The 57285-nt window shown below is 66.3% G+C and carries 52 protein-coding genes and 1 tRNA gene (2 of these 53 running past the window's edge); 33 read left to right on the top strand and 20 right to left on the bottom strand.

Annotated elements, in window-relative coordinates; translation table 11 throughout:
* Positions 1 to 680: the beginning of an amidase gene (locus C0J29_RS20490; RefSeq protein WP_065166017.1), read on the bottom strand. The gene continues 820 nt to the left of window position 1, outside the view; only the first 680 of its 1500 coding nucleotides appear in the window; its start codon is at positions 678 to 680; the stop codon falls past the left edge of the window.
* 61 nt (positions 681 to 741) lie between these two features.
* On the opposite strand from C0J29_RS20490, the gene recO reads away from it, so the two are divergent.
* From recO to C0J29_RS20475, 3 genes are read left to right on the top strand one after another with little or no spacing between them, the layout of a single operon-like run.
* Positions 742 to 1560, top strand: a complete 819-nt coding sequence (gene recO / locus C0J29_RS20485) for a DNA repair protein RecO (protein ID WP_120793401.1) — start codon at positions 742 to 744, stop codon at positions 1558 to 1560.
* Complete coding sequence (locus tag C0J29_RS20480) at positions 1553 to 2443, top strand: decaprenyl diphosphate synthase (RefSeq protein WP_120793400.1); 891 nt, start codon at positions 1553 to 1555, stop codon at positions 2441 to 2443. Before recO ends, C0J29_RS20480 begins: the two co-directional genes overlap by 8 nt.
* Positions 2443 to 2853, top strand: coding sequence for a hypothetical protein (locus C0J29_RS20475; RefSeq protein ID WP_120793399.1), 411 nt, complete (start codon positions 2443 to 2445; stop codon positions 2851 to 2853). Before C0J29_RS20480 ends, C0J29_RS20475 begins: the two co-directional genes overlap by 1 nt.
* A 48-nt stretch (positions 2854 to 2901) precedes the next feature.
* On the opposite strand, the gene C0J29_RS20470 is transcribed toward C0J29_RS20475, so the two are convergent.
* Positions 2902 to 3300, bottom strand: a complete 399-nt coding sequence (locus C0J29_RS20470) for a Fur family transcriptional regulator (RefSeq protein ID WP_065042568.1) — start codon at positions 3298 to 3300, stop codon at positions 2902 to 2904.
* Positions 3297 to 3695, bottom strand: coding sequence for an ArsR/SmtB family transcription factor (locus tag C0J29_RS20465; protein WP_120793398.1), 399 nt, complete (start codon positions 3693 to 3695; stop codon positions 3297 to 3299). Before C0J29_RS20465 ends, C0J29_RS20470 begins: the two co-directional genes overlap by 4 nt.
* A gap of 173 nt (positions 3696 to 3868) precedes the next feature.
* Here C0J29_RS20465 and C0J29_RS20460 point away from each other — a divergent pair, with 173 nt between their 5' ends.
* From C0J29_RS20460 to C0J29_RS20430, 8 genes are all read left to right on the top strand, one after another.
* Complete coding sequence (locus tag C0J29_RS20460; RefSeq protein ID WP_174814909.1) at positions 3869 to 5284, top strand: glycine--tRNA ligase; 1416 nt, start codon at positions 3869 to 3871, stop codon at positions 5282 to 5284.
* A gap of 680 nt (positions 5285 to 5964) precedes the next feature.
* Positions 5965 to 6180, top strand: a complete 216-nt coding sequence (locus C0J29_RS32925; protein WP_162951521.1) for a hypothetical protein — start codon at positions 5965 to 5967, stop codon at positions 6178 to 6180.
* Positions 6181 to 6214: 34 nt separating this feature from the next.
* A complete protein-coding gene (locus C0J29_RS20455) occupies positions 6215 to 7396 on the top strand; it encodes a PPE family protein (protein ID WP_065166014.1) in 1182 nt (393 codons plus the stop codon).
* Between the two features lie 91 nt (positions 7397 to 7487).
* Complete coding sequence (locus C0J29_RS20450; RefSeq protein ID WP_065166013.1) at positions 7488 to 7772, top strand: WXG100 family type VII secretion target; 285 nt, start codon at positions 7488 to 7490, stop codon at positions 7770 to 7772.
* Between the two features lie 233 nt (positions 7773 to 8005).
* A complete protein-coding gene (locus C0J29_RS20445) occupies positions 8006 to 9199 on the top strand; it encodes a PPE family protein (protein WP_065044351.1) in 1194 nt (397 codons plus the stop codon).
* Between the two features lie 819 nt (positions 9200 to 10018).
* The gene (locus tag C0J29_RS20440) at positions 10019 to 10348 is read left to right on the top strand and encodes a hypothetical protein (RefSeq protein WP_082977931.1); all 330 of its coding nucleotides are present in this window, start codon (positions 10019 to 10021) and stop codon (positions 10346 to 10348) included.
* Between the two features lie 129 nt (positions 10349 to 10477).
* A complete protein-coding gene (locus C0J29_RS20435) occupies positions 10478 to 10774 on the top strand; it encodes a WXG100 family type VII secretion target (RefSeq protein WP_055581774.1) in 297 nt (98 codons plus the stop codon).
* A gap of 61 nt (positions 10775 to 10835) precedes the next feature.
* Complete coding sequence (locus C0J29_RS20430) at positions 10836 to 11120, top strand: WXG100 family type VII secretion target (protein ID WP_065049602.1); 285 nt, start codon at positions 10836 to 10838, stop codon at positions 11118 to 11120.
* Between the two features lie 182 nt (positions 11121 to 11302).
* On the opposite strand, the gene C0J29_RS20425 is transcribed toward C0J29_RS20430, so the two are convergent.
* Both C0J29_RS20425 and C0J29_RS20420 read right to left on the bottom strand, forming a co-directional pair.
* Positions 11303 to 13306 (bottom strand): TPM domain-containing protein, encoded by a 2004-nt coding sequence (locus C0J29_RS20425; protein ID WP_120793397.1) that lies wholly within the window; start codon positions 13304 to 13306, stop codon positions 11303 to 11305.
* A 58-nt stretch (positions 13307 to 13364) separates the two neighbouring features.
* Complete coding sequence (locus tag C0J29_RS20420) at positions 13365 to 14294, bottom strand: esterase family protein (RefSeq protein ID WP_065163261.1); 930 nt, start codon at positions 14292 to 14294, stop codon at positions 13365 to 13367.
* 281 nt (positions 14295 to 14575) lie between these two features.
* On the opposite strand from C0J29_RS20420, the gene C0J29_RS20415 reads away from it, so the two are divergent.
* The gene (locus C0J29_RS20415; RefSeq protein WP_120793396.1) at positions 14576 to 15850 is read left to right on the top strand and encodes a deoxyguanosinetriphosphate triphosphohydrolase; all 1275 of its coding nucleotides are present in this window, start codon (positions 14576 to 14578) and stop codon (positions 15848 to 15850) included.
* Between the two features lie 9 nt (positions 15851 to 15859).
* Complete coding sequence (dnaG, locus tag C0J29_RS20410; protein ID WP_120793395.1) at positions 15860 to 17794, top strand: DNA primase; 1935 nt, start codon at positions 15860 to 15862, stop codon at positions 17792 to 17794.
* A 1-nt stretch (position 17795) separates the two neighbouring features.
* On the opposite strand, the gene C0J29_RS20405 is transcribed toward dnaG, so the two are convergent.
* Positions 17796 to 18092, bottom strand: a complete 297-nt coding sequence (locus C0J29_RS20405; RefSeq protein WP_065163252.1) for a hypothetical protein — start codon at positions 18090 to 18092, stop codon at positions 17796 to 17798.
* Between the two features lie 175 nt (positions 18093 to 18267).
* On the opposite strand from C0J29_RS20405, the gene C0J29_RS20400 reads away from it, so the two are divergent.
* Positions 18268 to 18340: transfer RNA gene (locus C0J29_RS20400), tRNA-Asn, on the top strand.
* 380 nt (positions 18341 to 18720) lie between these two features.
* The gene (locus C0J29_RS20395; RefSeq protein ID WP_162951520.1) at positions 18721 to 19407 is read left to right on the top strand and encodes a zinc ribbon domain-containing protein; all 687 of its coding nucleotides are present in this window, start codon (positions 18721 to 18723) and stop codon (positions 19405 to 19407) included.
* 161 nt (positions 19408 to 19568) lie between these two features.
* Here C0J29_RS20395 and C0J29_RS20390 read toward each other — a convergent pair whose 3' ends face one another.
* From C0J29_RS20390 to C0J29_RS20365, 6 genes are all read right to left on the bottom strand, one after another.
* On the bottom strand, positions 19569 to 19874 hold the full coding sequence (locus C0J29_RS20390; RefSeq protein ID WP_120793393.1) for an ANTAR domain-containing protein: 306 nt from the start codon (positions 19872 to 19874) through the stop codon (positions 19569 to 19571).
* Positions 19875 to 20102: 228 nt separating this feature from the next.
* Positions 20103 to 20555 (bottom strand): DUF4395 domain-containing protein, encoded by a 453-nt coding sequence (locus tag C0J29_RS20385; RefSeq protein WP_120793392.1) that lies wholly within the window; start codon positions 20553 to 20555, stop codon positions 20103 to 20105.
* Between the two features lie 22 nt (positions 20556 to 20577).
* Positions 20578 to 20997, bottom strand: a complete 420-nt coding sequence (locus tag C0J29_RS20380; RefSeq protein ID WP_065043149.1) for a thioredoxin family protein — start codon at positions 20995 to 20997, stop codon at positions 20578 to 20580.
* A gap of 34 nt (positions 20998 to 21031) precedes the next feature.
* Positions 21032 to 21739 carry a serine O-acetyltransferase gene (gene cysE, locus C0J29_RS20375; RefSeq protein ID WP_120793391.1) on the bottom strand — a complete coding sequence of 236 codons (708 nt, stop codon included), beginning with the start codon at positions 21737 to 21739 and terminating at the stop codon, positions 21032 to 21034.
* A 2-nt stretch (positions 21740 to 21741) separates the two neighbouring features.
* A complete protein-coding gene (cysK, locus tag C0J29_RS20370) occupies positions 21742 to 22674 on the bottom strand; it encodes a cysteine synthase A (protein WP_065043147.1) in 933 nt (310 codons plus the stop codon).
* On the bottom strand, positions 22671 to 23954 hold the full coding sequence (locus tag C0J29_RS20365) for a thioester domain-containing protein (protein ID WP_120793390.1): 1284 nt from the start codon (positions 23952 to 23954) through the stop codon (positions 22671 to 22673). Before C0J29_RS20365 ends, cysK begins: the two co-directional genes overlap by 4 nt.
* A gap of 358 nt (positions 23955 to 24312) precedes the next feature.
* On the opposite strand from C0J29_RS20365, the gene C0J29_RS20360 reads away from it, so the two are divergent.
* The 13 genes from C0J29_RS20360 to C0J29_RS20300 all read left to right on the top strand — a co-directional run bounded on the left by C0J29_RS20360 (position 24313) and on the right by C0J29_RS20300 (position 38301).
* The gene (locus C0J29_RS20360; RefSeq protein ID WP_065043145.1) at positions 24313 to 25245 is read left to right on the top strand and encodes a family 2A encapsulin nanocompartment shell protein; all 933 of its coding nucleotides are present in this window, start codon (positions 24313 to 24315) and stop codon (positions 25243 to 25245) included.
* Positions 25232 to 27103 carry a family 2A encapsulin nanocompartment cargo protein cysteine desulfurase gene (locus tag C0J29_RS20355; RefSeq protein ID WP_120793389.1) on the top strand — a complete coding sequence of 624 codons (1872 nt, stop codon included), beginning with the start codon at positions 25232 to 25234 and terminating at the stop codon, positions 27101 to 27103. Before C0J29_RS20360 ends, C0J29_RS20355 begins: the two co-directional genes overlap by 14 nt.
* A gap of 307 nt (positions 27104 to 27410) precedes the next feature.
* On the top strand, positions 27411 to 28151 hold the full coding sequence (locus C0J29_RS20350; protein WP_065163247.1) for an MlaE family ABC transporter permease: 741 nt from the start codon (positions 27411 to 27413) through the stop codon (positions 28149 to 28151).
* A complete protein-coding gene (locus C0J29_RS20345; RefSeq protein ID WP_242460496.1) occupies positions 28148 to 29068 on the top strand; it encodes an ABC transporter permease in 921 nt (306 codons plus the stop codon). Before C0J29_RS20350 ends, C0J29_RS20345 begins: the two co-directional genes overlap by 4 nt.
* A gap of 4 nt (positions 29069 to 29072) precedes the next feature.
* Positions 29073 to 30341: an MCE family protein gene (locus C0J29_RS20340; RefSeq protein WP_120793388.1), complete on the top strand. Its 1269-nt coding sequence runs from the start codon at positions 29073 to 29075 to the stop codon at positions 30339 to 30341.
* Positions 30338 to 31378 carry an MCE family protein gene (locus C0J29_RS20335; RefSeq protein WP_065163245.1) on the top strand — a complete coding sequence of 347 codons (1041 nt, stop codon included), beginning with the start codon at positions 30338 to 30340 and terminating at the stop codon, positions 31376 to 31378. Before C0J29_RS20340 ends, C0J29_RS20335 begins: the two co-directional genes overlap by 4 nt.
* Positions 31375 to 32538, top strand: coding sequence for an MCE family protein (locus C0J29_RS20330; RefSeq protein ID WP_120793387.1), 1164 nt, complete (start codon positions 31375 to 31377; stop codon positions 32536 to 32538). Before C0J29_RS20335 ends, C0J29_RS20330 begins: the two co-directional genes overlap by 4 nt.
* A complete protein-coding gene (locus C0J29_RS20325) occupies positions 32535 to 33833 on the top strand; it encodes an MCE family protein (protein ID WP_120793386.1) in 1299 nt (432 codons plus the stop codon). Before C0J29_RS20330 ends, C0J29_RS20325 begins: the two co-directional genes overlap by 4 nt.
* Positions 33830 to 34957, top strand: a complete 1128-nt coding sequence (locus C0J29_RS20320; protein ID WP_120793385.1) for an MCE family protein — start codon at positions 33830 to 33832, stop codon at positions 34955 to 34957. Before C0J29_RS20325 ends, C0J29_RS20320 begins: the two co-directional genes overlap by 4 nt.
* A complete protein-coding gene (locus tag C0J29_RS20315) occupies positions 34957 to 36438 on the top strand; it encodes an MCE family protein (RefSeq protein ID WP_065163241.1) in 1482 nt (493 codons plus the stop codon). The genes C0J29_RS20320 and C0J29_RS20315 overlap by 1 nt, the downstream gene beginning before the upstream one ends.
* 26 nt (positions 36439 to 36464) lie before the next feature.
* Complete coding sequence (locus tag C0J29_RS20310) at positions 36465 to 37097, top strand: Mce protein (protein WP_082994179.1); 633 nt, start codon at positions 36465 to 36467, stop codon at positions 37095 to 37097.
* The gene (locus C0J29_RS20305) at positions 37094 to 37816 is read left to right on the top strand and encodes a hypothetical protein (protein WP_174814851.1); all 723 of its coding nucleotides are present in this window, start codon (positions 37094 to 37096) and stop codon (positions 37814 to 37816) included. Before C0J29_RS20310 ends, C0J29_RS20305 begins: the two co-directional genes overlap by 4 nt.
* Positions 37813 to 38301: a CAP domain-containing protein gene (locus C0J29_RS20300; protein ID WP_120794859.1), complete on the top strand. Its 489-nt coding sequence runs from the start codon at positions 37813 to 37815 to the stop codon at positions 38299 to 38301. Before C0J29_RS20305 ends, C0J29_RS20300 begins: the two co-directional genes overlap by 4 nt.
* A 15-nt stretch (positions 38302 to 38316) precedes the next feature.
* On the opposite strand, the gene C0J29_RS20295 is transcribed toward C0J29_RS20300, so the two are convergent.
* The 3 genes from C0J29_RS20295 to C0J29_RS20285 form a co-directional block, all read right to left on the bottom strand.
* Positions 38317 to 39963 carry an NAD-dependent malic enzyme gene (locus tag C0J29_RS20295; RefSeq protein ID WP_120793384.1) on the bottom strand — a complete coding sequence of 549 codons (1647 nt, stop codon included), beginning with the start codon at positions 39961 to 39963 and terminating at the stop codon, positions 38317 to 38319.
* A gap of 64 nt (positions 39964 to 40027) precedes the next feature.
* Entirely contained in the window at positions 40028 to 40330 is a 303-nt protein-coding gene (locus C0J29_RS33925; RefSeq protein ID WP_232004093.1) for a hypothetical protein, read from the bottom strand.
* A gap of 114 nt (positions 40331 to 40444) precedes the next feature.
* Entirely contained in the window at positions 40445 to 44581 is a 4137-nt protein-coding gene (locus tag C0J29_RS20285; RefSeq protein ID WP_120793383.1) for a bifunctional nitrate reductase/sulfite reductase flavoprotein subunit alpha, read from the bottom strand.
* A gap of 372 nt (positions 44582 to 44953) precedes the next feature.
* Between C0J29_RS20285 and C0J29_RS20280 the strand changes: the two genes are divergently transcribed.
* Together C0J29_RS20280 and C0J29_RS20275 are read left to right on the top strand one after the other, a co-directional pair.
* Positions 44954 to 45424, top strand: a complete 471-nt coding sequence (locus C0J29_RS20280; protein ID WP_120794858.1) for an LppP/LprE family lipoprotein — start codon at positions 44954 to 44956, stop codon at positions 45422 to 45424.
* 135 nt (positions 45425 to 45559) lie between these two features.
* Complete coding sequence (locus tag C0J29_RS20275) at positions 45560 to 47008, top strand: nitrate/nitrite transporter (protein WP_120793382.1); 1449 nt, start codon at positions 45560 to 45562, stop codon at positions 47006 to 47008.
* Here the strand turns inward: C0J29_RS20275 and C0J29_RS20270 are convergent.
* The 4 genes from C0J29_RS20270 to C0J29_RS20255 form a co-directional block, all read right to left on the bottom strand.
* Entirely contained in the window at positions 47005 to 48945 is a 1941-nt protein-coding gene (locus C0J29_RS20270; RefSeq protein WP_120793381.1) for an acyl-CoA dehydrogenase family protein, read from the bottom strand. The genes C0J29_RS20275 and C0J29_RS20270 overlap by 4 nt on opposite strands.
* 246 nt (positions 48946 to 49191) lie before the next feature.
* The gene (locus C0J29_RS20265; RefSeq protein WP_065043131.1) at positions 49192 to 49521 is read right to left on the bottom strand and encodes a hypothetical protein; all 330 of its coding nucleotides are present in this window, start codon (positions 49519 to 49521) and stop codon (positions 49192 to 49194) included.
* 267 nt (positions 49522 to 49788) lie between these two features.
* Entirely contained in the window at positions 49789 to 52395 is a 2607-nt protein-coding gene (locus C0J29_RS20260) for an ABC transporter permease (RefSeq protein ID WP_242460495.1), read from the bottom strand.
* 68 nt (positions 52396 to 52463) lie between these two features.
* Entirely contained in the window at positions 52464 to 52940 is a 477-nt protein-coding gene (locus tag C0J29_RS20255) for a MarR family winged helix-turn-helix transcriptional regulator (RefSeq protein ID WP_065043130.1), read from the bottom strand.
* Between the two features lie 196 nt (positions 52941 to 53136).
* Between C0J29_RS20255 and C0J29_RS20250 the strand changes: the two genes are divergently transcribed.
* Together C0J29_RS20250 and C0J29_RS20245 are read left to right on the top strand one after the other, a co-directional pair.
* Positions 53137 to 55116: a DUF2232 domain-containing protein gene (locus C0J29_RS20250; RefSeq protein ID WP_197748253.1), complete on the top strand. Its 1980-nt coding sequence runs from the start codon at positions 53137 to 53139 to the stop codon at positions 55114 to 55116.
* Entirely contained in the window at positions 55113 to 55961 is an 849-nt protein-coding gene (locus C0J29_RS20245) for a CbiQ family ECF transporter T component (protein ID WP_197748218.1), read from the top strand. The genes C0J29_RS20250 and C0J29_RS20245 overlap by 4 nt, the downstream gene beginning before the upstream one ends.
* A 15-nt stretch (positions 55962 to 55976) precedes the next feature.
* Here C0J29_RS20245 and C0J29_RS20240 read toward each other — a convergent pair whose 3' ends face one another.
* The gene (locus tag C0J29_RS20240; RefSeq protein ID WP_065161961.1) at positions 55977 to 56423 is read right to left on the bottom strand and encodes an Rv2324 family transcriptional regulator; all 447 of its coding nucleotides are present in this window, start codon (positions 56421 to 56423) and stop codon (positions 55977 to 55979) included.
* Positions 56424 to 56550: 127 nt separating this feature from the next.
* Here C0J29_RS20240 and ddaH point away from each other — a divergent pair, with 127 nt between their 5' ends.
* Positions 56551 to 57285, top strand: the 5' portion of a protein-coding gene (gene ddaH, locus C0J29_RS20235; protein WP_120793378.1) for a dimethylargininase. 129 nt of this gene lie beyond the right edge of the window; the window shows 735 of its 864 coding nt (coding positions 1–735); it begins with the start codon at positions 56551 to 56553; its stop codon lies beyond the right edge, outside the window.

The raw sequence follows: 57285 nt of genomic DNA, 5'->3' as shown, positions 1-57285 counted from the left end.
CCGTTGACGGTGATGCCGTTGAAGGACTCCGGCTCCGGCCAGGTGGAGATGCGGCCGCGTTGCGGTTTGATGCCCACCAGATGCGTCCATGCGGCCGGGATGCGCACACTGCCGGCGCCGTCGGAGCCGATCGCAGCGGTCACCAGGCCCGCGGCCACCGCGGCCGCGCTACCGCCCGACGATCCTCCCGGGGTGTGCCGGCGCGACCACGGGTTGCGCGTGTGCCCGAAACCCGGCCCACTGGTGAACGGCCACTGGCCCAGTTCGCAGGTGTTGGTCTTGCCGACGATCACCGCGCCCGCCGCTTTGAGCCGCCGCACCACCTCGCTGTCCGCGGTCGCGGGCCGGACATATCCGTCGGTGCCGTACGCGGTGGGGACCCCGGCGATGTCGACGTCGTCCTTGACCGCGATCGGGATGCCCAGCAGCGGTGCCGTGTCGCCGGCGGCGCGGCGCCGGTCGGCCACCGCGGCATCGGCCAGGGCCGACTCGGTGAGCACCACCCGGAACGCGTTCAGCGTGGACTGGCTCACATCGATGGCATGCAGGGAGCGGCGCACCAACTGGGCAGCCGTGACCTTTCTGGTCGCGAGCTGGTAGAGCAGGTCGGTTAACGTGGGCAAGCGCCGGTTGTCGGAGCCGGAATCGACCCCGGAAACAGACCCAGAAGCGCTGACCACGGGGTACGAGACTATCGGCGCGGATACCCGCGATGTCGCGCTGGGGTGCAAAACTATTGTGATGCGGCTGTATCGAGACCGGGCTGTTGTGCTGCGTCAGCACAAGCTCGGTGAAGCCGACCGGATCGTCACCCTGCTGACCCGTGATCATGGGCTGGTCCGTGCGGTGGCCAAGGGGGTGCGGCGCACCCGCAGCAAATTCGGCGCGCGGCTGGAGCCGTTCGCGCACATCGACGCGCAACTGCACCCCGGCCGCAACCTCGACATCGTCACCCAGGTCGTCTCGATCGATGCGTTCGCCACCGACATCGTCAATGACTACGGCCGCTACACCTGTGGTTGCGCGATGCTGGAAACCGCCGAACGTCTGGCCGGCGAGGAGCGGGCACCCGCTCCGGCGCTGCACCGGCTCACGGTGAGTGCGCTGCGGGCGGTCGCGGACGGTCGCCGCCCCCGCGAGCTGCTGCTGGACGCGTACCTCCTGCGCGCCATGGGCACCGCCGGATGGGCGCCGGCCCTGACCGAGTGCGCCCGCTGCGCCACCCCGGGTCCGCATCGTGCGTTCCACATCGCCGCCGGAGGCAGTGTCTGCGCACACTGCCGTCCGGCCGGAGCCACCACGCCGCCGTTGGGCGTGCTGGATCTGATGTGCGCGCTGCACGACGGCGATTGGGAGGCCGCCGAGCAGTCACCGCCGTCGCACCGCAGCTACGTCAGCGGACTGGTGGCCGCGCACCTGCAATGGCATCTGGAGCGGCAACTCAAGACGTTGCCGTTGGTGGAGCGGGTCTACCAGGTGGATCGCACGGTTGCCGAACGGCGCGCTGGGTTGATCGAACAGCATGCCGGACCGATCGGGCAGGATACCGAGTGTGGCTAAGAAGGCCGAAAGACTGAAGTCCACGGACTTCCCGCAGCTTCCCCCGGCACCTGAGGACTACCCGACCTTCCCTGACACGTCGACGTGGCCCGTCGTTTTCCCGGAGCTGCCGCCGGCTCCGGGCGGGGGACCGCGCCGGCCTCCCCAGCACACGTCGAAAGCGGTAGCCCCCCGCATCCCGGCCGCTCAGCTGCCCAATCACGTCGCCATCGTGATGGACGGCAACGGCCGCTGGGCCACCCAGCGCGGCCTGCGCCGCACCGAGGGACACAAGATGGGCGAAGCGGTCGTGATCGACATCGCTTGTGGCGCAGTCGAAATCGGGATCAAGTGGCTGAGCCTTTATGCCTTCTCCACGGAGAACTGGAAGCGGTCGCCCGAAGAGGTCAAGTTCTTGATGGGCTTCAACCGCGACGTGGTGCGGCGACGCCGCGACATTCTGAACGAGATGGGCGTCAAGATCCGCTGGGTGGGCTCTGCGCCGCGGCTGTGGCGCAGCGTCATCAACGAACTGGCCGTCGCGGAGGAAGTGACGAAGAACAACGACGTCATCACCATCAATTACTGCGTCAATTACGGCGGCCGCACGGAGATCGCGGAGGCCGCCCGCAGAATCGCCGCCGAGGCCGCAGCCGGCCGGCTCAACCCGGAGCGCGTCAACGAGTCGACGATCTCGCGTTACATGCAGCGACCGGACATCCCCGACGTGGACCTGTTCCTGCGGACGTCGGGCGAGCACCGGTCCAGCAACTTCATGCTGTGGCAGGCCGCCTACGCCGAATACGTGTTTCAGGACAAGCTGTGGCCCGATTACGACCGCCGCGACTTGTGGGCGGCCTGCGAGGAGTACGCGTCGCGTAATAGACGGTTCGGGAGCGCCTGATGACATCTCTGCCAGAACGGCTGGCCTCGATACTCGGGGAAATCCTGTCCGTGGAGTCCGAGCCCGACGGCGCGCTCACGGTCCGTCACGACGGCACGTTCGCTTCGCTGCGGGTGGTGCGCATCGCCGAGGACCTTGACCTGATGTCGCTGACACAGGTGCTGGCCTGGGATCTGCCGCTGACCAAGAAGGTCCGCGACCAGGTGGCCGGCCAGGCGCGGGAGGTGAACTTCGGCTCGCTGACCGTCCTGGAGAAAGCCGCCGCGAAGGGCAGCCGGAGCACCAAAACCGGCGACGTGATGCTGCGCTACAACTTTCCCGGCGCCGGGCTGACCGACGACGCCCTGCGCACGCTGATCCTGTTGGTCCTCGACACGGGCGCCCGGATCCGCGCCGAACTCACCTCCTGACCTGCCGAACGTGCGGCCAGCTTCACACTCGGCGAAGGCCGGCCGGGGTCAGCGGCAGTCTGCGCAGGTGCCGAAGATCTCGATGGTGTGACTGACCTCGGAGTATCCGTACTTGGCGGCCACCTCGGCCGCCCACGCCTCGACCTCGTGGTCGCCGACTTCGATGGTGGAGCCGCAGCTGCGGCACACCAGATGGTGGTGGTGATGTTCGGAGCACCGGCGATAGACCGACTCGCCGGTGTCGGTGCGCAGGGTGTCGACCATGCCCGCCGCGGCCATCGACTGCAGCGTGCGGTAGACGGTGGTCAGGCCGATGTTCTCACCGCGACGCCGTAGTTCGTCGTGCAGTTCCTGGGCTGAGCGGAACTCGTCGAGTGTTTCCAGCAGCGTGGAGATGGCCGCCCGCTGACGGGTGGAACGGACGGTGGTCCCTTCGCTTGAGGTCATGGCGCGTCCTCACCCGCGTGGGCCACCGCGTCGACCACGATGTGGGCCAGGTGATGGTCGGCAAGCCGGTACATCACTTCGCGGCCGGACCGCTCTCCGGAGACCACTCCGGCCGCCTTGAGAATCTTCAAGTGCTGACTCACCAACGGCTGGGGCACTCCGAGCGCGTCGACCAGCTCGTGCACGCAGCGCTGGGATTCGCGCAACTGCAACACGATCGCGATGCGCACCGGCGCGGCCAGCGCACGCAGCAATTCACCGGCGGCGTCGAGAATCTCGCGCGGAGGTGGCGTCGGATATGCGGGGTGCGCGGCGACACCGTCAGCGCTGTGCTCGTGATGACCGGCCAGTTCGTCATCAGCGGCAGGGGCAGAACCCGTTCGGGGCGATGTCACCGTGTGGAGTCACCACCTTTGGACGTTCGAGGCATTCGGGCCGATTCGCAGGAGCCGGTGAAGCCAGCCCCGGCTGCCTCCACTGTCACATGCATGATGATGCATGTCAAAGACCGGACGTCGATCGCTACCATGACGGATGATTTGCGGGAAGCGGTCGTCGTTGCCCGTGTCTGCCGAGTCCTCCGAAGGGAGCGCACACCCCCGTGGCGTCCGTAATCGAGACCGTAGTCAACCTGGCCAAGCGGCGCGGCTTCGTCTTCCCGTCGGGTGAGATCTACGGGGGCACCAAGTCGGCCTGGGATTACGGCCCGCTGGGTGTGGAACTCAAGGAGAACATCAAGAGGCAGTGGTGGCGCTCGGTCGTCACCGGTCGCGACGACGTCGTCGGGCTGGATTCGTCGATCATCCTGCCGCGCGAGGTGTGGGTGGCCTCCGGTCACGTCGAGGTCTTCCACGACCCTCTGGTCGAGTGCCTGAATTGCCACAAGCGGCATCGTCAGGACCACATGCAAGAAGCCTATGCGGCCAAAAAGGGCGGCGATCCCGATGCGGTGCCGATGTCCGAGATCGTGTGCCCGGACTGCGGGACCAAAGGCCAGTGGACCGAACCGCGCGAATTCAACATGATGCTCAAGACCCACCTCGGTCCCATCGAGACCGAAGAAGGGCTGCACTATCTGCGTCCGGAAACCGCGCAGGGGATCTTCGTCAACTTCGCCAACGTCATGACGACTTCCCGCAAGAAACCGCCGTTCGGCATCGGGCAGATCGGCAAGAGCTTCCGCAACGAGATCACCCCGGGAAACTTCATCTTCCGCACCCGCGAGTTCGAGCAGATGGAGATGGAGTTCTTCGTCGAGCCGTCCACCGCCAAGGAGTGGCACCAGTACTGGATCGACACCCGGCGCCAGTGGTACGTCGACCTCGGCATCGATCCGGAGAACCTGCGGCTTTACGAGCACCCCAAGGAGAAGTTGTCGCACTACTCCGACCGCACCGTCGACATCGAGTACAAATTCGGTTTCCAGGGCAACCCGTGGGGTGAGCTGGAAGGCGTCGCGAACCGTACGGACTTCGACTTGTCGACGCACAGCAAGCATTCCGGAACCGAGTTGTCGTTCTTCGACCAGGCCACCGACACTCGCTACACGCCTTATGTCATCGAGCCTGCGGCGGGCCTGACCCGGTCGTTCATGGCGTTCCTGATCGACGCGTACACCGAGGACGAGGCGCCCAACGCCAAGGGCGGCGTGGACAAGCGTGCCGTGCTGCGACTGGACCCCCGGTTGGCGCCGGTGAAGGCGGCGGTGCTGCCGCTGTCCCGGCACGCCGACTTGAGCCCGAAGGCCCGCGACCTGGCCGCCGAGCTGCGCCAATGCTGGAACATCGACTTCGACGACGCCGGAGCGATCGGCCGGCGCTACCGTCGCCAGGACGAGATCGGCACGCCCTACTGCGTGACCGTGGACTTCGACTCGCTCGAGGACAACGCCGTCACGGTGCGCGAACGCGACGCCATGACGCAGGAGCGGGTGGGGATCGACAATGTCGCCGACTATCTGGCGGTGCGCCTCAAGGGCGGTTGACGGCAGTTCTGTTGGTTCACCTGAGCCCGCGGAAAGCAGCCTAAACGCCAACATCTTCAATTCCTCTACTGTGATGTAGGGAGTTCCAGATATTGCGCCTCCAGGAATTTCAGCGCCCGCAGCGTGAACTTCGGCAGCACGAAAACCAGCTTCGGTAATTCCGGGAATGGCCAGAGTGGATTTCGCAATCCCGGCTGTATGAATTCCGGGTTCACCCACGGGGGCGGTGTCAACACCGACTCGGGTAAAGCGGGGAAACACCAATATCCGCGCCGTCAAACGCCGGCGAGCTCAACACCGAATCTTTCCGTGGGGCGGCCCCGACCGGGCCTGCCTCGGGTTTGTCCAGGGTCGGGACCGGGGGCTCCGGACTCGCCCATACCGTACCTGCCCGCAGCCGCAGACTGGTTGACAGAACTTGGAATTCGGTTGACCGCGGCTCCGTCAACCCTAACGCTGCGGCGGCGCTGAATGGCAGACCCGAGCATCCTCGACACCCACCACTGGAGCGCGGGAATCCGCGACGCGGCAAGCGCCCGGGCGCACTTCTTCATGTCGGGCACCACGAGGCCGGATTTTTGGCTTTCGTAAACCGGAAGTTCGAGATGGCTCATTCCCGGTAACGGAAGGCCGGCAATTTTTGAAAGGGTTGCGCCAACAGCCCCGACCACCGTCTTTGAATGGCAATTCAAGGCTTCATCGCCGGTGCCGCGCCGGGTTATTCTGCGGCGGGGCTGTCGAATTGGTGGACACACGGCTGGACAGATGTCCGGTCGCGCACAGGTGAGCTCGGCCTTATCAAATTCATCGAGGAAATTTTGGCGAAACTACAGACTTTTACTGTGATGTGGCTTACGATCCGCCGATGGGCTGTTCGCGTTGCGGGCTGCCCGTGACTAGTCGGATCGGTTGGCTGGGGTTGGGGTTGCGATGATTTGGGATTTTGCGTGGTTGCCGCCGGAGATCAACTCAATGCGGATTTTCGCCGGTGCCGGGCCGGGGTCGCTGCACGCGGCGGCGTCGGCCTGGGACGGTTTGGCGGCGGATCTGGCCGCGTCGGCGTCGTCGTTCAATGCGGTGATCGTGGGTCTGACCAGCGGGCCGTGGGCGGGACCGGCATCGACGGCGATGGCGGCCGCGGCGTTGCCGTACGTGGACTGGATGACGGCGGCGGCCGGCCAGGCGGACGCGGCGGCGAGCTTGGCGCGCACGGCGGCGTCGGCGTTCGAGGGGGCGTTGACCGCGACGGTGCACCCGGCCCTGGTGGAGGCCAACCGCACGTCGCTTTCGACGTTGATCGCCACGAACTTCCTGGGGCTGAACACGCCGGCCATCTTCGCCAACGAGTTCGACTACGTGGAGATGTGGGCCCAGGACGTGGCCGCGATGCTCGGCTACCACGGTGGCGCGACGGCGGTGGCCGAGAGCCTGACCCCGTTCGCCACTCCGCCGTTTGATCTGGCCGGCCTAGCGGCCAACGTCGGCGCGCAGGTCACCGGACTGGCAACCACCACGTCGGCCGCCATCAGCCCGATGGTGGAGGGTGTGGTGGCCGCGGGTGCCGGTTTGGCAACGGGAGCGCAGGCACTCGCGGCGGGATTGCCGATCCAGACGTTGTCGTCAGTGGCTCAGCTGGGCGCCATGCCCGCCAGCATGCTGATCGGACCGCTGATGCAAGCGGGACAATCCGCCACCAGCACGGCCGGTCTGGCCGGTGCTACGGCGGCCGCCGATCTCGCAGACGTCCCGAAGTTCGTCGGCGACATCGCACCCGCGGCAAAGGGCCTCGGTGGTGCCGCGCTCGGCGGCGCGGGAATGGCGGGCGACCTGGGCAAGGCGCACCTGGTGGGCGCGATGTCGGTGCCGCCGACCTGGCAGGGCTCGGTTCCCAAGGGGATGGGCAGCTCGGCCATGGCCGGCCTGGGTGCGATGCCGAATCCGGCAGCGATGGCACAGGCCGCGGGAGGCGGTGGCATGCCGATGATGCCGATGCCGATGGGCATGGGCGGCGGTGGCGGAGGCATGCCCGGCGGCATGATGGGCCGCGGCGGCGCGAGCCCCCATGTGCTGCAAAACCGGCCCAGTGTGATCCCGCGGACCGGCGTCGGATAACAGCCGGATTTGTCGGCTTCGACTTAAATTTATTTGCGCAAAAGGGTGGACGCGTGAGCGAATCTCACGGCGGCCAGGAAGGTTTTTCCCGGTGACGATCAATTATCAGTTCGGTGACGTCGACGCCCATGGCGCGTTGATCCGCGCACAGGCCGCCAACTTGGAGGCCGAGCACCAGTCCATCGTTCGCGATGTGCTGGCTGCCGGTGACTTCTGGGGCGGCGCCGGTTCGGTGGCTTGCCAGGAGTTCATCGCCCAGTTGGGCCGCAACTTCCAGGTGATCTACGAGCAGGCCAACGCCCACGGCCAGAAGGTCCAGAGCGCCGGCAGCAACATGGCCCAGACCGACAGCGCCGTCGGCTCCAGCTGGGCCTGACCTACCGACGACCGGACATTATTGGTGTCCGGGGCCGGTCAGAAAGCGAATACACTGAGCAAGTAACTAAGTCGACTTCGTTCGCGAATGCCGAATGTAGCCAGTTTGGCCAAAGGCCAGACTGCTGCGGTGGATTGTTTTACGATCCATATGGGCGGGGTCGCAGGTTGGGTAGCAGTGATGGTTGATGCAGGGATGGAGCCGTTGAGGCGGCTGGCTGATTTGGGGATGCGATGATTTTGGACTTTGCGTGGCTGCCGCCGGAGATCAACTCTCTGCGGATTTTCAGCGGTGCCGGACCGGGTCCGCTGCACGCTGCGGCGGCTGCCTGGGACAGTTTGGCGGCGGATCTGGCCGCGTCGGCGTCCTCGTTCAATGCGGTGATTGTGGGTCTTACCGGTGGACCGTGGGCCGGCCCGGCGTCGGCGGCGATGGCGGCCGCGGCGTTGCCGTATGTGGACTGGATGTCGGCTGCGGCCGGTCAGGCGGACGCGGCGGCGCTGCAGGCGCGTGCGGCGGCGTCGGCTTTTGAGGGCGCGTTAACCGCGACGGTGCACCCGGCGGTGGTGGAAGCCAACCGGATTTCGCTGATGACATTGATCGCGACGAATTTCCTGGGGCTGAACACGCCGGCCATCTTCGCCAACGAGTTCGACTACGTGGAGATGTGGGCGCAGGATGTTGCCGCGATGCTCGGCTACCACGGTGGAGCGACGGCGGTGGCCGAGAGCCTGACCCCGTTCGCCATGCCGCCGATGGATCTGGCCGGCCTGGCGGCCAACGTCGGTGCTCAGTTCACCGGCCTGGCGACCACGGCGTCAGCCGCGGTGAGCCCCGCGATGCAAGGCGTGATGGCGGCGGCTCCCGGGATGGTGGCAGGTGTGCAGTCGGCGGCCGCGGCTTTACCGATCCAGTCGATCTCTTCGGTGGCACAGCTGGGCGCCATGCCTGCCAGCATGTTGATCGGCCCGCTGATGCAGGCCGGTACGTCGGCTTCCAGCACGGCCGGACTGGCCGGTGCGTCGACGGCCGCCGGACTGGTGGACGCACCCAAGTTCGTCGGTGACGTCAATCCGATGAAGGGCCTGGGCGCCGGTGGGGCTGCTCTCGGTGGCGGGATGTCGGCCGGTCTCGGCAACGCCCGCTTGGTGGGTTCGATGTCGGTGCCGCCGACCTGGCAGGGTTCGGTGCCCAAGGGAATGGCCACCGGCGCGATGTCGGGGCTGGGTGCCAACGCCGCCGAGATGGCGCAAGCGGCGGGAGCCGCGGGCATGGGCGCCGGCGGCGGCATGCCGATGATGCCGATGCCGATGGGCGCCGGCGGTGCCGGCGGCGGCATGCCCGGCGGCATGATGGGCCGTGGCGGCGCCAGCCCGCATGTGGTGCAGAACCGGCCGAGCGTGATCCCGCGGACCGGCGTCGGATAAGCCGGATGATCGTAGGCGCGGGTGACGCAGGGGGTTTGCGTCGCCCGCGCTTTTCATTGCGGCACCTGGTCCGCCGCGGCGACCGTTGGCAGAGATCGTCAGTCATCAGGAATTCGCCGACCACGGCAAATCCGACCTTCCCACACGCGTCCCCGGCGGCGCCGGCTTCGCATATTTCGGTGGTTCCCGATGGGAACAGCGATATGAGAATTGCATTCCTGAAAAATTGATCAGGAATATCGCATTCAGTAAATGTTCTCGGCAGCCTCTTCTATCGATTCGCATGAAAAAGGGGCCAGTGCCCGAATGTTCGCTCGTCGGTTGCGGCCGACAGGCCGGCACGTTGAACGGCGACCGGTACGAAGTCGCCGGGGCTTCACCGGGGCACGTGGCATGACGCGGTCGCCGCCGGCGTCACGAGTCACCGTGCCGCGTCCGGTTTGCAGCAGGTCATCACACCGTGCCGCAGGTGGCGCGACAGCCGGTCAGAAAGCCTTGCGTTCAGCCGCCGGCGGATGCAAGAAGGTGCGGTGTGACGGGGTGGCAACACCGCCGCGGTAGCCCCCGTTGAACCTCGATCGGCTGCGCTCGGGCGGCTCCCGACGGCTTCGGGTCAGCCGGATATGAAGTCGACGAGCCCCGGTATCGCGGGATCGACCCTGCTGGTGCGGGCGCAGGCACCGATAGGGCCCTCTAACGACGGTGAAATCTTGGATTTCGCTCCTATTTGTTGCCGGATTGGCTTACGATTCAGGTGCTCGGTGGTGTGTACTTACACCTGGAGCAAGAAGATGAGATCGGCACTGAAAGGGGACAGGCGTGCTTTTGCCTCTTGGTCCGCCCTTGCCGCCCGATTCTGTGGCGGCAAAACGGGGCGAGTCGGGCATGCTAGGCGGACTATCGGTTCCGCTGAGTTGGGGCACGGCCGTTCCACCAGACGACTACGACCATTGGGCGAAGGAGTCTGAATCAGGTGTCGAGGACGTCGTCGTGGTGCCAGGTGCGGTCGATCCGGAACCGATCGAACCGGCCAACGACGAGTGGGATGAATGGGCGGAGTGGAAACAGTGGGAAGCGGAAAACGCCGAACCACGTTTCGAGATGCCACGCGGAAGCAGCGTGGTCCCGCATTCGCCGGCAGCCGGATGAGAGAAAGGGAAAGACTGTCGATGTTTACGGGTGATTAGCGGATCCGGAAAGTCCGGGCCCGGTGATCACATCAATCAAACTGGTTGAGTTTTTAGCAACACATCCACGAACCCAAAGGAGATAGCCAAGATGGCAACTCGTTTTATGACCGACCCGCACGCTATGCGGGCCATGGCGGGCCGTTTCGAGACGCACGCCCAGACCGTTGAGGACGAGGCCCGTCGTATGTGGGCGTCCTCGCAGAACATCGCCGGCGCCGGCTGGAGCGGTATGGCTCAGGCGACCTCGCTGGACACGATGGGCCAGATGAACCAGGCCTTCCGCAACATTGTGAACATGCTGCACGGAGTGCGTGACGGACTTATCCGCGACGCGAACAACTACGAGCAGCAAGAGCAGGCTTCGCAGCAGATCCTCAGCAGCTAGCCCGATGGCGGCGAAAGCCGCTGCAGCTTAAAAACTTTCACAAACTAAGGAGACCAGTTCAATGACCATTAACTACCAGTTCGGTGACGTCGACGCGCACGGCGCGTTGATCCGCGCACAGGCCGCCAACTTGGAGGCCGAGCACCAGTCCATCGTTCGCGATGTCCTGGCTGCCGGTGACTTCTGGGGCGGCGCCGGTTCGGTGGCTTGCCAGGAGTTCATCGCCCAGTTGGGCCGTAACTTCCAGGTGATCTACGAGCAGGCCAACGCTCACGGCCAGAAGGTCCAGAGCGCCGGCAACAACATGGCGCAGACCGACAGCGCCGTCGGGTCCAGCTGGGCCTGATACAAGTTCTCGGTTCGCGGCGGCGCATCGGGCCGTAACCCGGTGCGCCCGTCGTGGGCCAGCTGAACTGAGCAAGGCTGCGCACGCCTACCTGCGGGTGGGCGTGCGCAGTTTTTTGTTTTCGTGGGGTCCTCCGCCGCGGGTGCACTGCCCGTGGGGTGCGCCGGTTCGCGATGCCGGGCTCAGAACCGCCCGCCGCCGCCCATGAAGCCGCCGCCCGACGACCCACCCGACGAACTGGAAGACCCGCCGAACGACGTCGGGCTCCAGCCGCTGAAACCACCTCGCAGGCCCCCGCTGAGCAGATCGCCGATGATGATGCCGCCCAGCATGGCGCCGGTGTTGCCGTCGCCGCGACGGGCGTAGGCCCGCTGCGCCGCCTGGACATCGGCGTTGGCCAGTGACTGGGCCTGCGCGGCCAGCGTCGAAGCCCCGTTGGCGTAGGCGATGGCCTCCGGCAGATTGGCCGACTTGCGGGCGTGTGCGGCTTCGAGTTGGCGTTTGGCCTCGGCCAATCGGGTCCGGGCTTCGGGTCCGATGCTGCCGCGGCGGGTGTCGATGTACTCGGATACCGCGTGAACCCGCGATTCGGCGGTGAACAGCGCCTGCTCGAACGACCGCCGGAGTCGTTCGGCGTTCGCCTGCTCCTGCGCGACCAGGGTCAGCATCTGGTTGAGCTCCGCGTCGGCCTTGGACAACCGCGCGAAGGCACCCAGCGGGTCGGCGGTGCCGCGACCGCCGCCAGAGTTGTCCAGCGCCCGGGCAGCCGCGTCGCGTGCGGCGATGAGTTCGCCGGTGTGCGCGGACTTGTTGCCCTGGGTCTGCTGTAGCTGCTCGTTGGCGCGCTTGATCGCCGCTTGAATGTCGGCCAGCACCGACGGCAGGTTCGCCACGGCCTGCCGGATGTCGCCGGCTGCGCTGTCGACCGCGTCGAGCAGGGATCGGGCCTGCCCGAGGGCGGATTCGGCGGCACGCACCGCATCCACCAAACGGCTCTGCTGCCCGCTGACGGCGTGGTCGGCCAGTTCCCGCGCCACCCCGATGTTGCGGTCGGCGAACTCCAGCCGCTCCTTGGCGGTGGCCACGTTGGCCGATACCGGAGTCAACGCGGCGACGCCGAATTCGCTGTGCAGTTCGGCCAGCCGCCGCTCGCCCGGGTCGATCCGGGCGGTCAGCTCGACGTACTGCTGGGTCAACGCGTCTAGCCGAGACGGGGCGTTGATCACCAGATCGCGCAACTGCTCGAACGCCTCGGTCTGAGACTCCAGTTCGCGGTCGGCGCCCGCGGCCGAGACGATCACCCGGGTGAGCAGCTCCCGACGCTGCGCCGGCGTTTCAGGCGTGCTGTCGTCGAGTTGTTGGCGCACCGTGAAAGCTTGTGCCAGAGCAGCTTTCGCGTTGTTCACGGCTTGGGTGAAAGGCGCGGTCCGCTCTTCGCCGAACTCGTCGATGGCCAGCGCGAGTTCGTTGGCGCTGGTGCGTACCGCGTTGTCGACCTCCACCACCTTCGTCCGGGACAGGTCGTCGAGGATGTCCAGCGGAACCGCGGCCAGTGCCGTCGCGTCGGTGGGATCCACCCGGCGGGCCGCGGCCACCGCGTTGGCGCGCCGCCGACGCGCGCGCCGGCGCATGACGAGAAGCAGAACGAGCAGCGCGACGACGATGACGCCGAGCGCGCCGAGCAGCACGTAACGACTCGTCGAACTGGTCGTCTGATTGAGTCCCTGCGCGGCGGCGATCGCCGCGGCACCCCATTGGGCGTTCCGCAGTGCGGGTTCGATCTGGTTGTGCCGCAGGTTGTCGACCTGATTGGGGGTGACACCCCGCATGTCGTTGGGCACCAGGAAGGAGTACGCCCGACCGGTGGTGGACACCGCCAGCAGCGCGTCGTAGTTGCCCAGTTCGCTGGTTCGGAAGGTGCGCTGGCCCCAGTTCTCGGCGCTCTGGCCGGAGAAGTTGTCGACATATACCACCCAGAGCCGGATGTGCCGGTCGGCGTAGAGCTTGTCGACCGCGGCCGTGACGGCCGCGCGATCCGCGTCGCCGAGGACCCCCGCGTTGTCGGTGAGGTATTCCGACAACCGGAACGGCGGCTGCGCGCCGGCGGGGGGCGCCATCAGTAGCCCCCCGCCCAGCCCCACCGTCACCATCGTCAGGAACACGCCGATCAGGCGAGCAATGCGCATACCGCTAATTAAACGTGGGCGGGCCCCGATCCAGCGACCGGCCTGTGCGCCCGGGATATCAGGTCGGGCCGCCGCCGCTGGCGCCTAGGGTGCGCTGCATGTCACCCTTCATGGCCACCAGCTGCGCATTCCAGTACCCCCAGGCGTGCTGCCCACTGCCGTCGATGTTGAAGGTGGCGTTGTGGCCGCCGGCGCCGTTATATGCGTTCTTGAAGTCGACGTTGCTCTGCAGCACCACCTGCTCGATGATCTGGCCCGGCAAGTTGCCGCCGCCGCCGCCCAATTCCGACGGTGTGCCGTTGCCGCTGTAGATCCACAGGCGGGTGTTGTTTCCCGCCAGCCGGCCGGCCTGGACGGTCGGGTCGTGGCGCTGCCAGCCCGGTCCGCCGGACGGTCCCCACATGTCTTCGGGGTTGTAGCCGCCTTCGTCGTTCATCGCCAGCTTGATCAGGGTGGGCCCGTTCCCGCTGGAGGGAGTCAGGTAGGCCGATAATGCGCTCGCATAAGCGAACTGGCCGGGGTGGTAGGCCGCCAGGATCAACGCCGACGATCCCGACATCGACACACCGACCACGGCGTTGCGGGTGGAACGGACGCCCTTGCCGGCCAGGAAGCTAGGCAACTCGCTGGTCAGGAACGTCTCCCACTTGTAGGTGGCGCCGTTGGCCGACCCGTACCAGTCCGCATAGAAGCTGGAGCGCCCGCCGACCGGCATGACCACCGACATGCCCGACCCCTGGTACTCGTCGAAGGCGTTCGTCTCGATGTCCCAGCCGTTGCGGTCATCGCGCGCCCGCAGGCCGTCCAGCAGATACACCGCCGGTGCACCGCCCTGCTGGAACTCCACGGTGATGTTGTGTCCCATCGCCGCGGAGGGAACCTGCAGGAATTCGGGCGCCGCCGCTCGCGCGGTCGGTTCGGCGCCGGTGACACCGAGCAGACCGGGCAGTGCCGCGGCCGCGACCGCGGCGGCGGTCAGTCGACGCATCCAGGGTTTCTTCTGTTCGTGCTTGCGAATGTCGTATTCCCGCTTGGGCTTTGGTTGTTCCTGCACGGTGACTCCTGTTATCGGCTGGGACGTTCGTCTGGCGGGCTCGCCGCGGGTGCTCTCGCCAGCCGAACTGAATAGCGGGACGAGCCGCTCGGCCCGACCGTCTGCTGCAACCCTGGATCCGACCCAGTGACCCGTTTGGTACCCATAACCAGCGGGTCTAACCGCCGGCGGCACTGCACACACCCGCCGGGTTCGCCCTGGCAGACTGTGGGTCGGTGAGTACCGATCAACACGACCCCTACGACGACTTCGACCGCGCGCGGCGGGTACTCGAAGCGCCGAAAACCGCGGGTCTGCCGGGTACCGAGGGACAGCACCGGACCGACTTCGCGCGCGATCGCGCGCGGGTGCTGCACAGCGCCGCGCTGCGCCGCCTGGCGGACAAGACGCAGGTCGTCGGGCCCCGCGAAGGCGACACTCCCCGCACCCGGCTGACCCATTCGCTCGAAGTGGCCCAGATCGGGCGCGGCATGGCGATCCCGCTGGGTTGCGACCTGGACCTTGTCGAGTTGGCCGGCCTGGCCCATGACATCGGCCATCCGCCCTACGGGCACAACGGCGAGCGGGCGCTCAACGAGGTCGCCGCCGAGTACGGCGGGTTCGAGGGCAACGCGCAGAACTTCCGTATCCTCACCAGTCTCGAGCCCAAAGTGCTTGACGCACAAGGTCGCAGCGCCGGTTTGAACCTGACGCGTGCCGCTTTGGACGCGGTCACGAAATACCCGTGGGAGCGGACGGTAGGGGCGCGCAAATTCGGTTTCTACGACGACGACCGCGCCGCGGCCGACTGGGTCCGCCAGGGTGCCCCCGCGGGCCGGACCTGCCTGGAAGCCCAAGTAATGGACTGGGCCGACGACGTCGCCTATTCGGTGCACGACGTCGAGGACGGCGTCGTCTCCGAACGGATCGACCTGCGCGTGCTGGCCGACGAGAACGAGGCGGCAGAGCTGGCCAAGCTGGGGGAGAGCGAGTTTCCGCGGCTCCGGGCCGACGATCTGATCCAGGCCGCGCAGCGGCTCTCGGGACTGCCGGTGGTCGCCTCGGTCGGCAAGTACGACGCAACCCTGACGGCCGCGGTCGCGCTCAAGCGGCTGACCAGTGAGCTGGTCGGCCGGTTCGCGACCGCGGCGATCGCGACCACCCGCGCGACGTCCGGCCCGCGTCCGCTGGTGCGCTACCAGGCCGACCTGCAGGTGCCGGACATGGTGCGCGCCGAGGTCGCGCTGCTCAAGATCCTGGCCCTGCAGTTCATCATGTCCGACCCGCGCCATCTGGAAACCCAGGCCCAACAGCGCGAACGCATCCATCAGGTGGCGCAGTGGCTGCAAGCCGGCGCCCCGCACACCCTCGATCCGGTATTCGCCGCGGCCTTCAACGCCGCCGCCGACGACGGTGCGCGCCTGCGCGTCATCGTCGATCAGATCGCGTCGTACACCGAGGGGCGGCTGGAACGTATCGACGCCGGCCAACTCGGCGGACCCACGGCCTAGACTGAGCCCGTGGCCGGCCGGATCTCTGATCGCGATATCGCCGCCATCCGTGAAATGGCCCGTATCGAGGACGTTGTCGGCGACTACGTGCAGCTGCGCAGCGCCGGTGCGAACTCGCTCAAGGGACTGTGTCCGTTTCACAACGAGAAGTCACCGTCATTCCACGTGCGGCCGCTGAACCATCAGTTCCACTGCTTCGGTTGCGGCGAGGGCGGCGACGTGTACGCCTTTATTCAGAAGATCGAACACGCGAGCTTCGTCGAGGCCGTCGAAATGCTGGCCGACCGGGTCGGCTACACCATCACCTACACCGGTCCGGCCACCAGCGTGCAGCGCGACCGCGGCAGCCGCAGCCGGCTGATCGCGGCCAACGCCGCCGCCGCCGAGTTCTATGCGCAGGCGCTGCAGTCCGATGAGGCGGCCCCGGCCCGCAAGTATCTGACCGATCGCAGTTTCGACGCCGAGGCCGCCCGCCGGTTCGGCTGCGGCTTCGCGCCCTCGGGCTGGGAGACGCTGACAAAGCACTTGCAGCGCAAGGGTTTTGAATTCAAGGAGCTGGAAGCGGCCGGCCTGTCCCGGGAGGGCCGCCGCGGCCCGATGGACCGGTTTCACCGGCGGCTGTTGTGGCCCATCCGCACCGCCTCGGGTGAGGTGATCGGGTTCGGGGCGCGACGCTTGTTCGACGACGACCCGATGGAAGCCAAGTACGTCAACACCCCCGAGACGCTGCTGTACAAGAAGTCGCAGGTGATGTTCGGGATCGACCTGGCCAAGCGCGACATCGCCAAGGGCCACCAGGCCGTGGTCGTCGAGGGATACACCGACGTGATGGCGATGCACATGGCGGGCGTCACCACCGCGGTCGCGTCCTGCGGCACGGCGTTCGGTGACGACCACCTGGCCATGCTGCGCCGGCTGATGATGGACGACAGCTTCTTCCGCGGTGAGCTGATCTACGTCTTCGACGGCGACGAGGCCGGCAAGGCCGCCGCGCTCAAGGCTTTCGGCGGTGAACAGAACCTGGCCGGGCAGTCGTTCGTGGCGGTGGCGCCCGACGGCATGGACCCGTGCGACCTGCGGCTGAAATCCGGCGACGGCGCGCTGCGCGACCTGGTGGCGCGGCGAACCCCGTTGTTCGAGTTCGCGATTCGCACCGCGCTCGGCGAATTGGACCTGGACAGCGCCGAAGGCCGGGTGGCCGCACTGCGTCGCTGTGTGCCGATGGTGGGTCAGATCAAAGACTCGACGCTGCGCGACGAGTACGCGCGTCAGCTGGCCGGCTGGGTCGGCTGGGACGACGTCGCCCAGGTCGTCGACCGGGTGCGCAGCCAGGCCAAGAAGTCGCCGGGCACCGGACCGGCCGGCGCCGCCACCAGGACCTCACGCCGCGCCGCCCAGCCGCCCACTCAGACGGCGCCTGACGCGGCCGGGGCCACGCCCGGCGCTGCTCGTCCCGACCCGCGTGACCCGACGCTGTGGCCGCAGCGTGAGGCCCTCAAATCGGCGCTGCAGTTCCCGGCGCTGGCCGGGCCGGTGTTCGACACCCTGACCGTCGAGAGCTTCACCCACCCCGGTTACGCCGCCGTGCGGGCCGCCATCGAGGCGGCCGGGGGCACCTCGGCCGGGGTCAGCGGGGCGCAATGGCTGGACATGGTGCGCCAGCAGACCAATTCGGCGCTCACCGCCGGACTGGTCAGCGAGTTGGGGGTGGACAGCATCAACGCCGAAGACGAACAGCTGCCCCGGTACATCTCCGGGGTGCTGGCCCGGCTGCAAGAGGTGTGGATGGGCCGCCAGATCGCCGAGGTGAAGTCCAAGCTGCAACGCATGTCGCCGATCGAGCAGGGCGACGAGTACCACGCGCTGTTCGGCGACCTGGTCGCGATGGAGGCCTACCGGCGCAGCCTGCTGGAACAGGCCAGCGGCAACGATCTCACCGCCTGAGTCAGCGCGCGGCGTTCACCGGCGGCTGGACCGCATCGACGGCGTCATCGTCCAATACGGCGCCGCGGGCCCTGTGCTCCATGACGGCCGTCTGGCTGTCGATCTCGGCCAACGTCACGAAGCCCGTGTCGGGGGAGATCCGGTTGGCGATCTTGCGGCGTCCGCCCTCGATCATCGATCTGGCGACTGGACTGCCGGTGAGCGCGCGGTAAGTGCCGGCGATCTGCTCATAACGGCGACGCCCGGCCTTGGTGCCCAGCACGTAGCCCACGCCCAACACGGCGACATACCCGATCAAAGCGATCCCTCCGAGAAGAAGTGCGTTCGTTCCATCCTGCCCTATCCGTCCGGAAAGTGGCGCGCCCGATCTGCGCGGGGGCCCGAAATGGTTCAGCTGGTGCCGGTTGGCTGCGGCCGCAGCCAGTACGCTAGAGTCGTCCCGCGGTCAGCACCAGCGTTCGCTGGACTGATAGTCCCCTGTAGCTCAACTGGCAGAGCATTCGGCTGTTAACCGAAGGGTTGAAGGTTCGAGTCCTTCCGGGGGAGCCTGGTCAGAGCGTGGTTTACGCATCTCCGTGCAACATATGTGTGAGATTGGCCCTATGAGTCGTGACAGCGGTCGGACATAGCGTGCAGCCTTTCCGGCTAATCCTCAGAGCTGGCCAAATTCTGGGGCGCAGCCCGTCTTCGCGCGATACTTGGAGTGCGACCCGGTAGCGCTAACTGTTGTAGAACCGCTTCTGGTCCGCTCGCTAGGCTTCCGCGCAAGATCCCGCGTCAAGATTGATCCGTTGGCAGGGTCGTCCGGCAAACTTCGAAACCTGGCACGGGCGGGCTGCGCCTTCGGCTACGCTGCCCGACATGCGAGGTACTGCCGTCGCCAGGTACGCCGCCACCACGATGTTGCCGCCTAGCTCAGCCAGCCGATGACCGACGACAAAAGAATCGTCCTTTGTTCGCATTGTGCAGCGAAGTTAAGGGTCCCGGCAGATGGCACACAAAAGCGTTTCAAGTGCGCCAAGTGCGGCGAACACACGACCATCCAGCTCGGGTTAGCACTCGCGAATAACGCGACGGCCAAGGATCCCGACGACAGTGTCGTCTCATCGATGGCAATGGAACTTGGCGGTAGCAAGAAACGGGTTGTGATTGCTTCCGTCATAGCGCTAATCGTCCTTGTCACGATCGCGATCGGCGTTTTCTGGAAGAAAGACCACGACACGCAATTGCGCAACGAAGCGAGTGCAGCGTCATCTTCAAAGGCCGCGGCTGCCAAAGCCGCCGCGGACGCCCAGGCGGCAGATCAGGCTCGACGTGATGCCGATGCCAAGCGTGCCAAGCGTGCCCTAGCTGTCATGGATATAGAGGTGTCGATCAAGACGATGGCGCAAAAGCATGTTGCCGACGGATTGTTCGACGGCCCAGTGTTGTCGGTATCGTGTTCCCCCGTCGGAGGTGGATCAACTGACGACCTGACCGCGAAGACGACCGTGTTCGACTGCTTCGTCGCGACCAAGAACAACGGTGACGGCACATCAACCGGCAGAAAATATCACGCCACCATGAACTGGGACACCGAGAATTACACGTACGGCTACGGACCTGCGCGGTGACGGCTCACCCGGCGGACTTCCATTTTCCGCAGCCGTTGGTCATGAACACCAGGCGGTGATCGCTGTTAATCATGCGGTTTTTGCGCAGGCAGCCTATCGGACAATGCCGTCCCGGTGGTTCGAGTCCTTCCGGGGGAGCCCCACGGTCTGGTGATCGGTCGTCACAGCCATCTGTTGACCGGGCGCCGCTTGGCAGCGGCGTCGTCCACCGCCAGGAACTCCTCGCCCCATTCCCGCTGGGCGCCCTGCTCCGCTGCCGCGCCGGCCGGCTGGGCGTTGGCGTGCCGGCCGGCCAGATTGACCAGCGCTCCGGCCATGGCGAACAGCGGAACCTGCTGTCGTTCACTGGCGCTCAGCAGCTCACGGAACGCCGTCTGGGTGCTGCAGCGGCGCCAACCGACCAAGATCCCCACGGCCATGTCGATCGCCCGGGTGGTCTGGGATTCGTCGCTGTGAGCCTCGCTCATGTCTGCACGTCCTGTCGTTGAAGGAGTCAGCTAAAACGTTGCGGTGCAACGTTTTAGCAATCTCGCTGAATTGCCGTCAGGTGATCGGCAGACAACAACGCGGCAAATGGGCCCCCGGCATGATTCCACCATAGGCCATCCGGATCGCGGTGGGCCTATTTCGGTGCGTATGGCTCACAACAGATTTTACTCTTGTCAAATCTGTTGTAGCGCTTGAAGATTCGCCGATCAGGCGGCGGTCACCCGCCGGAACCGGGCGACCAGGGGGTAGATCTGGCAACCCAGGCAGATGCCGAACGCGGCATTGAGGAAGGCGGCGAACAGGGCAAAGGCGGTCGCGACCACGCCGACCAGCTGCAGCCCGGCCGCGAAACCCAGCACCCCGATGACGGCGAAAATCAGCCCGACCAGCTGGGCGAATTTGAGCGGCGCCACCGGCTCGCGCTCACTGACCGGACCCAGCCGCGGGGCCACCAGCTTGGCGTAGAGCAAGCCGTAGGGACTGTTGCGCGGCCCGCGCACCGCGCTGATCGCGAAGACCACGGCCTGCGCGGCCAGGGTCACGGCCGCCGCGGGACAGCTGATCACCGACACCGCCAGCGTCACCACCAGCACCGTGGTGGTGATCCACGCCGCGAAACGCGGACCCCGGACGTCTACTTGGCTGATATCGGATGACATCAACTGCTCCTTTCGCTGAAACTCAGACCCTAAGTGGTTGCAACGCCGCTTGCAGGTCGGCGGCTTTGGGGACGCCCGCGGTGCGGTGACGCTGCTGTCCCTGCGCGTCGAAGATGAAGGTGGTGGGCAGCGACAGCACCGACAGGCGCTTGGCCGCCGCCGGGTTCGCGTCGATGTCCAGCTCGACATGCGCCACATCGGGAAGTTCGGCGCACACCTGATCGACCACGCGACGCACCGCGGCACACGGCCCACACCAATCCGCACTGAAATGCAGGATGGTCGGACCCGTCTCCGACAGCCCCAGATCAGAATTGTCGTGGTCTGCGGCCCCTTTGGCGTCCCGCAGCACACCCGACCGCTGGTTGACCACGCAGCCGATCAGGCAGGCCGCGACCAGGGCCGCGGCAATGGCCAATCCGGCGATGACGACAGAGCTCACGAGCCCACCAACACTTTTGCCAACCTGATATTCCCTAGATCGAGAAGTCCTCGCCGTACCAGACGCCCGCCTCCGGCGGACGGATGACACGGTCGGTCGATGCGCCCGGCCGCTGGCCGTTCGGCGCGCCGGACCGGTTGCCTTCCAGCCTGGTCACCCGGGTGAGTAAGGATTTCAGGCTCGCACCCACCAGGTCCGGCAGCTTCGATTCGTCCTCGCTGGCTGGGCCCGGCCGGCTGACGATCTGCCCCGGAACGCCGACCACCACCGCGCTGGCCGGTACCTCCTTGACCACGACGGAGTTCGCGCCGATCCGGCTGTCGTCGCCGATCTTGATCGCGCCGAGCACCTTGGCGCCGGCCCCGATGGTCACCCGGTCGCCGATGGTGGGGTGGCGTTTGCCTCTGTCGCGGCCGGTGCCGCCGAGGGTGACACCGTGGAAGATGGTGACGTCCTCGCCCACCTCCGCGGTTTCCCCGATCACCACACCGGTCGCGTGGTCGATGAACAGTCCGGGTCCCAGCGTGGCGCCGGGATGGATTTCGACGCCGGTCAGGATCCGGGTGAACTCCGCCAGTGTCCGCGCGAGTAGCCGCCTACCGCGCTGCCACAGCCAGTGGCTGATCCGGTGGCCCCAGACGGCGTGCACACCGGGGTAGGCGAAGATCACCTCCAGCGTGGTGGGCTCGGCCGGATCTCGCTCCCTGGCCACTCGAATGTCGCGCCGTATGGCGTCCAGCATGGCTAGTCGCTCAGATCGGAGAACAGGACGGTGCTCAGATAGCGCTCGCCGGACGAGGGCAGGACGACGACGATCAGTTTGCCGGTGTTCTCGGGCCGCCGGGCGACCTTGAGGGCCGCCGCGACCGCCGCCCCCGACGAGATGCCGACCAGTAATCCCTCTTCGGCGGCCAACCGTCGGGCCAGGGTCAGCGACTCGTCGTTCTCGACGGTGACAACCTCGTCGACCAGCCCCATGTCCAGCACCGGCGGAATGAACCCGGCGCCGATGCCCTGAATCGGGTGCGGCCCCTTCTGCCCGCCGGACAACACCGGCGACGCTGACGGTTCCACGGCGACGAACTGCACCGAGGGCTTGCGTTCCTTGATCGTCTGCGCGACGCCGGTGATGGTGCCGCCGGTTCCGATCCCTGAGACGAAGATGTCGATCTTGCCGTCGGTGTCCTTCCAGATCTCTTCGGCCGTGGTCACCGCGTGAACCGCCGGGTTCGCCGGATTCTCGAACTGCTGCGGCATGAAGTAGCGCTCGTCGCTCTTGGCCAGCTCCTCGGCCTTGGCAATGGCACCGGCCATCCCTTCCGAACCCGGGGTCAGCACCAGCTCGGCGCCGTAGGCACGCAGCAGGATCCGCCGCTCGGTGCTCATCGTCTCCGGCATGGTCAGCACGCACTTGTAACCGCGCGCGGCGGCCACCATGGCCAGCGCGATGCCGGTGTTTCCGCTGGTGGGCTCGACGATGATGGTGTCGGGCTTGATCAGGCCCGCTTTCTCGGCGGCGTCGATCATGGCCACGCCGATCCGGTCCTTCACACTGCCGCCGGGATTGAACGACTCGAGCTTGGCGACCACGTCGGCCACCGCGCCGTCGGTGACTTTGCGCAGTCGGACCAGCGGGGTGTGGCCGATCAGTTGTGTGATGTTCTCCGCGATGGTCATCCACATTCTCCAACGACGTCGGGGCAGGTCTGGTCGGCATCCCAGGTGATGTCGAACTCAATTGTCACGCGTGTGGGGGTGGTGAGGGCAACCGGTGTCAGCCGGTGGGATGGCCCGGCAAGTGCGACCCCGGTCACGACCCGTCCACTGAGTACATGGGACGTGGTTGCCGTCAGGGTTATTCCCGGGCTACCCGGAGTGAAACGTAGGTAGAAGTCGGTGCCGGGTTCGATCGTCCCGTCGAGCACCGCTCCGTCAGCATCGAGGAGGACCTGGTCGCCGGTGGCGCTGACCGTCAACGGGACGCTGACCTGGAAAGGACCGACCAGGTCGTGGTCGACTACCGCTGCGGTGTCGATCAGCGGCTCCCGGGTCGCCCGCAGGGCCGTGTAGGCCCCGGCCAAGAGGTAGTTGTAGAGGTGCACGGTGCGGTCGGCGTTGCGGTAGTGCCCGCTGCCGGTGAGCCAGAAGTCGACATGGTCGATCGCGGGCGCGCTGTCGGCGGTAGAGGCGACCAACCGGTAGTACCGGTAGCCGCTGCTGCCGCGGCCGTGACTGCTCCTGGACAAGGTGCTGCCGACGCCCAGCGTGCGCTGGTAGCGGCCCCTGCCGGTGTTCACAGCCAGTTGCGAACCCGACACGTCCTGCCAGGCCACGCCGTCCGCGGACTTCTGCAGCCGGACGCTGAACGGGACTTCTGACGAGGACCACAACGAAAAGCCGCCGAGCTGCGGTTGCCCCTGGAATTCGAAGGTGAGAACCCCGTGCTCGCGGTGCACCGCGATGGGGGCGTGCAGGGGCCGGGTGTCCAGGGCCAGGCCGTTGGTGAAGTGCCAGATCGCGGCCTGGGTTCCCGCGATGGCTTCGTGCTCGCTGATGTTGGATGCTCCGAGCGGGTAACCGGCCTCGCGCAATCGCCGGCTCAGCTCGACCGTGGAACGCATGGGGAACGAGTGCCGCAAGATCCATTCCACCTCGGCTTCGCAGCCGCGGGTGCGCAGATGCGGCAACGCCGACCAGGTGCCCACCTGATACGGCGACGGGTGGTGCGGCGCGATGCCGGCGAAGTCCAGCGAGTACGCCTGCAGATTGGGATTGAGCCTGATCAGATCGGTGCGGGCGGTGCTGCCGTCGGTGAAGACGATCTTGTCGACCGTGTGTGAGTAGGTGCCGCCGCGGTACCGGGTCATGCGCTGCGGCTCGGCGGCCGGCCGCACCCGTAGACGCTTGCGGGTCGCCACCGGCGCCGGAGCACGGGTGGGAATGGACAAAACGGTCATGGATGGTTGCTCTTCCTGGAGGCAGATAGCGCGCGGCAACACCGAATTACGTCGGGAGCGCGGTGATTTCTGGACGGTCAGATTTCGTCAGGAATCAACAGGAACAACAACAACAACAGTTCATGGCGGAACAGCGCGTGCGGACAAAGCGCAGCTGGACGGCCTGTTGCATGTCGTCCACTATAAAGCATGCGCCAATCCCCGTGGTTCGGCTCAGCCGCGGTTTTAACCCTTGGCGGGTGCGCCCTTGCGTGCGTAGGCTCGGCGCGCATTCGCGCAACCGTTGCGGCATGATGGCCTCTCTGATTGGGAGGCCCGGTACCCGGCGCATGTCCGACCACACAGGGAAAGGACGACCATGACTTCAGCTCAGGGGTCGCAGAACGAGTCACAAGCGCTGGGCGACCTCGCGGCCCGCCAGCTCGCCAACGCCACGAAGACCGTTCCGCAGCTCTCCACCATTACGCCGCGCTGGCTGTTGCATCTGCTGAGCTGGGTCCCGGTCGAGGCCGGCATCTACCGGGTCAACCGTGTGATCAACCCCGACCAGGTCGCCGTTAAGGCCGAGGCCGGCGCCAGCATCGACGAGCCACTGCCCGAGACCTATGTCGACTACGAGACCAGTCCGCGCGAGTACACGCTGCGGACCATCTCCACGCTGCTCGACATTCACACCCGAGTCTCCGACCTGTATTCCAGCCCGCACGACCAGATCGCCCAGCAGCTGCGGCTAACCATCGAGACCATCAAGGAGCGCCAGGAGTTCGAACTGGTCAACAGCCCCGAGTACGGGCTGCTGGCGCAGGCGACCCCGGAGCAGACCATTCAGACACTGGTTGGCGCGCCGACTCCGGATGATCTGGACGCCTTGATCACCAAGGTGTGGAAGACGCCGAGCTTCTTCTTGACCCACCCGTTGGGCGTCGCCGCGTTCGGCCGCGAGGCCACTTACCGCGGGGTGCCCCCGGTGGTGGTGAGCCTGTTCGGCGCGCAGTTCATCACCTGGCGCGGCATTCCGATCATTCCATCGGACAAGGTGCCGGTCGAGGACGGCAAGACCAAGATCATCCTGGTGCGCACCGGTGAGGAGCGCCAGGGCGTGGTGGGCCTGTTCCAGCCGGGCCTGGTCGGTGAGCAGGCGCCGGGTCTGTCGGTGCGCTTCACGGGCATCAATAAGTCGGCCATCGCGACATACCTGGTCACGCTGTACACCTCCCTGGCCGTGCTCACCGACGATGCTCTCGCTGTGCTCGACGACGTCGCGGTGGACCAGTTCCATGAGTACAAGTGAGTACCGCTCGGTAGACGCCGAAAGCGACCTACCGGTCAGCGCGGCTGAACTCGCGGCGCTGGCCAGTCAGCTGTACGCGGCCAGCATCAGGCCGGGACCGGACAGCCCGCCCCAGTCGGTACCGCCGGCTCCCCGCGGGAACGTCCCGGACACCACCGCGGCCAATTCCGCCGGGGCAACGGCTTTCGGAACGTCCGAGGCGCTGCCGAACCCCGTGCCGTTCATCGGCGTCTCCGACATCTATCTGCCCGCACCTGCGTCCCCCGGTCCGGAACCCGGGCTGCCGGAGACGGTGCCGGTCGCTCCCCGCGGCAGCGTGCCGGACACGACGGCCGGTCCATCGGCGGCACAAACCGCCGGGTCGGTGGCCGATCCTTTCCTGCCCGGTGATTTCAGCGTCTTCGCCGTACCGTCCTCGGGCATCGTCCCGACGATCCCCGGGGTGCTGGCCGGCGCGCCCCCCACCGCCCCGCCCGCGCCGCGCGGGTCGGCACCAGGGTGGCCGGGGGACGCGCCGTCGGTCGCCCACCTGGGCTGGTCTGATGCGCCGGCCGCCGAGGTGGCGGGCGACGAGGCGAACTACCACTTCCTGCTGTCGGAGCCGGTGCCGCAGCTTCCGGACGAGCACGAGGTGTTCGATGTCAACGCGGTGCGAGCGGACTTCCCGATCCTGAAGGAGACGGTCAACGGCAAGCCGCTGATCTGGTTCGACAACGCGGCCACCACTCAGAAGCCGCAAGTGGTGATCGACCGGTTGGCGTACTTCTATTCCCACGAGAACTCCAACATCCACCGCGCCGCGCACGAACTGGCCGCGCGGGCCACCGACGCCTACGAAGAGGCCCGTGACACGGTGCGGCGGTTCATCGGTGCCCCGAAGTCCGAGCAGAACATCTTCGTGCGCGGCACCACCGAGGCCATCAACCTGGTGGCCTATGCCTGGGGCGGCAAGCATCTCAAGCCCGGCGACGAGATCGTCATCACCCGTCTCGAGCACCACGCGAACATCGTTCCGTGGCAACTGGTTTCGCAGCAGACCGGTGCCGTCCTCAAGGTGGCCCCGGTGGACGACGCCGGCAACCTGCTGCTGTCGGAGTTCGAAGACTTGCTCGGACCGAAGACCAAACTCGTTGCCGCCACTCAGGTTTCGAACGCTCTGGGCACCGTGACGCCGGTCGAGAAGATCGTCGCGCTGGGTCACCGGTACGGCGCGCGGGTGCTGATCGACGGCGCGCAGTCGATTCCCCATCTGCCGATTGACGTCGCCGAACTCGGTGTCGACTTCTTCGTGTTCTCCGGGCACAAGATCTACGGCCCGACCGGTATCGGCGTGCTCTACGGGAGCGAGGAGGCGCTGGCCGAGACACCGCCGTGGCAGGGTGGCGGCAACATGATCGCCGACGTCACGCTGGAACGCTCGCTGTACCAGGGACTTCCCAACAAGTTCGAGGCCGGCACCGGCAACATCGCCGACGCGGTCGGACTGGGCGAGGCGCTGCGCTACGTCGAGAAGGTGGGCATCGAGCGCATCGCCGCCTACGAGCACGCGCTGCTGGAGTATGCGACGCCGCGACTGGCCGACATCCCGGGTGTGCGCCTGGTCGGCACCGCAGACGAGAAAGCCAGTGTGCTGTCTTTCGTGCTGGCCGGGCATGAGCCACTCGAGGTCGGCAAGGCCCTCAACGCGGAAGGCATCGCGGTACGTGCCGGACATCACTGTGCGCAACCGATCCTGCGCCGCTATGGTCTGGAGGCGACCGTCCGTCCCTCATTCGCGTTCTACAACACCTATGAGGAGATCGATGTATTTCTGCGTGCGGTACGCCGCATCGCCGAAGGCGGCGCAAACATAGGCTGAAGCGCGCACACGTTCCACAGTTGATTTCCCGGTGATTGCAAAGCTGGGAAGTGGATCGCGTTTTTCGTAAGCTGGCGTCATGTTTCTATCTGCATTCAGGCGGCGCGGTGTGGCCCGTCTTATGAGTGCGCGTAAGTCGTTGCGGGGCAACGCTTTACGAAAGATCACGAATTCATTCGTGATGTCGGCGTAACGGGGCCGATATGGGGCTCATGCAACTGTGGAAGCAGCTTTCGAAGCAACTTTGGAATAGCCCGGGGGGGTGCAGACTGTGACTACAACTGTCGCGAAAACTATCGCCAGGCCCATGAACGCGCTGGGCGACTTTTTCAAGCTCTGCGCCGAAACGTTCGTGGTGATGGTGCGGCGGCCGTGGGCGTGGCGGGAAATACTCGAGCAGATCTGGTTCGTCGCCCGGGTGTCCATTTTTCCGACCATCATGTTGTCGATTCCCTACACGGTGCTGATCGTGTTCGTGCTGAACATCCTTCTCGTCGAGATCGGCGCTGGTGACCTGTCCGGCGCCGGTGCGGGCCTCGCGTCGGTGACGCAGGTCGGTCCGGTCGTGACGGCGATGGTGGTCTCCGGAGCCGGGTCGACCGCGATGTGCGCCGACCTCGGCGCGCGCACCATCCGTGAGGAAATCGACGCGATGAAGGTGATCGGCGTCAATCCCATTCAGGCACTGGTGGTTCCACGCGTCATCGCCGCCACTTTCGTCGCGGTGCTGCTCTACTCGGTGGTCGCGGTCACCGGGTTGGTCGGCAGTTACATCTTCGTGGTGTATGTCCAGCACGTCACACCGGGAGCGTTCGTGGCCGGGATGACACTGCTGACGGGGCTGCCCCAGGTGGTGATCTCGCTCATCAAGGCGACGCTGTTCGGCGTCTCCGCGGGCCTGATCGCCTGCTACAAGGGCCTGTCGGTGGGCGGTGGCCCGGCCGGCGTGGGCAGCGCGGTGAACGAGACCGTGGTGTTCTCGTTCATGGCTTTGTTCTTCATCAATATCCTGACCACCGCGCTCGGTGTGAAGGTGACCGCCAGATGAGTGTGGATGCGCCGGCCGTGCGCGAGGGACTGACGCCACCCGCCGCGCGGGGGGGTGCGACACAGCACCGCGGCGCGGTCGTCGACGAGCCGTCGTGGTGGGCGACCCTGGGTCCCAGACTGACCGCTGCCACCCGAAAACTGGGCGAGCAGACCGCCTTCTACGGGCGCGCCCTGGCCAATACCGGCGAGGCGGTACGTCGGTACCCCGGTGAACTGCTGCGCCTGATCGCCGAAATGGGTATGGGCACAGGCGCGTTGGCGGTGATCGGGGGCACCGTCGGCATCATCGGCTTCCTGACGCTGACCACCGGCGCCCTGGTCGCGGTCCAGGGCTACGACACGCTGTCCAACATCGGCGTCGAAGCGATGACCGGTTTCCTGTCGGCATTCCTGAACGTCCGGATGATCGCGCCGTGCACGGCGGGTCTTGCCCTGGCGGCCACCATCGGTGCGGGCGCAACGGCTCAGCTGGGTGCGATGCGGATCAACGAGGAGATCGACGCGCTTGAAGTGATGGGCATCCGGGCGATCACCTATCTGGCGTCGACACGCATCATCGCCGGTGTCCTGGTGGTCATTCCGCTGTACGCCGTCGCGGTGCTGATGTCGTTCATCGCGGCGAAATTCCTGACGATCTCCGTGTACGGCCAGTCGCGTGGTGTCTACGAGCATTACTTCGCCACCTTCCTGCACCCCAACGATCTGCTGTGGTCGTTCCTGTCGGCGCTGACAATGGCTACCGGGGTGATGGTCGTGCACACCTACTACGGGTTCACCGCGTCCGGCGGTCCGGCCGGGGTGGGGGAGGCCGTCGGTCGCTCCGTCCGGTCGTCGATGATCGTCACCGCCTTTGTCTGCCTGATGATCTCGCTGTCCGTCTACGGCCAGCACGGCAACTTCAACCTGTCGGGTTGATACCGTGAGCAACCACAGCGCCGATGGCGCCCTGCGCCCCAACAGAGTCCGGGTGGGCAGGATCGACCCGATCTGGTACGCGCCGATCCTGTTCGTCGTCGTGGCAGGCCTCATCGCCTTCACCACCGGCGCATTCTCGGGCAAGTTCGAGCAGACCATTCCGCTGACTCTGGTCTCGGACCGGGCCGGCCTGGTGATGGAACAGGGCGCGAAGGTCAAGTTGCGCGGGGTACAGGTTGGCCAGGTCGCCTCGATCGGTACCGACGTCAAAGCCGCTCAGCTGCAGTTGAAGATGCAACCGGACGCCTTCAAGTTCCTGCCGAGCAACGTGGAGGCCGAGATCAGATCGACCACCGCGTTCGGGTCCAAGTATGTCGACCTGATCGTGCCCGAACATCCCAGCCCGGTGTCGCTGAAGCCGGGGGCGGTACTGCACTCGCGCAACGTCACCGTGGAAGTCAACACGGTATTCGAGAATCTGCAGTCGCTGGTCCAGGCCATCGACCCCGCCAAGCTGAACGCCATTCTGTCGGCCTTCGCACAATCGGTGCGCGGCAAAGGTGACCGGATCGGGCAGGCCATCACAGATGCCAACAACCTGCTGTTGGCCGTCAACCCGCGGCTGGAGACCATCCATACGGACTGGAAGTTGTTTGGCAAGACCGCGGCAACGTATTCCGCTGCGGCGCAGGATATTCTGTCCATCCTGGACTCGGCGTCAACCACCAGCGTGACCATTACCGAGAACCAGCAGTCACTGGACGCGCTGTTGATGTCGGCCATCGGCTTCAGCCAGACCGGCATCAGCGTCATCGGCCGCAACGAAGGCAACATCGTGCAGGCGATTAACCTGCTCGACCCCACCACCAGGCTGCTGGACATGTATTCGCCCACCTACACCTGCCTGTTCCAGGGCTCGCAGTGGTATGTCGAGCATGGCGGCAAACACACGTTGGGCGGCAACGGCTATTCGTTCATCATGGATGCGGGCCTGCTCTTCGGCGACGACCCGTACCGATACCCCAAACACCTTCCGAAGGTGAATGCCACCGGCGGTCCGGGCGGAAAGCCAAGCTGTGGCTCGTTGCCCGACCCGAGTGCCAATTACCCGGTGCGCGCGCTGGTTACAGACACCGGCTGGGGCGCCGCGCCGAATGAGATCCGGACCAACCTGGCCGTCGGGAATCCCTGGTGGTCCAACTACTTTCCGACCACCAAGAACCCGCCCGAGCCGCCGCGCTACTTCTACCGTGGAGGACAACCGCCACCATGAGTCCAGAAGGAAGGCCGAGCACCTTCAAGATCTGGGCACGAGTCGCGCTGTTCACGGTGATCTGCCTGGTCTTCACGTTCGCGTTGATTTCGGTGTTCGGGCAGCTCAGATTCGAAGACCGCACCGGCTATCACGCCACGTTCACCAACATCTCCGGACTGAAGTCGGGCAACTTCGTCCGCATCGCCGGCGCGGAGGTCGGCAAGGTCGGCGACATCACCTTGCACCGCGACGGCACGGTCAGCATCGACTTCGCGATCGACCGGGGTGTGCGGCTGACCGAGGGCACGCGGGCCGTCGTCCGATACGAGAACCTGATCGGTGACCGGTTTCTCGCTCTTGAGCAGGGCGCCGGCTCGCCACACCGGTTGGAGCCGGGCGCGACTATTCCGCTGTCGCGGACGGCGCCGGCCCTGGACGTCGATGTGTTGATCGGCGGCTTCCGTCCGCTGTTCCGCGCATTGGATCCCGATCAGGTCAACGCGCTTTCCGGTCAGCTGCTGCGCATCTTTCAGGGCCAGGGCGGCACCCTGTCCTCGGTGTTGGCCCAGACCGCGACGTTGACCTCGACCCTGGCCGGGCGCAGTGAATTGATCAGCGAGTTGATCACCAACCTGAACACCGTGCTACACACCTTCGCCACACGTGATCACGAGTTCTCCGACGGGTTGGACAAGCTGTCCGAGTTCGTAGACGGCCTGGCGCAACGCAAGACCGACATCTCTACCGGACTTGCCTACGTCAACGCAGCTGCCGGGTCGATCGCGGACCTGCTGGTGCAGGCACGTGAGCCGATCAAGAAGGTGGTGCACGAAACCGACCGCACATCCGGCCAGATCCTTGCTGACGGCGCCTATGTGGACGGCCTGCTGCACAGCCTGCCCGACGTGTACCAGGTGCTGTCCCGGCAAGGGCTCAACGGCGACTATTTCGGCTTCTACTTCTGCGAAGTGTTGCTCAAGCTCAACGGCAAGGGGGGCAACCCGATCTACGTCAAGTTGCTGAACCAGCCCTCGGGGCGGTGCACGCCGAAATGAGCCGTTTCAAACGCACTCCGGGGAAGGGCCGCAGCTCGGTCTGGCTGGGAGTGATGGGCACCGTGCTCGTGACGTGCGCGGTCATCGTCGCCTTCCAATACGACAAGCTGCCGTTCATCAACGACTACAACAACTACGCCGCCTTCTTCTCCGAAGCCGGTGGCATCAAACCCGGTAACCAGGTCCGGGTTTCCGGGGTTGGCGTCGGCAGAGTCTCCGATGTCCGGCTGGACGGCACCAAGGTCAGGGTCGGCTTCACCGTCCGCAAGAGCGTCGAGCTGGGCGACCGTACCGAAGCGGCGATCAAGACCGAGACGATCCTTGGCTCCAAGATGCTCGAGCTGACGCCGCGCGGCGAGGGCCGGCTGCGCGAAACGATCCCGCTGCAGCGCACCACCTCCCCCTACGACCTGCCGGACGCGCTGGGCGATCTCACCACCCAGATCAGCGGCCTCGACACCTCCCAATTGTCCTCGGCGCTAACGACTTTGGCCGACACGTTCAAGGAGACGCCGCCGAATCTGCGGCCGGCGCTCGAGGGTGTGGCCCGGTTCTCCGATACCCTGAACAATCGCGACGCGCAGCTGCGCAGCCTCTTGAGCAACGCCAACAGCGTGGCTGGTGTGCTCGGTCGACGCAGTCAACAGATAGCCGGCCTCGTGTCGAACTCCAACGCGCTCCTGGTAGCCCTGCTGCAGGAGCGCGATTCGATCGACGCCCTGATGAACAACCTCACCGCGGTGTCGCATCAGATATCCGGTTTGGTCGACGACAACCGCACTCAACTCAAACCGGCGCTCGACAAGCTCAACGGCGTGCTGGAAATACTCGACAATCGCAAGGAAGACCTGCAGCGGACCCTGCCCAAACTCAAAAGATACGCAATGTCGTTCGGTGAAGTGTTGGGATCTGGGCCCTTTTTCAAGGCATACGTGGCAAACCTAATTCCGGGGCAGCTCAGCGGACCCATTCTCGATTCCCGGATGTATGACCGGTATCTCGACCCCGATCAGCACTTGCCGTCCGAGTCGGTGGACCCGCCGACCGGAACCCCTCCCGTCCCGCCGGAGGCCGCGCCGGTGCCCCTGTGGTCGCAGCCACCCTCACCCGGCCCCGCACCGGGCCCGCCCCCTGAGCCCGCGGAATCGGGGGGCCGATGAACATCAACCGCAGCCTGCTTCGGAAGGTGACCGCAGTCAGCCTGGCTGTCACCCTCGTCTTCGCGTCGTTTCTAGTCGGCCGCAATCTGTGGAAAGAAGTCGAAAAGAACACCTATTCCGCATATTTCATCAACGCCAACGGCCTGTTCACCGGCGACGAGATCCGGATTCTCGGCGTCGGCGTGGGCACTGTGGACCGCATCGAACCGCAACCTGCCAGCACCAAGGTCGTCTTCTCCGTCGACAAGCAGTACGCGATTCCCGCCGACGCCCGCGCCGCGATTTTGTCGCCGTCGCTGGTCACGTCACGAGCCATTCAGCTCGTCCCGGCCTACTCCGGCGGACCCAAACTGGCCGCTGGGGCGTCGATCCCGCTGAACCGGACCGCGGTACCTGTCGAGTGGGACGACTTCCGCAAGCAACTGGAGAAGTTGACCGAAGCCTTGCAACCCACCAGCCCGGGTGGCGTGAATTCCATTGGCGAACTGGTCAACTCGACCGCGGAGAACCTTCGCGGGGAGGGTGACACCGCTCGCGACAGCATCATCAAGCTCTCCGCGGCGATCTCCGCGCTCGGCGATCACGCCGACGACATCTTCAGCACGGTGCGCAACCTGCAACTGCTGGTGTCTGCCCTTTACTCGAGCAGTGACCTGCTGGCATCGTTCAACCGCAACCTGGCGAGCGTCACCACGGTGCTGTCCAACTCGCCGAACGAGGTGGCCAATGCGGTACAAGGCCTCGACGGGGCCTTGGCGGACCTGCGCGGCTTTCTGGCCGAGAACCGGGAGTCGATCGGTGTCACCTTCGACCGGTTCAGTTCGATCACCGCCGCGCTTAACGACAGCCGGACCGATATCAAACAGATCCTGCATGTCGTGCCGACGGTGATTCAGAACTTCACCAACATTTATCAGCCCGCCCAGGGCGCGATGACCGGCATCATCGCCCTGAACAACTTCGCCGACATCCCCCAATGGATCTGCAGCTCAATCGAAGCCGCGTCCCGGCTGGGCCTGGACCGGGTGTCGAAGCTGTGCCTGCAGTACGTCGAGCCGATCATCAAGAACCGCATCTACAACTACATCCCAGCGGGGCTCAACCCGTTCGTGGGGCCGCAGGCCCGCCCGAGTGAGATCACCTACAGCGACGACCGGCTCCGTCCGGACTATCAGGCCCCGCCGCCGCCGGAACCGCTGCCGGCCGAACAGCCCGCACCTGCGCAGGCCCCGACCGTCGTCGATCCGAGCCTGGGTTTGCAGGGCCTGATGGTTCCGCAAGGCGCCGGTTCATGAGGCGCCTGATCATCGCGGTGCTGACCGTGGCGTGCCTCGCGCTGCTGCCGGGATGTGGGAGCGACTGGCACGGCCTGAATTCGCTGACGTTGCCGGGCACGTCAGGTGGCGGGCCGGACTCCTACACGATCCAGGCGCAGCTGCCCGACGTGGTCAACATCCAGGAGAACACCCGGGTCCGCGTCGACGACGTCAACATCGGCAACGTCACCAAAATCGAAGTGCAGGACTGGCATGCGCTGGTCACCATGCGGATCAACGGCGACGTCCGGCTGCCGGCCAACGCCACGGCCAAGATCGGCCAGACCAGCCTGCTGGGCTCGATGCACATCGAGCTCGCGCCGCCCAAAGACCAGCCACCGGTGGGCCAGCTCAAAAACGGCAGCGTCATTCCGCTGTCGCACGCCAGCATGTATCCCACCACCGAGCAGACGCTGGCCTCGGTCTCGGTGCTGCTGAACGGCGGGGGACTGGCGCAGCTGCAGGAAATCACGCAGTCGGTTGCGAAGGCTTTCGCCGGCCGGGAGAACGACATGCGGAGCCTGCTGCAACAACTGGACGTATTCATCGCCGGGACAAACAAGCAGACCGACGACATCATCGCGGCGTCGGAGAATCTCAACGCCCTGGTCGGCCAGTTCGCGGCCAAGGACCCGGCCGTCGACCGGGCCTTGACCACCGTGCCGAAAGCGCTGGCGGTCCTGGCCAAAGAACGCGGACAGATAACGGATGCGATCGATCAGCTCGGCAAGTTCAGTGCCATCGCGGCGGATACGTTGCGACAGAGCAAGGAGTCTCTGGTCAACAACCTGCGCCAGATCGAGCCCGTGCTGCGCCGGCTCGCCGACGCCGGCCCCGCGCTGACCAAGGGGCTGGAAGGCCTGACCACCTACCCGTGGCCGACATCGACGGTCACCAACTGGTTCCGCGGTGACTACGCCAACCTCACGATGATCGTCGACTTGACATTGAGCCGCATCGACACCGGGATATTCACCGGCTCGCGGTGGGAAGGCAACCTCACCCAGCTTGAGATGCAATGGGGACGCACCATCGGCATGCAGCCCAGCCCCGTCACCGGGGGCAATCCCCTGACCTTCCCCTACCACGACGGGGGATACTGATGCTGCGGCTGAACCGCAAGACCTGGATTCAACTGGCTGTGCTGTCCCTGGTCACGATCGTCTCTTGTGGCGCAATGGCTTTCAATTACATGAAGTTGCCCGAGACGCTGTTCGGTATCGGCGAATACAACGTCACCGTCGACCTGCCCCAGTCCGGCGGGTTGTATGAGAACTCCGTGGTGACCTATCGCGGTACCGACGTCGGCCAGGTGAAGTCGGTCAATGTCACCGCCAACGGTGTTCGCGCGGTGCTGGCCATGCGATCCGGTGTCGAGGTGCCCGCCGACGTGCAGGCGTCGGTGCACAGCCGGTCAGCGATCGGGGAACAGTTCATCGAATTGACTCCGCAACCCGGCAAAGGCGGCGAACACGCCCGGCTGTTGCGCGCCGGCGATGTCATACCCGCCGGCCAGGTTGATGTGCCCGTCGACATCGGGCGGCTGTTGGACATGACAAACCGTGCGCTGCAGGCCATCCCGCGGGACAACCTGCGCACGGTGACCGACGAGGCAAACCGGGCGGTCGGTGGCCTGGGCCCGGAACTGTCCCGGATAGTCGACGGCTCAACGGCATTGGCCATCGCCGGGGGACGGACCGTCGACCCGCTGGCCACGCTGATCGACCAGGCCCCGCCTGTGCTGAACTCCCAGGTGCAGACGGCGGATGCGATCGCCACCTGGGCGGCACGGACCGCGGCCATCACCGCACAGTTCCAGGCGCAGGATGCCGCACTGCGAGATCTGTTGACGCAGGGCAGTTCCGGTGTGGAAGAAGGCCGCGCCATGCTCGAGCGGGTCGGCCCGGCGGTGCCGGTGCTGTTCGCCAACCTGGTGAGCCTCGGCGATATCGCCTACGTCTACCGCCACGACATCGAACAGCTGTTGGTGCTGCTGCCGCAGGGGATCGCCGTCATGGCAGGGTCGTTGGTACCGAACGCCGGCACCAAACAGGACTACACCGGCTTCTATCTGGACTTCAATCTCAACATGAACCTGCCGCCGCCGTGCACGACCGGCTTCCTGCCCCCGACCCAACGCCGCTCGCCGGCCAGTGTCGACGCCCCTGATCGTCCTGCCGCGGAATTGTATTGCCGACTGCCGCAGGATTCGGAACTCAATGTCCGTGGCGCACGCAACATCCCGTGCGAGACCAAGCCATGGAAGCGTGCTCCCACCGTCGAGATGTGTGAAAGCGACGAAGAGTACGTGCCGCTCAACGACGGTTACAACTGGAAGGGCGACCCCAACGCCACCACCAGTGGACAGGGTGTGCCGCAGTATCCGCCGGGACAGGACCCGCGGCTACCACCACCACGCGGCACCGCGCCGGCGCCGCCACCTCCGCCACCCGTGGCGGTCGCCACCTACGACCCGTCTACCGGCGAGTACATCGGGCCGGACGGACATCGCTACACCGAGGCTGATCTCGCGCACCCGCGGGCCAAGAACTGGCAATCACTGCTGGTGCCGTCGTCCCCGTAAACGCCGTCCCTGCAAAAAGGAGCAACATGGCCGAAGAACCTGACACGCCTGACATCGAGGACGTGGAACCCCACGTCGATGAGGTGCCAGCCGACGTCGATGACCTGCCAGCCGAGCCACCCGCCGACGAGGAAATCGACGCCGGCGCCACCCGCCGGCGGTTCCGGGTCGGCAGTCGACTGTCCCAGCCCGCACGCGCACTGGTAGCCGGCGCGGTCGTGGTGGCCGCGCTGGCCGGATTGACCGGCTGGCTCGGCTATCGCGCCTACGCGGAGCGGCAGGCGCAGGCGCAGCGCGATCTGTTCGTGCAAACCGCGCGCCAGGGCGCGGTGAACCTCACCACGATCAGCTACACCGAGATCGACTCGGACGTGCAGCGAATCCTGGATCTGGCCACCGGGGCGTTCCGCGACGACTTCGAGCACCGGTCCAAGCCGTTCGTCGAACTCGTCAAGGCGGCGCAGTCGGTTTCGGAAGGCACGGTGACCGACGCCGGCCTGGAATCCCAGCACGGCGACTCCGCGCAGGTGCTCGTCGCGGTCGCGGTGAAGTCCCGTACCGCGGGTGGCGAAGAGGCCCCACGGGAATGGCGGATGAAGATCGAGGTCAAGGCGATCGGCGATGATGCGAAGATGTCGAATGTGGTGTTCGTGCCATGACGATCTTGAGTCATGAGGCCAGCAAGAGGACGGAGGACACCATCACCGAAATCCACGGCCCGACCGACGAAAACGAGACCACGCAACAGGATTCGGAATCCGCCGAGATCGACGTCACCGACGAGGTCGACGAACTCGGGGAGCCCGACGCATCCGACGAGCCCGACGCATCCGATGGCGAACCCGACGCGTCCGATGGCGAACCCGCCAAGCCCCGACCCGCGAGGAAGCCGATCGCGTGGGCACGGGTGCTCGCCTACGGCGTGCTACCGGGTGTGGCTCTGGTGCTGGCGATCGCGGCGGGCTACTTCAAGTGGATCGCCGTATCCGGGGCCGAGGTGGCGAAAGCGCGCACCGAGTCGATGCGCGTCGCCAGCGAGGACGCGGTCGCCCTGCTGTCCTACACCCCGGATACCGCGGAGAAGCAACTCAGCGCCGCCCGCGACCGGCTGACCGGCGATTTCAAGGACGCCTACACGGCGCTGACACGTCAGGTCGTCATCCCGGGCGCGAAGGAAAAGCGCATCGCGGCAGTGGCGAAAGTGAATGCGGCAGCGTCGGTGTCGGCGACCGCCACCCACGCCGTCGTGCTGCTGTTCGTCGATCAGACCGTGACCATCGGCGACGGCGGCACTCCCACCGACACCCAACCCGTAGTCCGGGTGGCACTGGAGAAAGTCGACGGCCGGTGGCTGGTCTCGCATTTCGACCCGGTATAAGCCGCAGCGCGTTCTCAGTCGCGGTATCCCTCACGGCCGCAGCGGTATTGGCGGTCCCATCGGCGCGCGCCGACAACAAGCGGCTCAACGACGCCGTCGTCTCCGGCGTCTACACCCTCCAGCATCAGGCCGGCTGTACCAACGATGTCGTCATGAACAACTCGCTCTACCTGGCCGCCCAGTGGCACGCCGACGACATGATGAACAACCGAAACATCAACGACGACATCGGATCCGACGGGTCGACACCACAGGACCGCGCCAACGCCGCCGGCTTCCGCGGCCGGGTCACCGAGACCGTGGCCGTCAACCCGGCCCTGTCGATCAGCAGCTTCGAGCTGTTCAACCAGTGGTACAACAACCCCGACTACCTGGCCATCATGCGGGATTGCGCCAACACCGCGATGGGGGTCTGGTCTGCCAACAGCCTGGACCGCACCGTGGTGGTGGCCCTGTACGGGCAGCCGGCCGCGCCGAGGCGCTAGTCGTAAGCCGAGACGCTAGTCGTACACCGGAGCCCACATCCGGTCCAGCACGGCCTGTCTGACGTCTTCGTAGGTCTTGGTCGCGACACCGTCATCGACCGCGGCGTGATACACGGCCTCGGCGACTTTCGCCGAGATGTCCCGCAGATTCTGCACATCCGGTAGCAGCGAATCACCGGCCGCGGCCGGATCAGCTTGTTGGGCAACGGCCTTCGCCGAAGCGTGCAGCATCGGTTGGGTGAGCCGGCGGGCGCCGGCGACGATGATGCCCAGACCGATACCGGGGAAGACCAGGACGTTGTTGGCCTGGCCGATGGTGTAGGTCGTTCCTTCGTGGACGACCGGCGCCATCGGGCTGCCGGTGGTCACCAGCGCCCGGCCGTCCGACCACTGCACCAGGTCGGCCGGCATGGCCTCCATTCGCGAGGTCGGGTTGGACAGCGGAAAGATCATCGGCCGCTCGCAGCGCGCCGTCATCGCCTCGACAGCCTCCTGGGTGAACGCACCGTGCACCGCCGAGCAGCCGAGCAGCACGGTCGGTGCGGCGAGCTTGATCGCATCGACCAATCCGACATGCTGGTGTGCGGTCACGCCCAAACGGGCACGGTTCTTGGCGTAGGGCACCTGGAAGTCACGCAGATCCTCCATGTCGTCGAACAACAGACCTTGACGGTCGATCGGCCAGATCTGCGAGGTGGCCTGCTCGGCCGTGGCGCCGTCGGCGATCATGGCGTCGCGGATCTGGTCGGCGACGCCGAGCCCCGCGGTGCCGGCGCCGAACACCACGATGCGCTGATCCCGCAACGGCAAGCCGGTGACTCTGCATCCGCCGTAGACCGCCGCCAGGACCACCGCGCCGGTTCCCTGCATGTCGTCGTTGAACACCAGGTAGTCGTCACCGTAGGTCTGCAGAACCTTGCGCGCGTTGGCCGGGCCGAAGTCTTCGAAGTGCAGGATCGCGTGCGGGAAGAACCGGTGGGCGGTCTCGATGTAGCTCCTGATGAAGTCGTCGTATTGCTCCCCGCGACGACGGGCGTGCCGGTTGCCCAGGTAGAACGGGTCCTGCAGCAGTTGCTCGTTGTCGGTGCCGACATCCAGCGACACCGCCAGGCAGCGCCGGGGATCGATGCCGCCGCCGGCGGTGTAGAGCGCCAATTTGCCGACGGTGATCTGAATGCCGCCCACCCCCCAGTCGCCGATGCCCAGGATCGCCTCGGCATCGGTGCACACGATCAGGTCGATGTCGTCGGGGCCCTGCCCGAGCGTCGCGAAGGCGTCGGCGATCTCGTCGGGCGCGTCGATGCTCAGGAACAGCCCCCGCTGGCCGCGGTACTCGTCGGAGAAGCGTTGAATGGCCTCGCCGACGGTGGGCGTGTACACCACCGGCATCAGTTCGGGTAGGTGATCGGTGAGGACCTTGTAGTACAGCAGTTCGTGGCGGTAGTGCAGCTGTTCGAGCAGCAGATTACGGTCCAAATCGGTTGCCATGCTTTGTAATTGGTGCCACACCCGGTCGGCCTGCTGATCCAGGGTCAGCACCGCGGAGGGGAGCCGGCCGGTCAGGCCGAGCTTGCGCCGCTGTTCGTGGGTGAAGCCCACGCCGCGGTTGAGGCTCGGCGTCGACAGCGCTTCCGGGAAGCGGGGCACGCAGACATCACTCATCACCAGCTCCGTCCGTGACTAGGGAGGGGTCACGTCACGTTAGCGCTGAATGAGAAACCGAGGGTTACCAGCCGGAGGCGGACTTGCGCGTGTCCTGATTGATGCCGGAGTGATCGGCCAGGTCGCAGATGCACACTTCCTGGGACCGCCGGCGGAAGCGGCCGTCGCGCTCGAATTTCAGGTGCTGGGCGTAGACCTTGTCGCGTTGGTTCTGGGAGAACGCCAAGTCCAGGTTGACCGGCAACCCGGCCCAATCGACCTGTTCAGCGGGGGTATTGGCGCCCTGGCGGGTGCGGCAGTGCCGGGGACAGGCCGTGCGCACATCTGTCCCGGAGGACGCAGATTTGCCTTCAGACTCCCGAGCCACGCGTACGACCCTCCCTCGAGTGCACGATCTCTTGGGTGAATGGTGCGACGCCCATGTTTCAGCTGAAGGCGTGTGACGTTTCCGTCAAATTACGGGATTACCCAGTCGTCACCGTCAGTACACATCGCGGTGGTAGCGCTTGTCCGTGCTCAACGCCTGCACGAAGGCCCTGGCCGCCTCGGGGTCGAGTTTGCCGTGCTCGGCGGCGATGTCGCAGATCGCCTGGTCAACGTCTTTGGCCATCGGGTCGGCGCTGCCGCAGACGTAGAGCTGGGCGCCTTCCTGGAGCCAGCTCCACAGGGCGGCGCCGCGTTTGCGCATCAGATGCTGCACGTACACCTTTTCCTGCTGGTCCCGGGAAAACGCCAGGTCCAATTCGGTGAGCAATCCGTCGGCGTGCATGGCCTGAATCTCGTCGCGGTAATAAAAATCGGTGGCGGCGTGCTGCTCGCCGAAGAACAGCCAGTTCGGGCCGGTGTGGCCCAGCGCGCGTCGCTCCTGCAGGAATCCGCGGAACGGGGCGATCCCGGTGCCGGGCCCGATCATGATCATCGGAGTCTGGGGGTCGCTGGGCGGCCGGAAATTCTTGGACGTCCGCACGTAGACCGCGATCCGGTCGCTGGGGGAGCGGTCGGCCAGATAGGTCGAGCACACCCCGCGCCGCGGCACGCCCTGGAAGTTGTACCGCACCGGCGAGACGGTGAGGTGGACCTCGCCGGGATGCACCTTGGGGCTCGATGAAATCGAGTACAGCCGTGGCTGCAGGGGTTTGAGCACGGCCAGCCACTCGTCCACCGACGCGTGCACCGGCGCCCGCCCGAGCAGGTCCACCGACTGACGTCCCCAGGACCAATCAGCCAGTGCCGTCTTGTTTTCCGGCCTCATCAGCTCGCTCAGCCGGGCCGCCGCCGCGGCGTCGACCGTGCGCTGTTGCACGAAGCGCAGCAGGTCGGGGCTGATGTGGGCGATCTCGAACCGGTCGGTCAACGCGGTGCGCAACGACATTGCGCCGTGGTCGGCGACCTCGACCTCGGTGTGGCCGTCCAGGCCGGTGACGGTCAGCCATTCGTCGACGAACTGCTCACTGTTGTGCGGCCACACGCCGAGCGCATCGCCGGCCTGGTAGTCGACCGTCGCCTCCGGTACGTCAAAGACCAACTGGCGCACGTCTTTTGCCGAGCGGGGCCGGCTCAGGGTGACGTTGCGGATCACGTCGGTGACCAGGGGCCGTTTCTTGGTGTACTTCTGCGTGCTGCCGGCGGCGGTGGCCGGCTTGCGGACGGGTGCGTCCGACAGCGCGCCCAGGATGTCGTCGAGCCAGCGGGTGGCGGCGTCTTCGTAGTCGGGCTCGCAGTCGACGCGGCCGGTGATGCGGGTCGCGCCCAGTTCGGCCAGTCGCTCGTCGAGCCGGCGTCCGTGGCCGCAGAAGTCGTTGTAGTTGGAGTCCCCGAGGGCCAGGACGGCGTAGCGGGTCTCGGTCAACCGCGGCGCTCCCGCACCCGACAGAGTCCGCCACAGAGCGGCGCCGTTGTCGGGGGGATCACCGTCGCCGGTGGTGCTGGTGATGAGCAGCAATTCACGCGTGCCGGCCAGGTCACTGGGCGGGAAGTCGTCCATCGCGTGCACCGCGACGGGCAGTTCGGCGTCGGTCAGGCGTGCGGCCAGAGTGGCTGCGAGTTCCTCGGCGTTGCCGGTCTGGGAGGCCCACAGCAGCACGACGGCCGGCCGGCCGGCCGCGGGAACGGGCTTCCGGGGGGCGTCCACCTCCGGCGCCGGCGCCGGAGTGCGCGAGCAGATCCCCGCGATGACGCCGTCCAGCCACATCCGGGTGCGGGTGTCGAACGGTGCGCTGGCCGGCAGGGTGGGTAACCCGGTAGTCGGACGGCCGGCCTCTACCCGCAGCCCGGCCAGCATTCCAGCCAGGTAGGCGCGACCGTGCTGGTCGAACTCGGGCGCGGGCTCGCTTGCGACGCCGAGGAACTCGGCGATCGCGTCGATCTGAGAGAGGCTGACGTGCGGCGCCGGGTATTGCGTCTCGGGTGTCTCGGACTGGCGGGGCGGTGTCGCGGTGCGGCCGGCGACCTTGGTCAGGGTGACGGCGCAGGCCTTGTATTCCGGTTGGCGCGACACCGGGTCGACGGCGTCATTGGTGACCGCGTTGATCGACAGGTATTCACCGAAGGTGTCGTTCCAGTGGAACGGGGCGAAGCAGTTGCCCGGCCGGACCCGGTCGGTGACGACGGCGGGCAGCACGGCACGGCCGCGCCTGGACGCGATCTCGACGCGATCGCCGTCGGAGATGTGTTGGCGGGCAGCATCGTCCGGGTGGATCTCGACGAAGGGCCCAGGGTTGAGCTTGTTGAGCTTGGCGACCTTGCCGGTCTTGGTCATGGTGTGCCACTGGTGCGGCAGGCGGCCGGTGTTGAGCAGGAAAGGGTAATCGCTGTCCGGCATCTCGTCGGGCGACAGGTGCGGGCGGGCGAAGAAGACGGCCCGGCCGTGCGGGGTCGGGAAGGCGAGCCGGGGCACGTGCCCGTTCTCCCGAACCAGGCGGGTCTGGCTGACGCCGTTGTTGAGGTAGCGGATCGGGTTGCGGTCGGTGGGGCTGTCGGGCGGGCAGGGCCATTGCACGGACGTCTGGCGTAACCGCTCGTAGCTGATGCCCCGAAGGTCGTAACCGGTCTTGGGGTTGGCGAACCGCTTGATCTCCTCGAACACCTCCTCGGCGGAGTTGTAGCTGAACGAGTCGGAAAACCCCATCGCGCAGGCGATTCGGGCGATGATCTGCCAGTCGGGCAATGCCTGGGCCGGTGGATCCACCGCCCGCTGGAACAGGGTCAGGTTGCGCTCGGAGTTGACCATCACCCCGTCGGACTCCGTCCACAGGGCGGCCGGCAGCACGACGTCGGCGTATTCGTTGGTTTCGGTCTCCAGGTAGGCATCCTGGGTGACCACCAGCTCGGCCTGTTCCAGGCCCGCCAGCACCGTCTTCCGATTGGCAACGGTGGCAACGGGATTCGTGCACATGATCCAGCAGGCTTTGATCTGGCCGTCGGCCATGCGGCTGAACATGTCGATGACGCCGTCGCTGACATCGGTGCGCAGCGAACCGCGGGGAATGCCCCACTGGTCCTCGGTGAACTCCCGGTCCTCGCTGCTGGTCACCGCCCGCTGACCCGGCAAACCCGGGCCCATGTAACCCATTTCGCGCCCGCCCATGGCGTTGGGCTGACCGGTGAGCGAGAACGGTCCGCTGCCGGTTTTGCAGATCGCTCCGGTGGCCAGGTGCAGGTTGCAGATCGCGTTGGTGTTCCAGGTGCCATGGGTGCTTTGGTTGAGGCCCATCGTCCAGCAGCTCATCCAATTCGCGGCTTCGCCGATCCACCGTGCCGCGGTGCGGATGTCGTCGGCCGGGAGGCCGGTGATTTCACTGACCCGCTCTGGGGTGAACTGCTCGAGGAAGCTGGGCATCACCTCCCAGCCGGTGGTGAACTCGGCGATGAAGTCGGGGTCGGTGTGCCCGTTACGTACGAGCTGGTGCAGTAAGCCGTTGAGTAGCGCGAGATCCGAGCCGGGCGCGATCTGCAGGAACAGGTCGGCCTTGGCGGCGGTTGCGGTGCGGCGGGGGTCGACGACGATCAGTTTGGCGCCGGCTTTGACGCGTTCCATCATGCGCAGGAACAGAATTGGATGGCAGTCGGCCATATTGGCACCGGTGACGAAGAATACGTCGGCGTGGTCGAAATCCTGGTAGGACCCGGGCGGTCCGTCGGCACCCAGCGACAGCTTGTATCCGGAACTGGCGCCGGCCATGCACAGTCGCGAGTTCGACTCGATCTGATTGGTGCCGATGAAACCTTTGGCCAGCTTGTTCGCCAGGTATTGCGCTTCCAGCGACATCTGCCCCGACACGTACAGGGCCACGGCGTCGGGTCCGTGCTTGTCGATGATGGCCCGTAACCGCTTGGCCGATCGCATGATCGCGGTATCGGTGTCCATGGCTTCGAACGGCTGACCACGGTCGGTGCGGGCGTATGCCGATTCGGCCCGTCCCGGTGCGGCGAGAAAATCAGCGGTGGTGGTGCCTTTGGTGCACAGGCGGCCGAAGTTGGCCGGATGATCATCCTGCCCAACCGTTTTCGCGATGTGACGCCGGCCGCTTTCGGGGTCGGTTGTGAGCTGCAACACCATTCCGCAGCCGACGCCGCAGTAGGCGCACATGGTGCGCACCGCGTCGTCGGGGGACTGCATGGTGATTTCCGACCTCTCCTTTATGCACCGGGATCTGCCCAAAATGGTGCTGCAGTGATGTTTCGGTACGGCGCACCCGAGGTTTCAGCGGCTTTACGGACTTCTCGCACGGGGTATGGGGTCGTGTGCGGCCGGCAGGAAATTCGGGATGGCATCGGGATTGCGTTGAGCGCCCGCTCATCGCATTACCGGTCCTCGTCGACCGGTGATATCCGCCGAGGTTACCCACGCTGATCCCGGCTTCAGGCCCTACACCTGGGGTTTTGACCAAACTCGACGGACATTCACAGTGTGCGTTCAGCTGCGGTGCCCGCTGTTCCGCCGCTTCGCTAAGCTCGCCAGGTGCGGTCTCGGTTCGGCGCTGCCCTGCTCATGTTGGGGGTCGCGGTCGCAGGTTGTGGCGGCCATTCGTCAACCCCGCCGTCGGCGAAGGCGGATTCGTGCAAGGAATCGGACAGCCCCACCGCCGACACGGTTCGGCGGGCCATCGCCGCCGTCCCGGTCGAGGTCCCGGGATCTACCTGGGTGGAGATCGCGCGCGGGCACACCCGCAAATGCCGGCTGAACTGGGTACAAATCATCCCCACCATCGCATCGGAATCGACGCCGCAGCAGCTGTTGTTCTTCGATCGCAACACCCCGTTGGGTTCACCCACCCCCAACCCCAAGCCCTACATCACCGTGCTGGCTCCGGCCGACGACACCGTGACCGTGCAGTACCAGTGGCGCACCGGCAGCGACGAGGAGTGCTGCCCCACCGGCAGGGGCACGGTGAAGTTCGAGATAGGCCCCGACGGCAAACTCAAGGCGCTCAACCCGATCCCGCATCAGCCACCCAGCTGACCCTGGCTGGGTCGTCACTCAGCACTTCTACAGCACACCTACAGCAGGTTCAGGCTGCTCTGGGCGTGCTTGACGCCGGTTCGGCTGGCACGCTGAATCTTCCGTGCCAGACACCGGGACCGAGTGAGGAGGGCTATGTACCAGCAGACGCTGCCACAGCGGGTGGAGTCGTGCGACAACGTCGTGAGCGGTCGTCGTGGCCCGCGTCACATTTGTCATTGGGACGCAGAAGATGTGGCGGCCTGGGAGGCCGGCAACAAGCTCATCGCGCGCCGGAATCTGTTGTGGTCGGTCGTCACGGTGCACCTCGGATACTCGGTGTGGACGCTGTGGCCGGTGATGGAACTGTTCATGCCGCAGAACGTGTACGGGTTTTCGACGGGCGACAAGTTGCTGCTGGGCATCACCGCGACCTTGGTCGGGGCCTGCCTGCGGATGCCCTACTCGCTGGCCACCGCGGTCTTCGGTGGACGCAACTGGGCGATCCTGTCGTCGCTGGCCCTGCTGGTCCCGGTCCTCGGCACGATGGTGCTGTTGCTGCACCCCGGGCTGCCGTTGTGGCCGTACCTGATCTGCGCGGCGCTCACCGGACTGGGCGGCGGCAATTTCGCCGCCTCGATGAGCAATGCCAATGCCTTCTATCCGCACCGGCTCAAGGGCTCCGCGCTCGGATTGGCCGGCGGTGTGGGCAATCTCGGTGTTCCGACGATCCAGTTGGTCGGGCTGCTGGTCATCGCGACCGCGGGCGACGGCAAACCCTATCTGGTGTGCGGGCTGTATGCGGTGTCGCTGGTCATCGCCTCGATCGGGGTGACCCGAGGCATGAATACCGTTGCGCAGCATCACGTCAAGCCGCAACAGCTGCGGCCGATCATCAAGGCGATGTTCGCGTCCAGGGACACGTGGCTGCTCTCGCTGCTTTACCTCGGCACGTTCGGCTCGTTCATCGGCTTCGCCTTCGCGTTCGGCCAGGTGTTGCAGACCAACTTCGAGGCGAGCGGGGAAACCGTGGCGCAGGCAAGTCTGCACGCCGCGGAGCTCGCCTTCCTCGGTCCGCTGTTCGCCGCTCTCGCAAGGGTTTACGGCGGCCGGCTGGCCGACCGTATCGGTGGCAGCCGCCTGACGCTGATGGTGTTCCTCGGCATGGCCCTCACCGCGGCGCTATTGATCGACACCAGTGCGCATCAACACCGCCATCACGGCGGCGCCGCCATGGCCGGCTATTTCGCTTGCTTCATAGCACTTTTCGTGTTGTCCGGGCTGGGCAACGGATCCGTCTACAAGATGATCCCGACGATCTTCGAGTCCTGCAGCCGCACGCTCGATGTCGGCGAAGCCGATCGCCGCGAGTGGTCGCGGATCATCTCCGGCGTGGTAATCGGGTTCGTGGCCTCCGTCGGCGCACTCGGCGGGGTCGGCATCAACCTCGCGCTGCGGGCGTCGTATGCGGGCACCGGCGCCGGGACCGAGGCATTCTGGATCTTCATGTGCTGCTATGCCGCTGCTGCCGCGTTGACCTGGCAGGCCTATGTCCGCAGGGCCGTGCCGGTGCGCGCGGCGGAACTCGTTGTGAGCAAGGCTTAGTCGGGCAGATTCTCCGGGTGCAGCATCTCGGCGTAGCGCAGCGGCTCCGGGATGCCGAACCCGTCGACCAGCGTCCTGGCGTGCGGGCGCAGCACCCGGCACCGGTCGTTGATGCCCCGGGTGACGGCTTTGGCGCGCTCGGTCGACAGGTACCGGTGTTCGATGAACCAGGCCTTGTCCTCCTCGATGACCGACAACGCGTACAGGTCGCACACCACGCCCAGCAGCTCGCGTGCCTCGCGGTCCCGGCAGGACTCGATCCCGGCGACGAAGGCTTCCAGCACCACGGTGTCGATGTGCGCCTTCGCCGCGTGCAGCACGTGGTCCTGCACCGCATTGAACGCGTCGAAGGCTGACATCTCCTTGGACTTGCCCTGCAGCCGGCGCGCCACCGAAGACAGCAGGTACTCCTCGCGGTCTTCGAACATCTGCACCTGGGTGCCGCGGTTGAACAGGCTGCCTTCCTCCTCGTTGTCCTGCCGGGAGTCGACGATGCGCTGCATGATCGCTTCTGCCGCAGTGCGTTTCTTCACCCGGTCGCCCACCGTGTTGGCCGCGAAACGCACCCACTCGACCGGGCTCATGCTCTTGATGTCGTCGGCGTAGGCGGTCAGCAGTTCCTTGGCCACCAGCTGGGTCAGCACATGGTTGTCACCTTCGAAGGTGGTGAACACGTCGGTGTCGGCGCGCAGCGCGATCAGCCGGTTCTCGGCCATGTAGCCCGCGCCACCGCAGGCTTCGCGGGCTTCCTGGATGGCCAGCGACGCGTGCCAGGTGTTGGCCGCCTTCAGCCCGGCGGCACGCGCCTCCAGCTCACGCTGTTCCTCGGCGTCCACCACGTCGGAGGTCTGCAGGTCGTGACACTTGGACACCAGCTCGTTCTGCGCGAACTGCAGCGCGTAGGACTTGGCGATCAACGGGAACAGCCGCCGCTGATGCACCAGGTAGTCCATGATCAGCACTTCGTGGTCGTCGTCGCCGGGGGCGCTGAACTGCCTGCGCTGCAACGCATACCGGGTCGCGATGTCCAGCGCGACGTGGGCCGCGTTGCCGGCACTGCCGCCCACGGTGACCCGGCCCCGGATCAACGTGCCGATCATCGTGAAGAAGCGCCGGTTGGCGTTGTCGATCGGCGAGGTGTAGGTGCCGTCCGGTTCGACCTCGCCGTACTTGTTCAGCAGGTTGACCCGGGGCACCCGGACGTTGTCGAACATGATGCGGCCGTTGTCGACACCGGGCAGGCCGCCCTTGTAGTGGCAGTCCGAGGTGGTCACCCCCGGCAGGTCGTTGCCGTCGGCGTCGCGGATGGGGACCAGGACGCAGTGCACGCCGTGGTTGACCGGCTTGCCGTCCTGATGTGTGATCAGCTGCGCGAAAACCGATGCGATGGTGGCGGTTTCGGCCGCACCACCGATGTAGTCCTTGCGGGATGTCGGCGTCGGGGAGTTGACGACGAACTCTTCGGTCTCGACGTCGTAAGTGGCCGTCGTCTCCAGCGACTGGACGTCGCTGCCGTGCCCGGTCTCGGTCATCGCGAAACACCCGAGCAGATCAAGCGTGATGATGTCTCTGACGTAGGAGGCGTGACGTTCGGTGCCGAGGTTCTCGACAGCTCCGCCGAACAGTCCCCACTGCACACCGGCCTTCACCATGAGCGAAAGATCAGACATGGCCAGCATCTCGATCATGGTGACCGCCGCACCGACATCACCGGTGCCGCCGTGCTCCTTGCGGAAGCCTTCGTCCGAAACGCCGGCGGCCGCCATCATCTGCATCTGCTCGGCGACCTTGGCGCGGGCAATGACGGTGTTGGGGGTGTAGTGCGGACGGAAAGCCTCGTGGGAGAGCTTGGCCCGCGTCTCGTTCTTCACGTCGCGCCAACGGCCGTCGAGCGCGTCGCGGATGTAGTCGGCAGTGCTCTTGTTGTCTGACGCCATCCCCCGACCGTAGTCCGTCGTCAGCCCCGTCGGAACACGTCGGCCCTATGAACACAGTGTGTCGCGGAAATCGTTCAGTCATCGCAGGCTTTGTCGTGTTCGTCGTGAGCAGCGACGACCGCGCCGGGCACGGTGTGGCGCGCTGCCAGGACATGCTGATCCGATTCCGGCGCAAGGGAATTGCCGGCGTACTGACGACCGGGAACTCTGGGCTCACTCTCCGCCGGATGCCCTGCCGCTACCGGGCTACGGGCACATGAAGCTGATCGGCGGGCACTGCCTGATCGTGATCGCCTCAATCGGGGGATTGTCACCGTCCCACATCGAGATCGGCGTGCCCTGGCTGGTGAGGTTGCCCATCCCATAATTGGTCGCATACCAGGTGTGGCAGACGCTCCAGTCCCAGTCGACGTACTGGTTCGTGACGTAGGGCATCTGCTTCGGGTTGCCCGGACACCACTGGTGCGGCTGTGTCGTATCAGCGTGGGCGACGCCCAGACCCAACCCGGTGAACACGGCGGACCCGGCCAGCAACGAGGCCGCCAGGACTTTCTTGGTTGTACGGGCCAGCTGCACGATGGCCTCCTTTCTTTTGCGCAGGCAAATGGTAGGCGCGATCGAAGCGCCCGGTAGGCGATTCGCACGCGCCGATATTGGCCACATTTGAATTCGTCAAATGGCTATTCATCTCGGTCGGTTCGAAATTAGCTTCCGGGGTTTGTGAAATTCTTGCGTTCGGCGACAAAAGCGTCACCGAAGTGGAGGTTTGCGACTCCCGGGATAAACGATCAGGGGCCGCGCGATGTGTTGCACTTTCGGGCGCTACCCGTTCAAATCACGCAGTCAGGGAATTTCGCGGTGCAGCGAAGGAGTTGCCGGCGGACGCAACCGGTAGCCGACGAAACCGAGCCACACTACGCCCAGAAGCCCGAGCATGAGCATGTCGAAAACCCACCAGCCCGAATAGTGACTCCAGACCGCATTGTGATCGGCCAGCTTGTCGATTCGCCGCAGATCCACGGTGGCGGCGGCGGCCGCAAACCCCCACTGCGCCGGGATGAACCAGGAGACCTGGTCATAGCCCCAGGTACCCACCAGCGAGACGAGCCCGCCCGCGAACAACAGCGAAGCCAGCAGCGCCGGGATCAACAGCGGCACCACTTCGGCCATCGACTTGCCCAGGGAGGACAGCGCCAGACCCACGATCGCTGAGACGATGGCCGTCGCCGCCACGCTGACGTAGAGCTCGATGCCCGCCGCCAGCGGGGAAGTGCCGAACAGCGCCGCGCCGTGCTTGGGCCCGCCTTTGCCGACGATGACGATGGCGGTCAGGATGGCGGCCTGGGCGGCGGCGAACAGCCCGAAGACCGCGAGTTTGGCGAGCAGGTAGGCCGACGTCGACAATCCGATTGCCTGCTCGCGCCGGAAGATCCGTCGTTCGGAGACCAGGCTGCGAACGGTGACTGTGGTGCCCATGAGGACCGCGGCGAAGTTGAGCGCGGCAAGAATCTCGACCGCTTCGTGGGTGTTCGCCGACGACGGGCCGGGCCGGTTCAACCCGGAACTGCCGGGGATCAACAGCGTCAACGCTCCCAGCACGAAGGGGAGCGCGAGCAGGAAGAACGAATAGACGGGGCTGGACAGCAGCAACCGCAGCTGGCGACGCACCATTAGCCGGAACTGCTGCCCGAAGCCGGGGACGGGCGCGAGCCGTTGCGGCCTGGCGACCGACGGCGGCGTCGGCGAGGACAACGCCTGCTGTCGCATCAGGAAGGCATGGTGGGCGCCGTGCGGGTCCGCGCCGATCCGTCCGAAGATCTCGAACCAGTCGGTGGTGCCCAGCGCCGAATCGATATGCGAGGGCGGTCCAGCGAACGCCAATTGGCCTGCGGGCGTGAGCACCAACGCCTGGTCGCACATGTTGAGGTAGGCCGGTGAAGTGCCGGCTATCACCACCACGCAGCCGAGGTCGGCCTGTCGGCGCAGCATCGCCATGACGTGGTTCTCCGGAGCGGGATCCAGCCCGGCACCCGGCCCCTCGACCACCAGCAGGGACGGCCTGGTGATCAGCTCAACCGCCAGCGCCACGCACCGGCGCGCTTCGGGCGGCAACTTGGCCACCCGGGTCGTGCGGTGCGGGGTCAGCTCGAGTTCGTCGAGGATCTGATGCACGACTCGGTCGCGGTTCTCCGGCGAGGTATCCGGCGGCAGCCGCAACTCGGCCGCGTAGTCCAGGGCACGCTCGACGGTGAGCCGGGGAAGCACGCGGTTGTCGCGCGGAACCACACCGATGCGTAACCGCTGCACGTCGGGTTCGGCGCGCACGTCGTGACCGTCGACCGTCAGCAGGCCCGAGGTGGGCGGCCGGGTTCCCGCGAGCAGACCGGTCAGGGCGAAATTGCGCGCCGCCGACGGCCCGACGACCGCGATCAGGGATCCCGGCGGCGCCGTGAACGTCACGTTCGACAGCAGCTCGTGGCCATCGACGGCGAGCCCCAGGTGGTAACCGGCGACACCGATCGTCCGTGCGCCCGGCAGCAGCGGCAACCGGCTGGTCTGGGGCGGCAGCTCATCGGGTCCGGTGTCGTCGCCGCCGGGAAGCAGCTTGCGACCCGCCTCGGTCATCCGCTCGAGAAACCCTGGGCCTTTGGCCGGCGCTTCGTCGACTTGCGGCGGAGGCGGAGGCGGAGGAGGTGTGTCTGCCGGCACGTAGCGGAAAGGCCTGGTGGGTCTCTCCAGCGGGGAGTGTTCCACCGGGCCGTAGCCGGCGGCGGGCTGGGCCGGGATGCTGGTGGTCGGGGGCTCCTCGGGTGGTTGCGCCGGGATGGCGGTGGTCGCGGGTTCGGCCGGGATTTCGATGGGCTGCGCCGGGATGCTGGTGGTCGCGGGTTCGGCCGGGGTTTGGGGGGCCTGCGCCGGGATGGCGGTGGTCGCCGGCTCGGCTGGGATTTCGATGGGCTGCGCCGGGATGGCGGTGGTGGCCGGCTCGGCCGCGATTTCGGGGGGCGGTGCCGGGATGCTGGTGGTCGGGGGCTCGTCGGGCTCCTCGAGCGGCGCCTGCACGGGTGGCGGCAGCGGCGTCTTGACCCCCAACGGATCGGTGGTGGGCGGGGGCGCGTCGTCCGGAGCGGTGACCTGGAAGCTCAGCCGCGGTCCGCGCTGCGGATCGCCGATCGCGATGGTCTGACCGTCCCGGATGTCGATCGTCGACATCCGTATCCCATCGAGGAACAGGCCTCGGTGGCTCTGATCGACGGCCAGCCAGTGGGTACCGGCGAAGCGCAGCACCACGTCGGGGACGGGTTCACCGTCGAGTCCGGGGCCATCGGGGTCCAGTCGGACGTCGCAGTGTCCGCCGTGCCCCACAATCACATCGCGGCCCGGCGCGAAGACGTACCGCACCGATCCGACCCATACGGTCAACGGGGAGACGTCAGGGATGGCCGTCACCTTTCATCGTGGAGTGCTGACTCAAGTGTCTACCCGTTCACCCGGTCTCTCCACCCGCGCTGAGCCGATCAGAGTGTGTGGCGGCCCGGCGCAGTAGCGGCGTTCTCCAGCAGACGCCGCAATACTTCGACGGCATCCGTCAGCACCTGGCGATCGGCGGCATCGAGGCGGGCCAGTTGCGGTTCGATCGCGGCGGCCCGGTCCCTGCGCACCGCGTTGAGCGTGTGCACGCCCTTCGGGGTGATCTTGATGCGGACCGCGCGGGCGTCACCGGGGTCGATCGTTCGCGACACCAGTCCGGCGTCCTCGAGCCGGCGCACCTGCGTCGTCATCGTCGGCTGGGAACAGTGATCGACGGCGGCCAAGTCGCCGATGCGCGCTTCGCCCTGGGCTTCGATGGTTGCCAGCAGCCGGGCCTGCGCCGACGGCAACGGCATCTGGATGCGCTGGGTGGCCAGCCGGTTCAACCGCGCGACCACTGCCAACAGGTCGGCACCCAGACCGTGCGCGACGTCAGCGTCTCTGGCCGCGGCGGACGAAGTCATGCGTCCATCGTTGCATAGCTTTGCTATGCGAGACCAATCGTGAAAGCCGTCACCTTAATTGCCCGAGAGCCTGCGTGCTGGTCACCTCGCGACGAGTGGACCTGGCAGAATCGGTCGAGTGAGCGAGATCGGGCCACCCCCTTCGCGCGCTCGGGGTGGACCGCTGCGACCGAGTGAGTTGGCACAAGCGTCGGTGATGGCCGCGCTGTGCGCGGTGACGGCCATCATCTCCGTCGTGGTGCCGTTTGCTGCGGGACTGGCGCTGCTGGGCACGGTGCCGACCGGGTTGCTGGCTTACCGGTACCGCCTGCGGGTGCTGATCACGGCGACGGTCGCGGCCGGTGTCATCGCCTTCCTGATCGCCGGCGGCGGCGGGTTGATGGGCGTCATCCAGAGCGCCTACATCGGCGGGCTCACCGGAATCATCAAGCGCCGGGGCCGCGGCACGCCCACGGTGGTCGTCTCATCGGTGATCGCGGGGTTGGTGTTCGGCGCCGGCAACGTCGGCGTGTTGATGGTGCTGACCCGCCTGCGACACCTGATGCGCGACGCCATCAGTGCGAACGTGGACGGACTGGCCTCCTTCTTCGGCCGGGTGGGCTTGCAGGACGCCGGGTTCTGGCTGAAGAAGGTCTACGCCGGAGCGCTGCATTACTGGCAACTGGTCCTGCTCGGCGGCGTCGCCATCGGGGTCGTCTTCATCTCGCTGATCGGGTGGTGGGCCCTGTCGCGGCTGTTGGAGCGGATGCGGGGCATCCCGGACGTGCACAAGCTGGACGCCCCGACCGGTGACGTCGCCGACGCCGCCGTCGGCCCAGTTCCGGTGCGGCTGGACCAGGTGCGCTTCCGCTACCCGGGTGCCGGCCAGGACGCGTTGCGCGAGATCAGCCTGGACATCGGCGAGGCCGAACACGTCGCGATCACCGGCGCCAACGGCTCCGGCAAGACCACGCTCATGTTGATCCTGGCCGGCCGGGAGCCCACCTCGGGCACGGTGCAGCGGCCCGGGGCGGTAGGGCTGGGCAAGCTCGGCGGCACGGCCGTCGTCCTGCAGCATCCCGAGAGCCAGGTGCTCGGCACCCGGGTCGCCGACGACGTGGTGTGGGGTCTGCCGCCGGGCACCAAGACCGACGTCGACACCTTGCTGCGCGAGGTGGGTCTGGAAGACCTGGCCGAACGCGACACCGGCAGCCTGTCCGGCGGTGAGCTACAGCGGCTGGCGCTCGCGGCGGCGCTGGCCCGCGAGCCCGCCATGCTGATCGCCGACGAGGTCACCACCATGGTCGACCAGCAGGGCCGCGAGGGCTTGCTGAACGTGCTGTCCGGTCTCACCAAACGGCACCGGACGGCGCTGGTGCACATCACGCACTACAACAACGAAGCCCAATCTGCCGACCGCACAATCAAACTCAGCGATTCCCCGGACAATTCCGGGATGGTCCAGCCGGCCGAGGACGCGCAGCTGCCGACCGTCGGGGCGGGCGGAACGCGCAGCGGGTCGACGCTCGAACTCGTCGGTGTCGGCCTTGAGTACGGCGTCGGTACGCCGTGGGCCAAGACGGCGTTGCGCGACGTCAACTTCGTCGTCGAGCAGGGCGACGGCGTGCTGATCCACGGCGGCAACGGTTCGGGCAAGTCCACCCTGGCGTGGATCATGGCCGGATTGACGACACCGACGAGTGGTGTGTGCCTGCTGGATGGACGTCCCACCGACGAGCAGGTGGGCGCGGTGGCGTTGTCGTTCCAGGCGGCCCGGCTGCAGCTGATGCGCAGCCGCGTCGACCTGGAAGTGGCTTCGGCGGCCGGCTTTTCGCACAAGGACCACGATCGGGTGATCTCGGCGCTCGGCGTCGTCGGACTCGACCCCGCTCTGGCGAGCCGCAGCATCGACAAACTCAGTGGGGGCCAGATGCGCCGCGTGGTCCTGGCCGGGTTGCTCGCCTGCAAGCCCAAGGCCCTGATCCTCGACGAGCCGCTGGCCGGGTTGGACGCCGAGAGCCAGAGCGGGCTGCTGCGCCTGCTCGAGGATCTGCGCCGGGAGCGGGGTCTGACAGTGGTCGTCATCTCGCACGATCTCGTCGGGATGGAGAGCCTGTGCCCGCGCACCCTGCACCTGCGTGACGGCGTGCTGGAGTCCGCCTCAACGTCCGCGGCGGGGCCGGGGGGTGTGTCGTGACAAGCACATCCCACCCGCGGCAGCGCGAAACCCGCAAGCCGGGTCGACCGGTGGTGTTGCTGGTGCCGATACCGGGCACGTCGCCCATCCACGACCTGTGGGCAGGGACCAAACTGCTTGTGGTCTTCGGCATCTCGGTGCTATTGGCGTTCTATCCGGGCTGGGTGACGATCGGTTGTGCCGCGGCCGTGGTGCTGGCGGCGATCTGGACCGCCCATATCCCGCGGGGCGCTTTGCCGTCGATACCCCGCTGGCTGTGGATCGTCATCTTCATCGGCGGTTTTACCGCGGCGCTGGCCGGCGGTAATCCGCTGGTCCCGGTGGCCGGCCTGGAGCTGGGACTCGGCGGTTTCTTGAACTTCCTGCGTATCACGGCGCTTACCCTGGTGCTGCTGGGACTGGGCGGTCTGGTGTCCTACACCACCAATGTTGCCGAAATCGGTCCTGCGGTGGCGACTTTGGGCCGGCCGCTGCGGCTGCTGCGGCTGCCGATCGACGAGTGGGCGGTAGCGCTGGCGTTGGCGCTGCGCGCCTTCCCGATGTTGATCGATGAGTTCCAGGTGCTGTACGCGGCCCGCCGGTTGCGGCCGAAACCGGTGCCGCGCAACCGGAGAGAGAAGCGCCAGCAACGCAGGCTGGAGGTCATCGACCTGCTCGCGGCCACGATCACGGTGACGCTGCGCCGCGCTGACGAGATGGGCGACGCGATCACCGCCCGCGGCGGCACCGGCCAGTTGTCGGCTCATCCGCGGCGGCCCAAATTGGCTGACTGGGTTGCGCTGACGATCACCGTCCTGGTGTGCGGCGCGGGCGTGGCGATTCAGACGATCCTCACGGCGCACTGATGCGTCGCGGCCCGCCTAGGGCCGCATCCGGTCGATCAGGTTGGACAGCACCACGATGCTTTCGCTGCGCTCGATGTCGGCGCTGGACCGGATGCGTTCCAGGGCGGCCTCCAGATGCCGCATATCCCGGGCAAGGACGTGCAGAATCGCATCCGAGGTGCCGGTCACGGTGGCCGCGCTGACCACCTCTGGGATGTCCACCCACGCCTCGCGCAACTTCTCCGGCGCAATCCGGCCGTGGCAGAACACCTGCACGTACGCCTCGGTGTTCCAGCCGAGCGCGTTGTGGTCCACGACGGTGGTGAAGCCCCGGATCACCCCGCTGTCGAGCATCCGGTCGACCCGGCGCTTCACCGCAGGCGCGGACAAGTTCACTTTCTGACCGATCTCGGCGAAGGTGGCCCGGGCATGCTCGGCGAGTTCGACCAAAATGCGCTCGTCGGTGTCGTCCAGACGGTCCACTCGGAACCTCCATCTCGGCATGACGCAACAAATCACTGTCGTGGAAAGCCTAGCGCAACATATCGATGGTAAATGCGCAATGTACTTCGTTTGCTTGCGCCAAATCCGCCCCATAGCGTTGATATTTATGACGGACAACTATGTTGACGCTCGGTCGGTGCCCGGGATCCGGCCCGCCACGCCGGCCGAACGGACACCGACCGCCCGCCACTACGCGATGACACCGCCCACCTTCTTCGCCGTCGAATACGCCATCAATCCGTGGATGGACGCCGGCGCGGCGGTCGACGTGGGTCGCGCGACGGCGCAGTGGGAGCGGCTGCGCCAGACCTACATTCGGCTGGGCCACCGGGTGGATGTCGTCGAGCCGGTCGCGGGCCTGCCGGACATGGTGTACGCCGCCAACGGCGGGTTCATCGCTCACGACATCGCCGTCGTCGCCCGGTTCCGCTTCACCGAGCGCGCCGGCGAGTCCAAGGCGTATGCGAGTTGGATGTCCTCCGTCGGATACCGGCCCGTGTCCACGCGTCACGTCAATGAAGGGCAGGGCGACCTGCTGCTGATCGGCGATATGGTGTTGGCGGGCTACGGGTTTCGCACCGACCCGCGGGCCCACGCCGAGATCGCGGCGTCATTGCGGATGCCGGTGGTGTCGCTCGAGTTGGTCGACCCGCGCTTCTACCACCTGGATACCGCGCTGGCCGTTCTCGACGAGCACACCATCGCCTACTACCCACCGGCGTTCAGCGAATCGGCCCAGACCCAGTTGCGGGCGTTGTTCGCCGACGCGATCATCGTCGGCACCGCCGATGCCTATCTGTTCGGGCTCAACGCTGTGTCCGACGGTCGCCACGTGGTACTA

Source organism: Mycobacterium paragordonae (assembly GCF_003614435.1).
Classification (GTDB): Bacteria; Actinomycetota; Actinomycetes; order Mycobacteriales; family Mycobacteriaceae; genus Mycobacterium; species Mycobacterium paragordonae.
Note: the sequence above shows the minus strand (reverse complement) of the source record. Positions and strands in the feature narration are given on the sequence as shown.

What these genes read in the sequence shown, in the direction of transcription:
- C0J29_RS20315 (WP_065163241.1), top strand. Translation starts at nt 34,957, where the DNA reads ATGCTGCGGCTGAACCGCAAGACCTGGATTCAACTGGCTGTGCTGTCC.
- C0J29_RS20250 (WP_197748253.1), top strand. Translation starts at nt 53,137, where the DNA reads ATGGCCGCGCTGTGCGCGGTGACGGCCATCATCTCCGTCGTGGTGCCG.
- C0J29_RS20255 (WP_065043130.1), bottom strand. Translation starts at nt 52,940, where the DNA reads ATGACTTCGTCCGCCGCGGCCAGAGACGCTGACGTCGCGCACGGTCTG.
- C0J29_RS20425 (WP_120793397.1), bottom strand. Translation starts at nt 13,306, where the DNA reads ATGCGCATTGCTCGCCTGATCGGCGTGTTCCTGACGATGGTGACGGTG.
- C0J29_RS20385 (WP_120793392.1), bottom strand. Translation starts at nt 20,555, where the DNA reads ATGTCATCCGATATCAGCCAAGTAGACGTCCGGGGTCCGCGTTTCGCG.
- C0J29_RS20390 (WP_120793393.1), bottom strand. Translation starts at nt 19,874, where the DNA reads ATGAGCGAGGCTCACAGCGACGAATCCCAGACCACCCGGGCGATCGAC.
- C0J29_RS20365 (WP_120793390.1), bottom strand. Translation starts at nt 23,954, where the DNA reads ATGACCGTTTTGTCCATTCCCACCCGTGCTCCGGCGCCGGTGGCGACC.
- C0J29_RS20470 (WP_065042568.1), bottom strand. Translation starts at nt 3,300, where the DNA reads ATGACCTCAAGCGAAGGGACCACCGTCCGTTCCACCCGTCAGCGGGCG.
- C0J29_RS20345 (WP_242460496.1), top strand. Translation starts at nt 28,148, where the DNA reads ATGAGTGTGGATGCGCCGGCCGTGCGCGAGGGACTGACGCCACCCGCC.
- C0J29_RS20310 (WP_082994179.1), top strand. Translation starts at nt 36,465, where the DNA reads ATGGCCGAAGAACCTGACACGCCTGACATCGAGGACGTGGAACCCCAC.
- C0J29_RS20305 (WP_174814851.1), top strand. Translation starts at nt 37,094, where the DNA reads ATGACGATCTTGAGTCATGAGGCCAGCAAGAGGACGGAGGACACCATC.
- C0J29_RS20475 (WP_120793399.1), top strand. Translation starts at nt 2,443, where the DNA reads ATGACATCTCTGCCAGAACGGCTGGCCTCGATACTCGGGGAAATCCTG.
- C0J29_RS20360 (WP_065043145.1), top strand. Translation starts at nt 24,313, where the DNA reads ATGACTTCAGCTCAGGGGTCGCAGAACGAGTCACAAGCGCTGGGCGAC.
- C0J29_RS32925 (WP_162951521.1), top strand. Translation starts at nt 5,965, where the DNA reads ATGGCAATTCAAGGCTTCATCGCCGGTGCCGCGCCGGGTTATTCTGCG.
- C0J29_RS20350 (WP_065163247.1), top strand. Translation starts at nt 27,411, where the DNA reads ATGAACGCGCTGGGCGACTTTTTCAAGCTCTGCGCCGAAACGTTCGTG.
- C0J29_RS20325 (WP_120793386.1), top strand. Translation starts at nt 32,535, where the DNA reads ATGAACATCAACCGCAGCCTGCTTCGGAAGGTGACCGCAGTCAGCCTG.
- C0J29_RS20295 (WP_120793384.1), bottom strand. Translation starts at nt 39,963, where the DNA reads ATGAGTGATGTCTGCGTGCCCCGCTTCCCGGAAGCGCTGTCGACGCCG.
- cysE (WP_120793391.1), bottom strand. Translation starts at nt 21,739, where the DNA reads ATGCTGGACGCCATACGGCGCGACATTCGAGTGGCCAGGGAGCGAGAT.
- C0J29_RS20270 (WP_120793381.1), bottom strand. Translation starts at nt 48,945, where the DNA reads ATGGCGTCAGACAACAAGAGCACTGCCGACTACATCCGCGACGCGCTC.
- C0J29_RS20445 (WP_065044351.1), top strand. Translation starts at nt 8,006, where the DNA reads ATGATTTTGGACTTTGCGTGGCTGCCGCCGGAGATCAACTCTCTGCGG.
- C0J29_RS20280 (WP_120794858.1), top strand. Translation starts at nt 44,954, where the DNA reads ATGTTGGGGGTCGCGGTCGCAGGTTGTGGCGGCCATTCGTCAACCCCG.
- recO (WP_120793401.1), top strand. Translation starts at nt 742, where the DNA reads ATGCGGCTGTATCGAGACCGGGCTGTTGTGCTGCGTCAGCACAAGCTC.
- C0J29_RS20420 (WP_065163261.1), bottom strand. Translation starts at nt 14,294, where the DNA reads ATGCGTCGACTGACCGCCGCCGCGGTCGCGGCCGCGGCACTGCCCGGT.
- C0J29_RS20430 (WP_065049602.1), top strand. Translation starts at nt 10,836, where the DNA reads ATGACCATTAACTACCAGTTCGGTGACGTCGACGCGCACGGCGCGTTG.
- C0J29_RS20455 (WP_065166014.1), top strand. Translation starts at nt 6,215, where the DNA reads ATGATTTGGGATTTTGCGTGGTTGCCGCCGGAGATCAACTCAATGCGG.
- C0J29_RS20285 (WP_120793383.1), bottom strand. Translation starts at nt 44,581, where the DNA reads ATGCAGTCCCCCGACGACGCGGTGCGCACCATGTGCGCCTACTGCGGC.
- C0J29_RS20395 (WP_162951520.1), top strand. Translation starts at nt 18,721, where the DNA reads ATGACCGACGACAAAAGAATCGTCCTTTGTTCGCATTGTGCAGCGAAG.
- C0J29_RS20330 (WP_120793387.1), top strand. Translation starts at nt 31,375, where the DNA reads ATGAGCCGTTTCAAACGCACTCCGGGGAAGGGCCGCAGCTCGGTCTGG.
- C0J29_RS20320 (WP_120793385.1), top strand. Translation starts at nt 33,830, where the DNA reads ATGAGGCGCCTGATCATCGCGGTGCTGACCGTGGCGTGCCTCGCGCTG.
- C0J29_RS20435 (WP_055581774.1), top strand. Translation starts at nt 10,478, where the DNA reads ATGGCAACTCGTTTTATGACCGACCCGCACGCTATGCGGGCCATGGCG.
- cysK (WP_065043147.1), bottom strand. Translation starts at nt 22,674, where the DNA reads ATGACCATCGCGGAGAACATCACACAACTGATCGGCCACACCCCGCTG.
- C0J29_RS20275 (WP_120793382.1), top strand. Translation starts at nt 45,560, where the DNA reads ATGTACCAGCAGACGCTGCCACAGCGGGTGGAGTCGTGCGACAACGTC.
- C0J29_RS20335 (WP_065163245.1), top strand. Translation starts at nt 30,338, where the DNA reads ATGAGTCCAGAAGGAAGGCCGAGCACCTTCAAGATCTGGGCACGAGTC.
- C0J29_RS20355 (WP_120793389.1), top strand. Translation starts at nt 25,232, where the DNA reads ATGAGTACAAGTGAGTACCGCTCGGTAGACGCCGAAAGCGACCTACCG.